Origin of the sequence: Bosea sp. 29B (assembly GCF_902506165.1) — a bacterium.
Taxonomy (GTDB): domain Bacteria; phylum Pseudomonadota; class Alphaproteobacteria; order Rhizobiales; family Beijerinckiaceae; genus Allobosea.
This window is the reverse complement of record NZ_LR733817.1, coordinates 4123075-4176359: the sequence shown is the minus strand read 5'-3', so window position 1 is coordinate 4176359 and position 53285 is coordinate 4123075. Positions and strand designations below refer to the sequence as shown.

Genomic DNA, 53285 nt, shown 5'->3' with positions numbered 1-53285 from the left:
CCTGTTGATCATCGGCTTCTTCCTGCTGCTGCTGCAGGGCATCTCGGAAGTGATCAAGCAGATCGCGATCATGCGCGGCAAGCTCGACGACGACGAGACGCTGCGCGGCCACGCCGCTGCCGCCGAGGCCGAGGCCCAACGCCTGCTTGAGCAGGCCAGGGCCGAAGGCCTCGCCCCGTGAGCCCAGACGCAGCTTTCCGGACCCGCTCCATGACCTTCGCCCGCTCCGCCGCGCTGCTGCTTGCGCTCACGCTCGCCGCCTTCCTCAGCCTGCACACCGGCGACGCCCACGCCGCCGGCATCGGCGACTTCCTGCGCGTCAACATGGCGCCGGTGATGTTCGTCGCGCTCGTGCTCTTCCTGCTGCTCGGCTATCCGGTCGCCTTCGCGCTCGCCGCCAACGGCCTGTTCTTTGCCTTGGTCGGCATCGAGCTCGGCATGTTCCAGGAGAACTTCCTGCAGGCGCTGCCGGAACGCATCTACGGCACGATGAACAACGACGTGCTGCTGGCGATCCCGTTCTTCACCTTCATGGGGCTGGTGCTGGAGCGCTCTGGCATGGCGGAGGACCTGCTCGACACGATCGGCCAGCTCTTCGGACCGATCCGCGGCGGCCTCGCCTACGCCGTCATCTTCGTCGGCGCACTGCTCGCCGCCACCACTGGCGTCGTCGCGGCGTCCGTCATCTCGATGGGCCTGATCTCGCTGCCGATCATGCTGCGCTATGGTTATGATCGGCGGCTCGCCTCGGGCGTGATCGCAGCGTCCGGCACGCTGGCGCAGATCATCCCGCCCTCGCTCGTGCTGATCGTGCTCGCCGACCAGCTCGGCCGCTCGGTCGGCGACATGTATGAGGGCGCCTTCATCCCGGGCCTCGTGCTCTCGAGCCTCTATGCCGGCTACGTCTTCCTGGTCACGATGGTATGGCCGAAACGCGCACCCGGCCTGCCGCCGGAAGCGCAGACGCTGCGCGACGCCGACGGCGTGACGCGGCGGCGCTCGCTGCTGGTGGTGACGATCCTCGCCTTCGCCGTCGCCATCGCCTACATGAAGTACTTCACCAAGGTCGGCGGCGGCGCGGATTTCGTCATCCTGACGATGTCGATCGCAGTCGCGGTCTCCTTCGTCATCGCGTTGGTCAACAAGTACCTCAAGCTCAACCTGCTCTCGCGCATGACCGAGCAGGTCGTCTTCGTGATGGTGCCACCACTGGCGCTGATCTTCCTGGTGCTCGGCACGATCTTCATCGGCGTCGCAACGCCGACCGAAGGCGGCGCCATGGGCGCGGCCGGCGCGATCCTGCTCGCCTGGAGCAAGAAGCGTATGACTTTCAACCTGCTCCGGCAGGCGACGGAGTCGACGGCGAAGCTCTCGGCCTTCGTGCTGTTCATCCTGGTCGGCGCGCGCGTGTTCTCGCTGACCTTCTACGGCGTCAACGGCCATGTCTGGGTCGAGCACCTGCTCGTCGGGCTGCCCGGCGGCGCGACGGGCTTCCTGATCGTCGTCAACGTGATGGTCTTCCTGCTCGCCTTCTTCCTCGACTTCTTCGAGCTCGCCTTCATCATCGTGCCGCTGCTCGGTCCGGCGGCGGACAAACTCGGCATCGACCTGATCTGGTTCGGCGTCATCCTTGGCGTGAATATGCAGACCTCGTTCATGCACCCGCCCTTCGGCTTCGCCCTGTTCTTCCTGCGCTCGGTCGCGCCGAAGAACCCTTATCGCGACAAGGTGACGGGCAAGATGATGGAGCCGGTGACGACCGGGCAGATCTACTGGGGGGCCGTGCCCTTCGTGGTGATCCAGTGCATCATGGTCGCACTCGTGGTGATCTTCCCGCAGATGGTGATGCACTACAAGAGCTCGGGCGTGCAGCTCGACCAGCAGCAGATCAACAAGCAGCTCGACAGCATCAGCATTCCGGGGCTCGGCGGCTCCGGCGGATTACCCGGGCTTGATCTCAACGCCCCGCCGACGCTGAACCTCAAGTAAGGCGTCAAGGCCAGAAACGACGAAGCCCCGGATCGACGATCCGGGGCTTTCATTTTTTCAGCCGTCATGCTCGGGCCGGACAGAGGTCTGATCAGCGGCTTCTCGTCTTGAGATTCTCGGGTCTGCGCTTCGCCCTGCCCGAGAATGAGCCCGGCCTCACCAGCGCTGCCAGCCGTTGTTCAGGTTGTTGTCGACCCGGCCGCGGCCGCTGATGACGGCGCGCACCTCACCGACGGAGCTCTGGCTGCGCGCCTCGCCATAGACCATCGCATCGGCACCGGAGCCGTAGCCGTAGCCGCGGCGGCCAGAGGTCTTGCCGAATTCGACACGGACCCCGCCGCCGACGCGGACGCAGGCCGAGGAGCCCTCGACGCGGACGAAGCCCGGCCCGTATTCCGGACAGGGACGCGCCGCCTGGCTCGGCGCGGGCCGTGCAGCGGCCGGCTTGGCGTTGACGGGACCGCGACCGGGAAGCGGCTCGCCGATCGACTGGGCGGCGGCGAGCGCCGGCAGACCCAGGGTCGCGAGGATGATGACGAGTGGCAGCTTCATGAGTGCCCCGATTTGCTTGGGCTGGCAGGATAGCGCTTCGAACAAAGCCGGGCTAGAGCCGGATGAGAGAGAACGCGCTCTCTAGGCCAGCTGCGCCTCAACCGACCCTGACGCTCTCCGCCAGGATCGGCGCCGTCTCGATCTCGCCGACGCCAGGCACCGCGCTCAGCCTGTCGACCAATCCCGACAAGGCCGCCGCATCGTCCGTCTCGACGATCAGCATCGCGTCGACGGGACCAGCCAGCGAATAGCAGGCGACGACCTCCGGCCAGCTCCTGAAGCGATCGAGCACGGTGGCGCAGGGACGCGTGCGGATGCGCAGCGAGAGCATTGCGCGGATGGCCGGCGCCTTCGGCCTGTTTGCGAGCCTGACGCTGTAACCGAGGATGACGCCCGCGCGCTCGAGCCTCGTCATGCGCTCCTGGATCGCAGTGCGCGAAAGTCCGGCTTCGCGCGCCAGCGCCGTGAAGGAGGCGCGCGCATCGGCCTGGAGCAGCGCCAGCAGTTTCCGGTCGATGGCGTCGAGCTCACCGTCGTTTCGCAAGCGACATCCCTCCAGAAACCGCCGATCGCAGGCGTAGCCGGCGTCTTGCCTATGGCATGGACGGCGGCGGCGGTGAAGATTCCGGGCCTCTTCCATCATCGGAGAACGCGAATGAGGACGATCAAGCCGCAGGATTTCACCGGCAGCCGCGCCTGGGAGGCGCTCGACATCGAGCGCATCGACGACGCCACCATCCGGCTGCACTGGACCGACCAGCCCTATGAATGGCACGTCAACGATGGCCCGGAGGTCTTCGTCGTCCTGGACGGCGAGGTCGACATGCACACCCGCACTGAGGGCGTCGAGAGCGTGCAGCGGCTGGTCCGTGGCGATATCTTCCACGCGCAGGACGGGGACGCCCATGTCGCCCATCCCGTCGGTCCCGCCCGCGTCCTGGTGATCGAGCGCGCCGGCAGCGTCTGAGGCAAGGCCTGACGCAATTCCGGACGCAGAACCGCTACACACTTCTGCTGGAATGGCTCTGAACGGAAAAACCCCGGCCTCGCGGCCGGGGTTGGCGTGATGCCGAGTTGGCCGGCGAACCGGCCAGCCGCCCTCTTCTCAGAGCAGGTTGCCCGCGCGGGCGCGGATCATGAAGTTGTCGTAGGTGTATTCGGCGATCTGGAACCAGAGATATTCGTCGCCGCGGAAGGCCGACATCGCGTCGTAGATCTTCTTGAAGTCCGGGTTCTTGGCGTTGGTCTCGGCATAGACCTCCTTGGACGCCTTGAGGCAGGCTTCCATGATCTCCTGCGAGAACGGCCGCAATTGCGCGCCGCCGCCGACCAGGCGCTTCAGCGCCGCCGGATTGCGGGCGTCGTATTTGGCCTGCATGTCGATATTGGCAAGGCCGGCCGCCGTCGTCAGGATCGACTTGTAGATCTTCGGCAAGCCCTCCCACTTCGCCGTGTTGATGAAGAAGTGCAGCGAAGCGCCGCCCTCCCACCAGCCGGGATAGTAGTAATAGGGCGCAACCTTGTTGAAGCCGAGCTTCTCGTCATCGGCGGGACCGACCCATTCGGCCGCGTCGATCGTGCCCTTCTCCAGCGCCGGATAGATGTCGCCGCCGCCGATCTGCTGCGGCACCACGCCGAGCTTGCTCAGCACCTGGCCGGCGAAGCCGCCGATGCGCATCTTCAGCCCCTGGAGATCGGCGACCGTCTTGATCTCCTTGCGGAACCAGCCGCCCATCTGGCAACCGGTATTGCCGCCGGGCACCGCGTAGATATTGTACTTCTTGTAGAACTCGTTGAGCAGGTCCATGCCGCCGCCATGGTAGAACCAGGCGTTCTGCTGACGAGCATTGAGACCGAAAGGCACCGCAGTACCGAAAGCGAAGGTCGGATCCTTGCCGACATAGTAATAGGAGGCGGTGTGGCACATCTCGACCGTGCCGTTGGTCACGGCGTCGGCCGCCTGCAGCGCCGGTACGATCTCGCCGGCCGCGAAGACCTGGATCTGGAACTTGCCATCGGTCGCCTCCGAGACCGCCTTCGCCAGCACTTCCGAGGCGCCGTAGATGGTGTCCAGCGATTTCGGGAACGAAGAGGTGACGCGCCATTTCACCTCCGGCATCGACTGCGCAATGGCCGGTGCGGCGATGACACTGGCGGCGCCGCCGGCACCGGCGACTTTCAGAAACTGACGACGCTTCATTCGGGGCGCTCCTCCCAGAGCTTTCTGAGGCGCGCCGGTGTTTTCCGGTTCGCGCGCAAGAGCGTCAGAAGAGGCGATCTGCGGCCCGAGCGCAAGCGCAAGACATGACCCCCATGCGATTTTCGCATAGGTATTTGGTCTAACTCATCTTGGCATCAGCGCACAGCCCACCAGCGCTGGCCGAGCAAAACAAAAGCCCGGCCTCGCGGCCGGGCTTCGTTGTCGCCAGCGTGCTGGCGGCTGTTACTTTCCGCGGTTGCGGACCTGGAAAATGTCGAAGGTCAGCTCCGCCACCTGCCACCAGAGATACTGGTCGCCACGGAAAGCAACCATGGCGTCGATCGCCTTCTTGAAGTCGGCGTTCTTGGCCGAGATCTCGGCATAGAGCTCATTGGAAGCTTTGAGCGAGGCTTCCATCACGTCCTGCGGGAACGGACGCAGTTGCGTGCCGGCGCCGACGAGGCGCTTCAGGGCAGCCGGGTTCTGCACGTCGTACTTCGCCGCCATCTGGGTGTTGGCGTAGGTGCAGGCGGCGGTCAACGCGGCCTGGTAGGCCTTGGGCAGCGCGTTCCATTTCTCGAGGTTGACGAAGGCGTGGACGCAAGGGCCGCCCTCCCAGAAGCCCGGATAGTAGTAGTAGGGCGCGACCTTCGAGAAGCCGAGCTTCTCGTCGTCATAGGGGCCGACCCACTCGGCGCCGTCGATCGTGCCCTTCTCCAGCGCCGGATAGATGTCGCCGCCGCCGATCTGCTGCGGCACGAGGCCGAGCTTCTGCAGGACCGAGCCGGCGATACCACCGATGCGCATCTTCAGGCCGTTGATGTCGGCGACGCTCTTGATCTCCTTGCGGAACCAACCGCCCATCTGGGCGCCGGTGTTGCCGCAAGGCAGGCCGTAAATGTTGAACTTCTTGTAGAACTCGTTGAACAGCTCGTTGCCGCCACCCTGGAAGAGCCAGGCGTTCTGCTGGCGGGCATTGAGGCCGAAAGGCACCGAGGCTGCAATCGCGAAGGTCGGATCCTTGCCGACATAGTAGTATGAGACGGTATGGGCCATCTCGACGGTGTTGTTGCTGACGGCGTCGGCCGCCTGGAGGGCCGGCACGATCTCACCGGCAGCGAAGACCTGGATCTGGAACTTGCCGTCGGTCAGGTCGGAAACCATCTTCGCCATGACTTCGGCGCCGCCATAGATGGTGTCGAGCGATTTCGGGAAGCTCGACGCCAGGCGCCACTTCACCTCGGGATTCGACTGCGCAACCGCCGGCATGGCGACAGCGGACACTGCCGCACCGGTACCAGCGACCTGCAGGAACTGACGACGCTTCATATGGGGCATCTCCTCGTTTCGACGTTCATCGCCGCGCCCGGGCAGCAATAGCACCAGCGCAGGCGACATTTGTAGGACGACCTTGGTGTTATGCAGCGGTGATCGGAAGCGGCGGCCCGGGTTGACCCACGGTTAATCGGCTCACCTCGAATCTATACTTGCACAAGATTTGCGCAGCACTCCCCCCAATCGTTGCAAGATCGTCAACTGTCTCAGGTCACTCGACAATTGCACGCAGAGCATGGCACGGCTGCGCAGGAAGCGCATGAAACTTTTTCCCCGCCCGGTCAACCTCTCCCGTAAAGAGGCCCGATGACCAGCATCCCCGCCCCGATCTGGCTCTATGACGGCGTCTGCGTGCTCTGCTCCGGCGGCGTGCGCTACACCCTGCGGCACGAGCGCGACCACGACATCCGCTTCGTCGCGATCCAGTCGCACGAAGGGCGCGCGCTCGCGCAGGCGCACGGCATCGACCCTGACGAGCCGGACAGCTTCCTCTTCATCGAGAACGGCCGGACGCTGGCGAAATCCGACGGCGTTCTGGCGCTCGCCCGCCATCTGAACGGGCCGGTGCGCCTGCTGCTGCTAGGCCGCGCATTGCCGAAAGCCTGGCGAGACTGGCTTTACGATCGCGTCGCGCGCAATCGCTACCGACTCTTCGGCCAGAAGACGTCGTGCGACATGCCGGATCCCGCGACGCGCCATCGCTTCACCCTGCCGGAGAGCCGATGAGGCGCGTCGTCCTGATCGGCGCCACCGGCGTCTTCGGCCGGCGGCTGGCGCGCCATCTCTCGCGCATGAACGGCCTCGATCTGATCCTGACCTCGCGCAGCGCCGGCAAGGCGCAGGCGCTGGCACAGGATCTGGCGGCCGAGGCGAGCGTGCCGGTCAGCGGTGCGGGGTTCGATCGCGACAAGGATCTGGTCGCCTCGCTCAGCGCGCTGAAGCCCTGGCTGGTGATCGACGCCTCCGGGCCGTTCCAGCACCAGGGCTACGAGGTGCCGACCGCGGCACTCCTGCTCGGCGCCCATATCGTCGACCTCGCCGATGCGCGCGGCTACCTCGCCGGATACGGGCCGCAGCTGGACGAGATCGCCAGACAGCGCGGCCTCGTCGCGCTGGCCGGCGCCAGCTCGACGCCGGCGCTCTCGGCCGCAGCGGCACGGGAACTCAGCGAAGGCTGGCAGCGGCTCGATACGCTCGACATCGCGATCACGCCGGGCGGGCGCAGCGAGGTCGGGCCGGCGGTCATCGCTGCGGTCCTGAGCTATGCCGGCAGGCCGGTGCCGGTCTGGCGCGAAGGCGAATTGCAGACGACGTCTGGCTGGGAGACCGGCGAGGTCATCGACATGCCGGGCCTCGGCCCGAGACGGGTCGCACCGGTGGAGACGGTCGATGCCGAGACGCTAGGCCCCGATTTCGCCGTACGCTCGCGCGTCAGCTTCGCGGCCGGGCTGGAAGCCGGAATCGAGCAATGGGGCCTGGCGCTGCTCGCCTGGCTTCGCCGCCATGGCTGGGTCGCCGATCTCGCACCGCTGGTGCCCTATCTCGTCAAGGCGCGCCGGATCACGCGGCTCTGGACTTCGGATCGCGGCGGCATGCGCGTCGCCATCTCCGGCATCGACAGCAAGGGCCGACCGCGGCGGGCCTATTGGTCGCTGCTGGCCGAAAACGACGATGGCCCGCAAGTGCCGACGCTGGCGGCAGCGGCGGCGGTGCGCGCCCTGCTGGCAGATGAGATCGCTCCCGGCGCACGCTCGGCCGCCGAGGCGCTCGACCTCGCCGCGATCGAGGCCGAGATGGCGCCCTATGCGATCAGCACCAGCCAGGACGAGCGCACTGTCGGCCCTGCCCTGTTCGAGACGGTGCTCGGCGCACAAGCCTTTGCGATGCTCCCGGCGACGATCCGGGCTTTCCACGCCGCCGACGCCGAACCGGTCTGGCGCGGCCGGGCCGACATCGCGCGTGGCGATGGGGCGATGATCGGCCTGCTCTGCCGGCTGTTCGGGTTGCCCACAGCCGGGACGGACCTGCCGGTCACGGTCAGCGTCGCCCGTGGCGATTCGCTCGACGAGAGCTGCGAGACCTGGACCCGCAACTTCGCCGGCCAGCGCTTCCATTCGCGCCTGAGCGTCGATCGCAATGGCGAGCTGCGCGAGGCCTTCGGCCCGTTCTCGTTCACGCTTGCCGCGCAGAGCGACCGCGAAGGCCTTGCGCTGCCGATCGCGAACTGGCGCGTCTTCGGCCTGCCCCTGCCCCGCTTTCTCATGCCATCGGCCGACGCGCGCGAGACGGTTGACGCCGATGGCCGCTTCCGTTTCGACGTGAAGCTCTCTTTGCCCTTCTTCGGCCTGCTGGCGCATTATCGCGGCTGGCTCAAACCTCGGGGACCAAGCGATGGACCAGGATAAACTTGCAAAACTCAGGGCGCGCTACGCCGGGGCGAGCGGCGCCGACATCCATGATCCGCGCTTTGCAAAGGTCGCGGCTGGGCAGTTCCAGGGCGACCGGCGCAAATGGCCGTTTTCGGACGTCGCGACCTTCATCAACGCGCCTTACCGGCCGGAGGCCCTGAGCCAGCCCGATCTCGGCGGGCTCGACGTCGCGATCATCGGCCTGCCGATGGATCTGGGCGTCACCAACCGGGCCGGCACGCGGCTCGGCCCGCGCGCGGTGCGCGCCGTCGAGCGCATGGGGCCGATGGACCATGTCAACGGCACGGCGCCGTTCAACCTGATCAAGGCGGCCGATATCGGCGACGTGCCGTTCCGCTCGCGCTATTCGCTGGAGAGCTGCCACGAGGACATCGAGGCGACCTTCAAGCAGATCGTGAAGGCCGGCGTCTCGACGCTCGGCGTCGGCGGCGACCATTCGATCACCTATCCGATCCTGAAGGCCGTCGGCGAGAAGCGCCCGGTCGGCATGGTCCATATCGACGCCCATTGCGACACGTCCGGACCCTATGAGGGCTCGAAGTTCCACCATGGCGGGCCGTTCCGGCAGGCCGTGCTCGACGGCGTGCTCGATCCCGAGCGCGTCATCCAGATCGGCATCCGCGGCGGCGCCGAATATCTCTGGGAGTTCTCCTATGAGTCCGGCATGACCGTGATCCATGCCGACGAGGTCGACCGCATGGGCCTCGACGCCGTCATCGCCAAGGCGCTCGCCATCATCGGCGACGGGCCGACCTATGTCTCCTTCGACGTCGATTCGCTCGATCCGGCCTTCGCGCCCGGCACCGGCACGCCGGAGGTCGGCGGCCTCACCCCGCGCGAGGCGCTCGCCATCTTGCGCGGGCTGAAGGGCAAGAACATCGTCGCCGCGGACGTGGTCGAGGTCGCGCCGCAATACGATGCGACCAGCAACACGGCGCAATGCGCGGCGCAGGTGCTCTTCCTCGAACTCTGCCTGATCGCCGAGGCACAGGCCGCCGGCAAGGGCAGGCCGTGAAGCGAAAGGCGCTCCAGCTCGACGCGATCGACCGCCAGATCATCGCGATCCTGCGGGCGGAGGGCCGGATCACCAATCAGGTCCTGTCGGAACGGGTCGGGCTCTCGGCCCGGCCCTGCCTGGAGCGGATGCGCAGGCTGGAGGCCTCCCGGCTGATCGTCGGCTATGGCGCAAGGCTTGCGCCCGAACTCGCCGGCCACGCCATCATCGCCTTCGCCCAGATCTCGCTGCGCGATCACTCGGTCGGCCGGCGCGAGCGGGTCGAGAAGGTGCTGCGCGCCTGTCCGGACGTGGTCGAGCTCCTGGTGATCAGCGGCGAGGCCGACTACCTCGCCCGCATCGTCGCGCCCTCGCTCGCCGCCTATGAGGAACTGACCGGCGCCTGGCTCGCCGACAACCAGCTCGGCATCGCTCGGATTGCCACCACCTTCGCTCTCAAGGCGCTGAAGGATTTCGAGGGTTATCCGCTGCTGGAGGAGTAGCGGGCGGCCCTGCCCTCAGCCTTCCCGCCCAGCGAGATGGCCCTTCAGCATGGCGCGCAATTCGGCGATGGCCGGGGCGCGTATGCTCTCATCGTCATCCGCGCGCAACAGTGCAGCGACCCGGATCAGATGCAGGGTCACGGCAGCAAGCGAGGCGACGCGCGCCTCGACAATCGGCGGTTCGACTGCCGTGAGCAACGCCGCGATGCGGCTGCGCAAGCGGGCGCGCGCCTCCTTCTTGACGGCGGGATCGAGACTGCGGCGCTCGCCAACGGCGAGGAAAGCCGGATTGTCTTCGAGATAGGCGACGAAGCGGGCAAAAAGCGCATCCACGACCGCCTCGATCGGCTGACCGCGCACCTCCCCCGCGAGCAGGTCGAGCATGCCGGCGAGCGCATCGAGATGGCGGGCATGCAGCGCCGCGGCGACATGCTCCTTGGTCGGAAAGAATTGGTAGAGCGAGCCGATCGAGGCGCCGGCGCGCGCAGCGACCTGCGTCATCGTCGCCGCCTCGTATCCGGTCTCGGCGAAGACCGCGCTGGCACCGTCGAGCAGCGCCGAGACTCGCTTCAGGCCACGGCTGCGACTCGGTTCTTTGGCGGTCTTCTCCGCCGGGGGGCTTGAATTTTGTGAGGGCATGCTCATAAATCTACGAACATGAGGATATCCTCGTATAAAGGCCACCTCGGCCGCGCTCCCTGACGGAGATACCGATGACGCTCCAGCTCGACCCTCGCAAAACCGCCCTCGTCCTCATCGACATGCAGAAGGGAACGCTCGCCTTCCCGCTCGCACCCTATGACCGGACAACCCTCATCGCCAACACGACCGCGCTCGGGCAGGCCTTCGCCAAAGCCGGCGGCCTGATCGCGACGGTCAGGGTCGCGTTCGCACCCGACCGGTCCGACCTGCCGCCGCAGGCGATCGACCAGCCGATGATGCTGCCGCCGGGCGGCTTCCCGGCCGACTGGTCCGAGCTCACCCCTGAGATCGCCGCGCTGCCGGCGGCCATCTCCGTCACCAAGCGGCACTGGAGCGCCTTCTACGGCACCGAGCTCGACCTGCAATTGCGGCGGCGGCGGATCGAGACCGTCGTGATCGGCGGCATCGCCACCAATTTCGGTGTCGAATCGACAGCGCGCGATGCCTGGCAGCACGGCTATGATGTGATCGTCGCCGAGGACGCCTCGAGCTCGGTCAGCGCGGAATTGCACGCCTTCGCTATCGCCTCGACCCTGCCGCGCGTCTCGCGGGTCCGGCGCGTCGCCGAGATCGTCAGCGCCATCACCCAGGCCGCATGAGGCCAGCGCCGGCGGCAGGACTTCCTCAGCCCGAAGCGGCAACGACCGTCAAAGCGGCAAGAGCGCATCGGGTTTCACATCGCCGATCGATGCGTAGCTGTGGGTCTCCCTGACGCCCGGGAGCGGCAGGATGACCCGCTGCAGGAACTCCTGGAACGTCGCCATGTCCGCGATCCGGGCTTTGACCAGATAGTCGAAACCGCCGATCACCATGTGGCATTCGATGATCTCGGGCGCCTTCGCGACCGCTTCGGCGAAGCGGTCGAAGACATGCGGGGCGGTGTGATCGAGCCTGACCTCGATGAAGACGAGCGTGCCGCGCCCGATCTTCGACGGCTCGAGCACCGCCCTGACGGCGCGAATGAAGCCCTCGCTGAAGAGGCGCTTGATCCGCTGCGACGCCCCGGTCGGCGAGAGCCCGACACGCTGGGCGAGATCGAGCACAGTGCGGCGGCCGTCTTCCTGCAACAGCCCGAGCAGCGTGCGGTCGATACGATCCAGATCGCTCATTTTGGTTTCACGTTTCAAAGGGCTTCATTGCGTGACAATCACGCAAATGAACCAAAATCAGCATATTTCATCACACCAGATCGCCGCAATACCGTTTGAAAGGCACTCACCGCCAGGACGACCAAAGGCGATCAGCATCATGGACGACACACGAACCTCATCGAGCAATCACGCAAAAGGCGAGATCGAACTTCTTTGGCTGAGTGAAGCGGAGGTCAGGGACTGTATCGATCTGCGCGAGCTGCTCGACGCGCTGGCGGAGGGCTTCAAGGCCCTTTCCGATGGGCGCGTCGTCATTCCAGCGCGACCACAGCTCGATATTCCCGATGCGGGCTATTCGCTGGCGATGCCGGCCTGGATGGCGGGCATGCATCTGACGGTAAAACTGGTCAACGTCTTCGAAGGCAACATCGCCCGGGGCATTCCGAGCCATCTCGCCACGATCCATCTCTTCGATCCGGAGACGGGAATGCCCGTCTGCATCATGGACGGGACCTATATCACGGCGGTCCGCACCTCCGGGTCGGCGGTGCTTTCGGTGCGGGAGCTGGCGCGACGCGATGCCAGGATCGCCACCGTCGTCGGTGCCGGCGTCCAGGCGAGCCAGCATCTCCATCTGCTGCCGCTGGTGCGCGACTTCGACGAAATCCGGGTCTTCTCCAAGACTTTCGCCGATGCGCAGGCGCTGGCGTCACGCCATCCGAGGGTGACGGCCGTCGCCGACCTCGAAGCCGCGGTGCGCTCATCCGATGTCGTCTGCCTTGCGACGCACTCCTATGTCCCCGCTATATCCGCCGACTGGGTTCAACCGGGCACGCATGTGTCCTCGGTCGGCGTCGCGCCGCCCGGCGGCGAGCTGCCGATCGACCTGATCGCTCGCGGCAGCCTCTTCGTCGAGGCGCGGGAGGCCTTCGCGCCGACTCCGGTGGGCTGCTGCGAACTCGCCGATATCGACCCCGAGTCCGGCACCGACCTTGGCGCGATGCTGCTGGGACGGCGACCGGGCCGGACGTCGGATCAGCAAATCACCATCTATAAGGCCATGGGCGTCGCCATGGAAGACATGGTGGCGGCCGACCTTGCTTTCCGTGAGGCCAAGCGCCGAGGCATCGGCCGAAACATCTCGCTATAGAACCGCGGAATCGCGCGAGAGCCATGCGCATTCCGCATGGCTCTTCTGCTCATACCGAGTCGCATCAGCAAATACTTGCGATTCATGCATGACGCGAGCATATGCTGCAGCGCAATGCGCGCATCCTCGCGCCGCGCCACAAAAAATCATTCCGGACCATCGTCATGAGCCTCTCGAGCACGGGAGACGCGTTCGCGCGCCCTGCCCGCTCCACTGCCGCGCCGCGCGTCGGCCTCGTCCTGTTTGCGCTGGCGATGGGCGGATTCGCCATCGGCACAGCCGAATTCGCGGTGATGAGCCTGCTGCCCTATTTCTCGGTGGGCTTGGGGATCGACGAGCCGACGGGCGGGCACGTGATCAGCATCTACGCCGCCGGCGTGGTGGTCGGCGCCCCGATCATCGCGGTGCTCGCGACGAAGCTGTCGCGCCGCACGCTCCTGATCGGGCTGATGGCGGCCTTCGCGCTCGGCAATGGTCTCTCCGCCCTCGCGCCAAGCTATGGCTGGATGTTGCTGTTCCGCTTCCTCAGCGGACTGCCGCACGGCGCCTATTTCGGCGTCGCGGCACTGGTCGCGGCCTCGCTGGTGCCGGCGAACCGGCGCGCGCTCGCCGTGGCGCGGGTGATGCTCGGGCTGACGATCGCGACGATCCTCGGTGTGCCCTTGGCGAACTGGCTCGGCCAGGCGCTCGGCTGGCGCTGGGGTTTTGGCGTCGTCACCGCCCTGGCGCTGACCACGGTGATCCTGATCGCGCTGTTCGCGCCGAAGGACCGGCCTCAGTCCGGCGCCAGCGCCATGCGCGAGCTCGGGGCACTGCGCCATCGCCAGGTCTGGCTGACGCTCGCCATCGGCGCCGTCGGCTTCGGCGGGCTGTTCGCGGTCTACACCTATCTCGCCTCGACGCTGGTCGAGGTGACGCAGGTCGCGCCGACGATGGTGCCGGTGGTGCTAGCGATCTTCGGCCTCGGCCTGACCTTCGGGACGCTCGCCGCCGCCTGGCTGGCGGACCGGATGCCGATGGCCTCGATCGCGATCATCCTGCTCTGGACCGCCGGCTCGCTGGCGCTCTTCCCCCTGGCCGCCGGCAATATCTGGTCGATCTCGGTCGTCGCCTTCATGATCGGCTGCGGCGGCGGGCTCGGCACGCCCCTGCAGACCCGGCTGATGGATGTCGCGCAGGATGCGCAGACGCTGGCGGCGGCGCTGAACCACAGCGCTTTCAACACCGCCAATGCGCTCGGCCCCTGGCTCGGCGGCATGGCGATCGCCGCCGGCTATGGCTGGACCTCGACCGGCTGGGTCGGCGCGGGCCTTGCGCTGGCAGGTTTCGCGATCTGGCTGGTGACGGCGTGGGACGCGAGGGGGCGCAACAGAGCGGCGGCTGCCAGCGCCTGATCTCAGCGCGGCGTCGGCGCCGCGATCAGGCGCATCGCCGCCGGGATCGAGGCCTGCCCGGCCTCGAGCTGGTCGGTCAGGACGTAGAACCAGTTGAAGCCGATATAGAGCGCGAGCCTGGCCTCGACCTCATCGGCCGGAATGTCGCCGCGCGCAGCCGCGGCGGTGAAGAGGCCGCGCACATCCTGCAGCCGCTCGGGCAGGAACTTCTCGCGCAGCGCCGCGAGTGCCTGGGGATCGCTCTGGGCCTCGGCCAGGAGTGCCCGGAAGGTGTGCCCCGAGGGCGTGCCGCACCAGAAGCCCCAAAGCGCCCGGGTATGCTCGGCGAGATCATGGGCGAGGTCGTCGCTCGGCACGGCCCGGATCATCGCTTTCTCGGCGGCATAAACCTCCATCAGCAGATCGGCGCGGTTCTTCCACCAGCGATAGATCGTCGGCTTGCCGGCCCCCGCGCGGCGCGAGACCGCATCGATCGAGAAGCCGGCATAGCCCTCCTCCGCCAGCACGGCGCGGGCAGCGGCGAGAATCGCGGCCTGCGAGGCCGGGTTGCGCCGCGCGCCGATCGAAGCGCGGCGAACCGGAGTTGCGGCTTTCACGGCCTTCATCGTCGCCCCTCTTCGCTTCGACCCTGCAGCAGCGCCTTTTGCGCCCGTCCCGGCAAGCACGCTCGCTGCAAGTACGATCTTGCATCAGACGGCTTGATATCGAAACGGACCGTATCTATCAATAATAACGAAACGGAACGTTCCGTTATGGAGATAGCCATGACCACCCTTACCCGCAACCCCATTCTCGCCCGCCTGCGCTTCCTGGGAACGCTGATGCTGGGTGCCTATCTGCTGATCAACGCGATCCTGGCCTTGCTGGCGCCGCTGACGTCCGGCTGGTCGACCTGGTCGGTGACGGCGCTCGCCGTGCCGCCGATGGTGCTCGGCATGGTCTATCTCGTCATTCCGATCGCCCGGCGCTGAGACAGCGGCTCTCACCTGTCCGAATCTGTCGCCACCGCGACAGATTCGGCTGCAACACTGGACCATAGCGACCCGCCTCGGCTGTTTGCACAGCCTTACCCTCGCGGAAACGAGGGAGAGCGCCATGAATGCGACCGTGTTCGAAAGGCAAGCCTGTGCGCCAAACGCCGCGCCGGATCGGCGGCTGAAACGCTGCGACAGCGTCCCCGCAGCAGGAGCACGCTAACCCAAGCGACAAAATCCGTGTGCAGCCGCCTCGACCGCGGCAGCGCAAATCCGTCGCTACCGCCTGTTTTCACCAATAAGAACAGCGCCTTGCCTTGCACCATCCTTGTGCAGGCACGCTCGGAAAAGCTGCAAGAGCCTACTTGCGGCCCGCCCCGATGATCGCACAAGCTGTCGCGCACAAGCCGATGCGGGAACTCGAAACGCCCGGTTGGCCAGATCCAAGGGGAGGTCCCATGAAAGGTTTCGCAAAGTTCGTCGCAGCCGCAGCGCTCACGGTCGTCGGCGCCACCGGGGCGCTCGCCCAGGCCAAGGAGTGGAAGGAAATCCGAATCGGCACGGAGGGCGCCTATCCGCCCTACAACAACCTCAACGCCAAGAAGGAGCTGGAAGGCTTCGAGATCGATTACGGTAACCTTCTCTGCGAGAAGCTGAAGGTGAAGTGCAGCTGGGTGGTGCAGGATTGGGACGGCATCATCCCGGCGCTGCAGGCCAACAAATACGACATCATCCTCGCCGGCATGAACGCCACCGAGGAGCGCAAGAAGCAGGTCGACTTCACCACGCCCTACAGCAAGACCCCGATCTGGATGATCGGCCCGAAGAGCACAGCCTCGGCCGACATCTCGCCCGCCACCCTGAAGGGCAAGTCGATCGGCGCGCAGGGCTCGACCATCCACGCCAACTATGTCGAGAAGTTCTACAAGGACTCGACCGCGCGCCTTTACCCGACCCAGGAAGAGGCCAATCTCGACCTGCTCAACGGCCGCCTCGACTACATCGTCGCCGACGCGCTCGCCCTCGCCGACTTCCTGAAGGGACAGGGCAAGGATTGCTGCAAGCGGATTGCCGAGGTGACCCGCGACGACGCGATCCATGGTGCGGGCGTCGCCGGCGCCGTGCGCAAGGCCGATACCGCGCTGAAGGACCTGGTCAACAAGGCGATCGCCGAGACCGTCGCCGACGGTTCGCTGAAGAAGCTCGAGGCCAAGTGGTTCAAGTACGAGTGAGCCAGACCCGCTGACGCCTTCCCGCCGGCCGGATAAAGGCCGGCGGGACTCATCTCCTCGCGCGCCGGCTCTCCCATGTTCGACAAATTCGCACTGCTCGGCTTCGGCCCCGGCGGCTGGGGCTGGGCCCTGCTGCAAGGCGCGGCCAACACCATCTCGGTCGCGCTCGCGACCCTGCCCTTCGGCCTGGCGCTCGGCCTGATCATCGCGCTGTGGAAGCGTTCCGACAGCATGCTGCTGCGCTCGCTGGCGACGATCTACACCACCGTCTTCCGCGGCGTGCCCGAGCTGCTGACGCTCTACATCATCTATTTCGGCATCCAGGTCCTGGTGCAGAAGGCCTGGAGCGGCTTCTCGATCCCGCCCTTCGTCGCCGGCATGGTCGCGCTCGGCATGGTGCTCGCCGCCTTCTCCAGTGAGGTCTGGGTCGGCGCGCTGAACTCGATCCAGAAGGGCCAGCGCGAGGCTGCCTCGGCGCTCGGCCTGTCGAAGGCGCAGGCTTTCCGGCTCGTCGTCTTCCCGCAACTGATCCGCGTCGCCCTGCCCGGCCTCGGCAACAACTGGATGGTGCTGCTGAAGGAGACATCGCTGATCTCGGTGATCACGCTGCAGGACATCATGTTCATCGCGACACGCGCCAACGTCGTGACCAAGGAGCCGTTCCTGTTCTTCGGTACGGCGATGCTGCTCTACTTCTTCTTCTCGCTGGTTTCCGCCTGGGGCATCGGCAAGCTCGAGCAACGCACCAATCGCGGCTTCGCCGCCTTCGGCGGAGCGACGCGATGAACTGGTGCGAATATCCCGGCTACCTGATCGGCAGCGAGGTCCTGCAGAACTACGGCTGCCGGATGGCGAACGGCCTGTGGCTCACCTTCGAGCTCGTGGTGCTCTCGGTCGCGTTCGGCTTCGTGCTCGCGATCGGTCTCGCCATCGCCAGGCTCTACGGGCCGCGCTGGGCACAGATCGCGATCAACGGCTACACCACTTTCTTCCGTGGCACGCCGCTGCTCTGCCAGCTCTTCCTTGTCTATTACGGCTTCGGCCAGTTCCGGCTGTTCTGGCAGGATATCGGCCTGTGGTGGTTCTTCCGCGAGCCGTTCTACTGTGCGCTCTTCACCTTCACCATCAACACCGCCGCCTATCAGGCCGAGATCCTGCGCGGTGCGATCCAGTCGATCCCGCGCGGCCAGTTCGAGGGGTCACTTGCGCTCGGCCTGCATCGCTGGGCGACCTTGCGCCGGGTGATCCTGCCCCAGGCGATGATCCTGGCGCTGCGCCCGCTCGGCAACGAGCTGATCGTGATGATCAAGGCAAGCGCCATCGCCTCTCTGGTGACGCTGTTCGACCTGATGGGCGCGACACGCCTCGCCTTCGCCCGCTCCTTCGACCTGTCGATCTACCTCTATGCGGCGCTGATCTATCTCACGCTGACAGAGATCATCCGCCGGGTCTGGGACCGGATCGAGCTCAGGCTGACGCGGCACATGGCGTTGCGGTGAAGATGGCGACGATCAGCGTGTCCTTGCCGGCTTCGATGAAGGAATGGGTCGAGGCCCAGACCGAGAGCGGCCGCTATGCCAGCCCGAGCGACTATGTGTGCGACCTGATCCGACGGGATCAGGCGCACACCGACAAGATCATCGCCATGCAGCGCTTTGTCGACGAGGGCCTGAACAGAGGCATCGGTTCGCGTTCGAGCGAGGAGCTCTTCGCTGCAGCTCTCGCGCGATAGCTCCGCTCAGCCCGGCAAGGTCAGGACCAGCGGGCCGTTGGCGGTCGCGACCACGGTGTGCTCGTACTGAACCGTCGGTGCACGCGGCTCGGAATAGAGGGTCCAGTTGTCGCCCTCGGCATGCTCCGCCCAATCGGCGCCCAGCGACAGGAACGGCTCGACGGTGAAGACCAACCCCTTCTGCATGACGCGGCGCTCGGAGCGCTCGGGCCAGGTGGCGATCTCCTTCGGCTCCTCGTGCAGCGAACGGCCGATGCCGTGGCTGGCTAGGTTTCGTACCAGCGTATAGCCGTTCTTCTGGGCGAAACGACCGACAGCCTCGCCGATTCCGGCGACCGGCTTGCCGGCACCGACCTGGCCGAGCCCGGCCCAGAGCGCGCGCTTGCCGTCGCGGCACAGCTTCTCGATGCGGCGATCGACCGGCGGCACCGTGAAGGACGCGCCCGTATCGGAGAAATAGCCGGCCTTCTCGGCGGAGACGTCGATGTTCACAAGATCGCCCACCATGATCCGGCGCTCGCCGGGAATGCCGTGGGCGACCTCCTCGTTGATGCTGATGCAGGTGGCGCCCGGGAAGCCATAGACGGTCTCGGGGGCGGAACGCGCGCCGTGCTTTTCGAGCATTTCGCGGCCGATCGCGTCGAGTTCGGCCGTGGTGATGCCCGGTTCGAGCGCCTTGCCCATCGCGCCCAGCGTATCGGCGACGATACGGCCGATCTCGCGCAAGGCCTGCAGCTCTTCGTCATTGGTGATGGTCATGGCGGGTTCCTGACCGATTTCAGCGAGGCCGGCAAGGCAGGGCGTGGCAGACTGCCCATGCGCGATCTCTGCGGAATCGCGATCGCTGCTATCGCGCCTGCATCGCTTCCCTCGCCTTCCCCGGCGCGCTAAAGCCGCAATGACCTTTCAGACGATTGCAGCGGAGCACCTCATGGCCAAAGTCGCTTTCCTCGGTCTCGGCGTGATGGGCTATCCCATGGCCGGCCATCTCAAGGCCAAGGGCCACGACGTCACCGTCTACAACCGCTCGCCGGAGAAGGCGCAGAAATGGGTGGCGCAGCATGGCGGCGTCCATGCTCCGACGCCGGCCCAGGCCGCGGAAGGCCAGGAGATCGTGTTCTGCTGCGTCGGCAATGACGACGATCTGCGCTCGGTGACGACGGCTGAGAACGGCGCCTTCGCCGCGATGGGCAAGGGCACGGTCTTCGTCGACCACACCACCGCTTCCGCCAATGTCGCGCGCGAACTCGATGCGGCGGCAACCGTGGCCGGCTTGGGCTTCGTCGACGCGCCGGTTTCGGGTGGCCAGGCCGGCGCCGAGAACGGCGTGCTGACCGTGATGTGCGGCGGCGACCAGGCGACCTATGCCCGGGTCGAGCCGGTGATCGCCAGCTTCGCCCGGATGTGCCGGCTGATGGGCCCCGCGGGCTCCGGCCAGCTCACCAAGATGGTCAACCAGATCTGCATTGCCGGACTGGTCCAGGGCCTGTCCGAGGGTGTCCACTTCGCCAAGCGCGCCGGCCTCGATGTCGAGGCGATGCTGGAGGTGATCTCGAAGGGCGCCGCCGGCTCCTGGCAGATGGAGAACCGTGGCAAGACGATGAATGCCGACAAGTTCGATTTCGGCTTCGCCGTCGACTGGATGCGCAAGGATCTCGGCATCGTGCTCGACGAAGCCCGCCGCAACCATGCCCGGCTGCCCGTCACCGCGCTGGTCGACCAGTTCTATGCCGACGTGCAGAAGCTCGGCGGGGGCCGCTGGGATACGTCGAGCCTGTTGAAGCGGCTGGAGCCGTAGGGCTCAACCGACCAGCCGCGCCACCTCCGCCCGCAACACCGGCACCAGCTCCGCCTCGAACCAGGGGTTCTTCCGGAGCCAGCCATTGTTGCGCCAGGAGGGGTGCGGCAACGGCAGGATGCGCGGCCGGCGATCCCCGGCGAAGATATTGCGCCAGTCGGCGACGGTCGCCGTCAGGTCGGCCGCCGCCTTCGGACCGAGATGCCAGGCCTGGGCATAGCGGCCGATCACCAGGATGAGCTCGATCTCCGGCAGGCCAGCGAGCACGCGGCTTCGCCAGGCCGGCGCGCATTCGCGGCGTGGCGGCAGGTCGCCGCCCTTTCCGTCAAGCCCGGGGAAGCAATGGCCCATCGGCACGATCGCGACGCGCGAAGCGTCGTAGAAGCGAGCATGGTCGAGGCCGAGCCAATCGCGCAGCCGGTCGCCGGAGCGGTCGGTGAAAGGCCTGCCGCTGGCATGGACGCGTGTGCCCGGCGCCTGGCTCGCGATCAAGAGGCGCGCGCTCGCCTCGGCCTGGATGACGGGACGCGGCTCGTGCGGCAGGCGCGGCAGATAGACCGGCTCGTCCCGGCAAATGCGGCAGGCGCGCAATTCGACGAGGACATCGCCGAGCGCTTCCGGCGCATCGTCCCCCTGCCCGCTCATCGCCCGGCCAGCCGCCCCCGGCCCTTTCGCTGCGAGATCAACCCATCGCAATACCAGGCCGGCACCTTGTCGGCGTGCTTCTCGGGATCGCCGGGCTGGATGGCGAAGGCGCCGATGATGCTGCCACTGGCGACGCTGCGCGGAACATAGAGCGTGCCGCTGCGTTCGACGGTGAAGCAATAGGTCTGCCGGGTCTCGATCGGGCCGTAATAATAGCAGATCGCATCTTCAGTCGTGGTCCAGCAGGCATCGCGGTTCGGCATTGCACGATCGCGGTTGTAGCCGCTCACCCGCCCGTCGGCGTGATGGAACTCGCTGAAGGTCTCGCCGCTGCTGTAGCGCCCGGTCGCGGTATTGCCCTCGACGAGCTGGCGCATCTGCTCACCGGTCAGCCGCTCGACGGCGAATGCCTCGCTCCCCGCGACCGAGAGCCCGAGCAGCAGCAGCGCCGCAAACCTCATTGCGAGGCGAGCCGCGACGAGATCGACGGCGGCAGGCCCTGCGAGATCAAGCCGTCGCAATGCCAGGGCGGCGCCTTATCGGCATGTTTCTCGGGATCGCCCGGCTGGATCGTGGCGATAGCGTTGATGCGGCCAGTCCGATGGGTCTGCAGCACATAGAGCGAACCGCTGCGCTCGACGGTGAAGCAATAGGTCCGGCGGGTCGCGAACGGGCCGTAATAGTAGCAGACGGCCTCGTCGGTCGTGGTCCAGCAGGCATCCGTGTTCTGCACATGCCGGTTATGCCCGGTCGCGCGGCCGTCCTGGTGATGATACTCGCTGAACGGCAAGCCGTTATTGTAGCGGCCGGCGACCGTATTGCCCTCGAAGAGCTTGCGGATCTCCTGGCCGGTCAGACGCTCGACCGCGAACGTGCTCGTCGCCGAAACGCAGAGCGCCAGCAGCGCCGCGACCCTGCCGGACCGCTTCACCAGGCCGCCACGCGTCGCGACATCAGCGGCCCCTGCGGGCCGCGCGAGATCAGCCCGTCGCAATACCAGGGCTTGCCGCCGTCGGTGTGGTTGCGCGGATTGGCGAGCTCGATGGTCGCCACCGCATTGATCCGGCCATTGTCGAGATTGCGCAGGATATAGAGCCTATCGGTCAGCTCGACGGTGAAGCAATGCGTCGTCCGCTCCCCCGGCGGGCCGTAATAATAGCAGACGGAATCACCCTTGGTGATCCAGCAGGCGTCGCGATTCTCCTGCCAGCCATTGTTGCCGAGCGCCCGCCCATCAGGGTCGTGGAACTCGGTGAAGAAGCCGCCGCCGGTGTAGCGGCCACTGACCGTGTTGCCGGTGAAGGCGCGGTTGATCTGCTCGCCGGTCAGCTTCTCCATCGCCGTCGCGGCGAGCGGGACCATCAGAGCAAGCAGGATCAGCGGCAGGCGCATGATCAGACTTTCCAGCTCGGCCTGGCCGAGAGCTCGCCATGCCAGCGCCGGATGTTCGTGAAATCCTCCGGAAGCGGGATGCGCGAAGGCTTCATGAAGTCGATGGCGATGCCGGCGGTGATGTCGGCGACCGTCAGCTCGTCGCCGCAGAGGAAGCGATTGGCGCCGAGCTGCAGGTCGAGCAGCACGAGATGATCGTCGATCTGCTCGCGGCTGGCCTCGGCCCATTCCGGCACCTGGTCCTCGAGCTCGGCCATCGCGGGATGGCCGTGGCGGAACACGGCCGAAACCGCCGAGAACAGGCCGAGCTCGATGCGGCGATTCCACATCTCGATCAGGGCCGCCTCCTTGGGGGCGGAGCCGAACAGCGGCGGCGTCGGATGCAGGCTCTCGATGTAGCGGCAGATCGCGATGGTCTCCGCCAGCGCCGTGCCGTCCTCCAGCAGCAGCACCGGCAGGCGCTGCGACGGGTTGATCCGGGTGAACTCCGGCGTCCGGTGCTCCTTCCTTGCGATGTCGACCGGGATGAGTTCGGGCAAGGGCACGCCCTTCTCGGCGAAGAAGATGCGGACCCGCCGCGGATTGGGCGCGCGCCCGCCATCATAGAGCTTCATGCCCCTAGCCTTTCGCCGTCTCGGACATCGCGGTTTCACGGTGCCCACGCCGCCCTGTCAAGAGTTCAGCCTGCAAAGACGGCGGCAAGACGACAGCACGGCCGAGGCCGGGAACAAAGCCACGTTGCAGCGATTGATCAGCCGCAAGGAGGGAGGCAATGCCGCAAGACTGGAGCTTCGTCGTCTGGATCGTCGTCCTCGCCATTCCGGTGGGGCTGATGCTCGCAACCTTCTGGTCGCGCGCTCGTCAGCCGGGTACCGCGCGGCTGGATGGAGCGAGCAGGGACGATCCGCGCGAGCCCATGTGACCACTCTCCCGAGCGGTCACCCCGGCGCAAGCAGGATCAGCGCGAGCGGCACCGCAACCGCCGCCACCACCGTCTGCAGCGCGCAGATGCCGGCCATCAGCGGCGCATCGCCGCCGAGCTGGCGCGCCATTACATAAGATGACGAGGCGGTCGGCAGCGCCTGGAACAGGATGGCGAGCGTCGCCGCCGGGCCGCCAAGGCCGAAGCCCTTCAGCGCCGCATAGGTCGCGAGCGGCATCAGCACGAACTTGACGACGGAGGCGACCAGCGCCGGCTTCAGACCACGGCCGAGCGCACCCCAGTCGAGCGCCGCGCCGACGCAGAGCAGACCGATCGGCAGCGAGGCCTGGCCGAGCGCCTTGAGGCAGCCCTCGACGCCGGGCGGCAGGCCGAGGCCGCTGAGCTGGATGGCGATGCCGAGCACGCAAGACATCAGCAGCGGGTTGAGGGCAAGACCCCGCAGGATGCCGCGCAGGGTCGGCTGGGCCGAGCCCCAGCGGGCGAAGACGAGGACGCAGAGCACGTTGACGGTCGGCACGATCGCAGCGTTGGCCACGGCCGCCAGCGGCAGTGCGGATGCGCCCAGCATGCTGCCGGCCGCACTCAGGCCGACATAGTTGTTGAAGCGGATGCCACCCTGGAAGACCGAGGTGAAGGCGGCATCGCTGTAACCGAGCCAGGGTTTCGCCAGGACAAGCACGGCCGCGACGGTGATGATCGCCGCGATCAGCGTCAAAGCCAGCTCGGCGACGGGCAGCCCCCTGAGATCCGCCATCGCCAAGGCGTGCGTGAAGAGGGCCGGCAGCAGCACGTAGTAGCTCAGCCGCTCCGCCTGCGGCCAGAACGCATCGGGCAGGAAGCGCAGGCGCCGCATGGCGTGGCCGAGCGCGATCAGCAGGGCGATCGGCGCCAGCGCGAGCAGGATCGCGCCGATCATGCCGGGAACTCACAGGCGGGTGGCCAAGCGGGCAGCAATGTCATGCGGCAACGAATCCGGCAGGGGAGCGTGAAGACGATCCTTCTTTAGGTCGCCCGTGCCGGAGAGGAAAATACCTGGGCCGCCAGCAGGATTGAGGAATTCGCATGGCTCTGCCCGGGTTCAGCGCGGATGGCTGCGGCGCCAGTCCTGCGGCCGTTCGAAGCTCGTCGCCCAGATGCCGCGGCCGGCCGCCTTCGCCTCGGCCTCCTCGGCCTGGTAGGCGCCATAGGAGACCGCGTGGCCCTGGCGCACCAGAGCCGCGTTGATCTCGGCGTCGCCCTGCCGGCAGCGCGCCAGTCCGCGGCCATAGCGATCGGCCCGGGAGATCGTGCAGTTGACGTTGCCGAGCGCCAGCATCGCGGCCAGGGCACGCCTGGCCTGCCGGCCGCAGGCGATCTCGCCACCGGTACGATCGCGGCAGGTCTGCCGGTATTCCGGCGCGTCGATGCCCTCCAGGCGCAACTCTTCGCCAAGGAGCCTGATCGAATCGCCATCGATCGCCTCGGCCGCTCCGGCGAGATCGCGCCCTGAGCCGAGACGGTACTGCAGGACTGCTCCCGCGATCGCCAAAAGCAGAAGGAATCCAAGGGCTACGACGAAGTCGACGGATCGGCCGACCCGCCGCCAGCCGAACGGTCCGTAGCTGCCTGTCGTGAATCTGAAGCGCGCCATCAGGATAAGCTTAACGATTTCTCGCCAATCATGGCGAGCCGGGGTGCGACGGTTGTGCCGCCGGTCGGGAACCTTTGCCTTCGAGCCATGCCGGAACTGACAGCCGAACAGGTGCAGCGCGGTCGCGGACCCGATCCGACCGTGCTGGCGCGCCGCAAGCTGATCAACCGCGAGGTGCGGTCGGCACGCGAGAAGCTGACTTCGTCGACCGGGCTGCAGCGCGCCTTCGACTACGAACTGATCCGCGTCTTCGCGCAGTATCGGCTGAACGGCTCGGCCGGCACGCTGCTGCTTGCCTTGCTGGTCGCGGCGGCCGCCTGCGTCTGGGTGCCGTTCTATGCGGTCTCGGGCTGGCTCTGCCTGGTGGTGCTGACCACAGCCTTCGCCGCCGTGTTGTGCCGGCGCTTCCTGGCCGAGCCTTCCGCAGCCGCCCGCGTCAGCTTCTGGCGCAAGCTCCTGCCCACGGCCGAACTGCTGCACGGCCTGTCCTGGGCCCTGCTGGCTGGCCTTTTCGTCGGCATCGAGGCACCCGGCGCCCGCTTCTTCCTGATGACGGCGCTGCTGATCGTCAGCGCGCTCACGGTCACGCTCGCCGCGACGATCCCGATCGCGGTCTATTTCGGCCTCGCGCCGATCGTCGGCGCGATCATCCTGTCCTTCAGCGGCCGCACCGACATCGACAGCGTCACCATGCTGCTGATGGCGGTCTGCGCACAGCTCTTCTTCATCTTCCTGACCAACCGGCTCTATTCGACCTCGGTCGAGACCATCGAGTTCCGGGCCGAGAAGGATGCGCTGATCGCTGAGCTCGAAACCGCCAAGGCCAATTCCGACGAGGCCAGGCGCAAGGCGGAGGAGGCCAACCTCGCCAAGTCGCGCTTCCTGGCGACGATGAGCCACGAACTGCGCACCCCGCTCAACGCCATCCTCGGCTTCTCCGAGGTGATGAAGAACGAGGTGTTCGGCCCGCACACCAATGCCTCCTACAAGGAGTATTCCGGCGACATCCATTCCTCGGGCCAGCACCTGCTGACGCTGATCAACGAGATCCTCGACCTCTCGCGCATCGAAGCCGGCAAGTATGAGCTCAGCGAGGAGGCGATCAGCCTCGCCGCCATCGCGGACGATGCTGCGCACATGCTCAACCTGCGCGCCAAGGCCAAGAGCCAGACGATTCGCCAGGCGACAGAGCCCGATCTGCCGCGGATCTGGGCCGATGAGCGCGCGATCCGCCAGGCCGTGCTCAACATCATCGCGAATGCGATCAAGTTCACCCCGCAGGGCGGCGAGATCTCGATCAAGGTCGGCTGGACCGCGACCGGCGGGCAATATGTCAGCATCACCGATACCGGGCCGGGCATTCCCGAGGACGAGATCCCGGTGGTCATGCAGACCTTCGGGCGTGGCTCCCTTGCGATCAAGACCGCCGAGCAGGGCTCGGGCCTGGGGTTGCCGATCGTCAAGGGGCTGGTCGACCTGCATGGCGGCGGCTTCCGCATCAAGTCGAGCCCGCGCGCCGGCACGGAAGTCACGATCACCCTGCCGGCCGAGCGCGTGATGGACACGCTGCCGGCCCTGCCGGAGCCGAACGAGCGCTCGGCGGCGTAACGCCTATGATCGCAATGTGAGATCGAGGATGCAGAGCGGCTTCGCCCGCTCCTCGTCGAGATCGAGCCCCAGCCCGGCTCCAGCCGGCAGATCCGAAGCTCCGCCGGAAAAACCCGGCAGGCGCGGCTGCACAAGGTCGAAGAACAGCGGCGTCTCGTCGAACTGGACCTCGAGCATGCTGAACCCCGGCAGCGCCGCACTGAGATGCAGGCTTGCGGCATGGCAGACGGGACCGGTCGGATTATGTGGTGAGACCGCGACGCCGCGCTCGGCGAGCGCCTGGCCGGTGCGCAGCATCTCGCCGACGCCGCCGACATATTTCATGTCCGGCATCATCACGTCATAGACGTCGGCGAAGGCGAGGAAGGCGGGCGCACCGGAGAACTCCTCCAGCCCGGCCAGCAGCGTGCCGGAGGCGTTGAGCTTGCGCCGCACCTGCCCGAGCAAGGCCAGGTTGGCCGGCGTCTCGGCGACAGGGCATTCGAGCCAGTGGAGATCGTGCTCGCGCACCGCTTCGACAAGCCGCTGGGCCAGGTCTGGCGCGAAGCGCCAATGGCAATCGACCAGCAGGCGGCGCTCACTCCCCAAGACCGCACGGACCGCACCGATCCGGTCAAGCCCTCGCTGCAGCGCGGCCCGCCCTTCGACATCGTCGGACAGAGCGGGCGTGACGTCATCGAAGGGAGCGATCTTCACTGCCGAAAATCCGGCAGCGAATGCGTCGTTGGCGCTGGCAGCATGGCCTGAGGGCGTTCGATCGCGCGTGCGCCGGTTGATGTTCGCGTAGAGTGGGATGCGGGCCTGGGCCGGCGCCCCGAGCGCAGCCGCCAGCGGCTTGCCCTCGCGACGGGCCCCGGCATCGCGGCGGGCGACGTCGAAGGCGGTCGCGACCGCCGCGAGCGGCAACGGCACCGGGCGGTCGAAGTCCGGCAAGAGCCCGCCGGCGAGCCAAGCCGGCAGGTGCTCCAGCGCCATGTCGACGAGCAGCCGCTCGCGTCCGTTCAGGCTGGCCTCGCCGAGTCCCCTCACGCCGGAGGCGAAGGCGAGCTCGAGGAAGACCCAGCGCGTCTTGTCGGTGATGCGCAGGACCCGCAGCCGCGCGCACTCGATGCGATCGACTACCGTCACCGCACCCTCCCCTGGTGACCTTCGAGCTGCGCCAGCATGTCTTGGCGCGTCTTGGTGACATGGGCCGCAGTCATCACGCCGCAGGCGTCAGCATCACGCTCGGCCAACGCTCGCTGGATGTGATCGTGATCGCTGGCGACGCCGCCGAGCCGTTCCGGCCGATAGCCATAGCGCGACCAGATCGCCGCCAGCAGCAGCCAGTGCCGGTCGAGCAGGACGAGCCCCTCGGCATTGCCGGCAGCCTCATAGATCCGGCGGTGGAAGCGTTGATTGATGGCAACTCCACCGGCGAAATCGCCACCCGCGACCGCTGCAAGCCGTTCCTGCTCCAGCGCCGCGACCTCGGCCAGCCCGGCCCGGTCGATCGCCAAAGCGGCCTGCCGCGCCAGCGCGACCTCGACGGCGATGCGGATGGTGAAGAGATGACGGATATGTTCGGCATCGACCGTGACGACGCGGGCGCCCTTGTTGGCGACTGCTGCGACCAGCCCCTCCCCGACCAGACTGCGCAACGCCTCGCGCACGGGCATATGGCTCGCACCATAGCGCGTCGCCAGCTCGTCGATGCGCAGGCGCGCGCCGAAATCGAGCCTGCCTGCCAGGATATCGGCACGGATCAGGTCCTTGACGGAGTCGGAGAGTGACGGAGTTGCATCCATTGATTTGATCAAAAATGCCGTATATCGCTCTATGTCAAGGCGCGACCACGCTAATTTTGATCAGATAATCTGGGAGGCAGGTATGCGGAAGTTCGTTGCGTCGTTCGCGGGCGCCTTGCTCGGTTTCGGCCTGCTTGCGGCGCAGGCCGGCCCCTGGCCGGAGCGGCAGGTGACGCTGATCGTGCCGAGCGCGCCCGGCGACGGCTCCGACATCGCCGCCCGGCTGATCGGCGAGAAGCTGCAGGCGGCGCTCGGGCAGCCCGTCGTCGTCGAGAACCGGATGGGCGCCGGCGGCGTGGTCGGCTCGGCGGCGGCGGCCAAGGCGGCACCCGACGGCTACACGCTGATCATGGGCAATGCCGGCTCGCACGGCATCATCCCGGCGACCTACAAGGACGTGCCCTACGACGCCATGCGCGACTTCGCGCCCGTCTCGCTGGTCTACCGCGCGCCGAACATCTTCCTCGCCAGCAAGAAGCTGCCGGTGAAGTCGCTGGCCGAGCTCGTCGCCTATGCCAAGGCCAACCCGGGCAAGCTCAGCTTCGCCTCGGGCGGCAACGGCTCCTCGGCGCATATGAACTCGGAATATCTCAAGGTGCTGACCGGCATCGAGGCGACGCATGTGCCCTATCGCGGCTCGGGCCCGGCGCTGAACGACCTCGTCTCCGGCCAGATCGAGTTCATGGCGGTCAACCTGCCGCCAGCGATCGGGCTGGCGCAGGCCGGACAGGTCACACCGCTCGCCGTGACCACGCGCAAGCGCGCCGCCGCGCTGCCGGAGGTGCCGACCGTCGAAGAAAGCGGCTTTCCCGGCTATGAGACGGTGGCCTGGTTCGGCTTGCTGGTGCCGGCCGGTGTGCCCGCCGAGATCGTGACCAGACTGCACGCCGAAGTGGTCAAGGCCTGCGCCGACCAGGAGATCCAGAAGAAGCTCGCCGTGCTGGGCGGCGACGTCGTCTGCAACACGCCGGCCGAGTTCCGGACCTTTCTCGCCGCCGACATCGCGCGCTGGAAAGAGGTCGCGACGGCGGCCAAGATCTCGCTCGACCCGAAGTGAGCGGGCGCCCGGCGCTCCTCCGGAGGGCCGTGTAGCGACCTAAGCGACCTGCAGCAGCGCCTCGCCCCGCTCAGCCTCTTCCCACCAATCGCCGAGTGCATCGATCAGCGGCACGAGGCGCAGGCCCGCGGCGGTCAGTTCGTAATCGACCCGGCGCGGATAGCCGTCATGGTCGATGCGCCGGACGATGCCGGCTGCCTCCAGCTTGCGCAGTTCAAGCGCGAGCATGCGGTGCGAGACCGTTGGATTGTCGCGCTTGAGCTCGCTGAAGCGCTTGCTTCCGTCTTTCAGATAATAGAGCAGCAAGGTCGGCCAGCGGCCACTCAGCACCCGCATGACGCTCTCGATCGAACAGTCGGACACGACGTCCTTCATGATCCGTTCCGCGCCTGGTTACAGAAAAGTGCGTAATTTACATGGGGCGGCGAGTAACTAGGTTCCACCCCGCTGCGCAGCGTTTCCCCACCCAGATGGAAAACGCAAGATGGAACCGATCCTCGTTTATGGCTACCCGTCCGGCACCTCGATGGGCCTGGTCGCGGCTCTGGAATGGCTTGGCCAGCCCTATAAGCTCAGCCGTGTCGACATGCTCGGCGAGATGCGCGATCCGCCCTACAAGCGGCTCAACCAGCGCGTCGAAACGCCCGTTCTGATCACCGATCAGGGCCACCTACTCACCGAGACCATGGCGATCGCCGCCTATCTCGAAGCGCGCGACGAGGAGCGGCGGATCAGCTTCGATCCGCTCTCGCCGCAAGCCGAGCGGATGCACCAGCTGATGGGCTTCCTCAACACCGGCTTCACCGGGGCATTCAGCCCTCTCTGGGCCGCGCTGGAACTGCCCGAGCCCGATCCCGATTTCGAGGCGGCGCTGCGCCGCTTCGGCCGCGAGCGAGTGATCGAGCGCCACGACAGGCTGGAAGAGATGCTCGACGGCAGCCGCTGGCTGGCCGGCGACAAGCACAGTCTCGCCGACGGCCTGCTCGCCGGCGTGGCGCGCTGGCTCGAATACCATGAGATCGCCGACATCTCGCGCTGGCCGAAGCTGCAGGCCCTGCGCCGGCGGGTCGAGAGCGATCCGGCGGTGATGTTCGCGACCGCACTGGAAAACGGCGAGACGCCGGCCGGCAAGGGCGCCTTCAAGGGCCATGTGCCGCTGGCCGAGGTGATCGAGCGCTACGGCGCCTGACGAACGAAGGACGCGCCGGGCGAATGTCCGGCGCGTCTTTTTTGGACTACTCGCCCTTCTGCGAGACCTGTGCCTGCGCGAAGGTCGCCATGCCGGAATGGACGCCGGCCGCGGCCTTGACGAGGCCGGCGGCGAGTGCGGCGCCCGTCCCCTCGCCCAGGCGCATGTCGAGCGCGAGCAGCGGCTGCTTGCCGAGCTTGACCAGCGCCTGCGCATGGGCGCCCTCCGCCGAGAGATGGCCGGCGATGCAGTGGTCGAGCGCCGAGGAATCGAGCGCGTGCAGGATCGCGGCGGCGGCGGTCACGACATAGCCGTCGAGGATCACCGGGATGCGCTGCAGACGGGCAGCGAGGATCGCGCCGCAGATCGCCGCCATCTCGCGGCCACCGAAGCGGCGCAGCACTTCGAGCGGATCGTTCAAATGGCTGGCGTGGCGCTTCAGCCCGGCCTCGACTGCGGCGATCTTGCGCTTCAGCCCGTCCTCGTCGACGCCGGTGCCGCGGCCGCACCATTGGGCCGCACCACCGCCATAGAGCGCGGCGAAGATCGCGGCGGCCGAGGTGGTGTTGCCGATGCCCATCTCGCCGAGCGCGAGGAGATCGGCGCCGCCGGCGAGCGCCTCCATGCCGAAAGCCATGGTGGCGACGCAGGCGCGCTCATCGAGCGCGTCCTCCTGCGTGAAATCCCCGGTCGGCAGGTCGAGCGCGAGGTCGAAGACCTTGAAGCCGAGGTCATAGGCGGCACAGATCTGGTTGATCGCGGCGCCGCCGGCGGCGAAGTTCTCCAGCATCTGCCGCGTCACGCTCTGGGGAAACGCCGAGACGCCCTGGGCGACAACGCCGTGATTGCCGGCGAAGACACAGACCAGTGGCCGGTCGACCCGCGGCGGCGCCTTGCCCTGCCAGGCGGCGAGCCATTCAGCGATCTCCTCCAGCCGCCCGAGGCTGCCGGCCGGCTTGGTCAGTTCCTTGTCGCGGGCGCGGACGATGTTGGCCGCCGCCATGTCGGGGCCGGGCATGTTGGCGATGAGGTTGCGGATATCGTCGAAAGGCAGGCCGGAGGCGGGCATCGCAGACATCTGAGGAAGCCGATCTTGAAAACCTGAGGAATCGGGCAGCGCGAGATCGCCGCCGCGCAGCCGCTGCTGCTATAGGCTGGAGCGGACGAAGACAATCCGAGGACAGCGTGGCGCAAACCGACGGCGATGATGCGACGCAGGCACCGACGCCCGCCTGGCCGGGCTGGCTGATCGCGACCGCGACCTGCATCCGCTTCTATTCGCGCCTGCCTGTACCGGCGCTCCCGGGTGAGACCGCACATGCGCTGCCGGATTTCCGGCTGGTGCCGCGAGCCCTGCCCTTCGCGGCACTGGCGATCGCAGCTCCGGCGACATTGATCGCGCTGCTCGCTGGGCTTGCCGGCGTGAACGCGCTGCTGACGGCGGCCCTCGCTGTGACCGCCCTCGTCGTGACCACCGGCGCCTTCCACGAGGACGGGCTCGCCGACTCGGCCGACGGGCTGTTCGGCGGACATACGCCGGAGCGGCGGCTGGAGATCATGAAGGACAGCCGCGTCGGCACCTTCGGGGCGCTGGCGCTCGGCCTGTCGCTGCTGCTGCGGGTGAGCGCACTCGCGGCGATCCTGCAAGGCGCCGGGGCATGGGCGGTTTCGGCGGCCGTGCTCGTCGCTGCGCCCTGGTCGCGCGTCGAAGGCATCCGCATCCTCGCTACCGTCGAACCAACCCGGCGCGATGGCGCTTCCGCCTCTGTCGGACAGCCCGAACGGTCGGTGCTGCCGATCGCCTACGGGCTGTCGGGCATCTTCGCCCTGCTCTTCATTGTCGCGGGCGCCCTCCCCCTCGCCGGCATCGTGCTCGGACTGGCGCTGTCGGCGCTGGCGGCCTTCTGGCTATCGCGCACCGCGATCCGCCTGATCGGCGGGCAGACCGGCGACATCCTCGGCGCGGCCCAGCAGCTCGGCGAGATCGCGATCTATCTCGGCCTCGCCATCGTCATCGGCTGGGGCGGGCGATGAGCACGATCTCGAGCCCCTGCATCAAGATCTGCGTGATCGATCCGGCGAGCAAGCTCTGCCAGGGCTGCGGCCGGACCCTGCAGGAGATCGCGCAATGGTCGCGGTTCAGCGAGGCCGAGCGGCTCGCCATCATGGCGACGCTGGAGGAGCGGCTCAGCGCTCAGCAAGACGGGCAAGCCCCTCGCCGGTCAGCCTGAAGAAGACCTTTTCCGGGTGCTGCTTCGCGCCGAGGCTCTCATAGAAGCGCAGCAGACGCTCATCGTCGCGTGCCGCCGTCCAGTCGATGCGGCCAAGGCCGCGTTCGAGCGCAAGCCGCGCCAGTTCGGCGAGCAGCGCCTTGCCGGCACCGAGACCGCGCGCGGCTTCGGCGACATAGATTTCCTTGAGAAAGCAGCCGGGCCTTAGGCCGGGGCCCGGATAAATCGCCGAGAAGGCGGCGAAGCCGACGATTGCGCCGTCATGCTCGCTAACGAGCAATTCGGTGCCCGCCGGTCGGTTCGCCAGCCCGGCGCGGATCTCGGCATCGGGCGGACAGAGCACGTGGTAATGCGCTTGCATCTCAGCCATTACGCCGGCGAGCGCGGGATGGTCGGCCTCCTCGCAGGGGCGTACGCGAAGCATGGCGTACGCCTCAGGCGATCAGCGACCAGAAGAAGCGGGCGCAGACCACCAGCAGGAAGATGCCGAAGGCGACCTCCAGCCGGCGCTTCGACAGCCGGTGCGCCAGCCGCGCGCCGATCGGCGCCGTCCAGATCGATGTCGGGATGAACAGCAGGAAGCCGATGAAGGAGACATAGCCGAGCGAGAGCGGCGGCAGGATGTCCATCTTCGGCCAGCCGGCATAGATGTAGCCGAGCGCGCCGGGGATCGAGATCAGCACGCCCAGGCCCGAGGAAGTCGCGACCGCCTGGTGGATCGGCCGGCCGTAGAAGGTCATGAACAGGCTGGAGAGCTGGCCGCCGCCAATGCCCATCAGCGCCGACAGGATGCCGATGATGACGCCGTAGATCCGCATCAGGAACGGCCCGGGCATGTCGTCGCCGAGCTTCCAGCGGTCCGAAGCGAAGAGCAGGCGCATGGCGCTGGCGAAGGCGACCGCGACGAAGACCGCCTTGAACACGTCCGGCGGGGCATAGCGCGCGATGAAGCTGCCGCCGAGCACGCCGAGCACGACCGGCACCGCCCAGATCTTGATGATCGAGGTGTCAACCAGTCCCTTGGCAAGATGTGCGCGGTAGGAGCGGATCGAGGTCGGGATGATCACGGCGAGCGAGGTGCCGACGACGAGCGGCATGCGGACTTCCTCGGGCACGCCGATCACCCGGAAGACCTCGTAGAGCACCGGCACGATGACGGCGCCGCCGCCGACACCGAACAGGCCGGCGAGCAGGCCGGTGACGGCGCCCGCCGCGATCAGCGAAACCGCGAGGAAGATCAGGTCGTTCAGAGGAATGCCGGCGATCATCATGCACCCGAGCCAGGACAGGTCGGGCTGCTCTTAGGCTTTTGGCCGGAAAGGGCAAGGTTCAGGCGGCAAGGCAGGCATGCGCCGAGGCGACTGCACTATTGGTGCAGCGTCGCGGCAGAGCGATCGCGATGCGGCCTGAAACAACGGCCGATCACGGCTTGACGTAGGTCCAGCCCTTCTCCTGCAGCTCCATGACCCGGACGACGCCGGACTTCACCACTGTCGCCTCGGGGATCAGAGCGATCTGCTTGTTCTCGGCCTTGCTCATATTGCCCTGGGTGTTGCCGCAGGCCTTGAAGGAGATGGCCGGCGTGCTCAGAGCGATCGTTGAGATCCGCGCCTTCACCGGCGAGGTATCGTCGCGCAGCATGTGCAGGCCGGGGCCGAAGGTGACGACCTCGATTTCCACCTTCTCGCCGAGCTCCTGATAGTACTGCGCCACATTGGTCGCGTTGTTGAGCGCGAGATTCATCATCGCAGGGTCGTTGGTGTTCACCTGCAGGATGAGCCGGTGCGGCTTCCTGTCGGGCACGGGCGGCTTCGGAGCCTGTACGGCGCTCTGTTTCGTGGCCTGCGCTGTCGCAGGCGGGGCGGAGACGGCGAGAGCCAGGCCGGCCAGCAAGGCCATGCCGAGAGCATCTTTGAACCTGATCATCATCGCATCCACCCATGGTTCGAGGACTATTTGCTACGTGGTCTGGCAAGGGTGCGCGGCCATTTGCAGGCTGCGGCGACCCTGTCCCGCGCGGCTTTCAGGCCGACGAGGTTGAAATGCGCGTCATAGACAGCGCCCGCGCGCGTGCCGAGGCGGATCGCGATGCCGCCCTGATTGGGGAGCGACAGCAGCAGGCCGACGACATCGCCCCTGAAGGCGACGCCGGTCCCATAGGTCGGCCGCCCCGCCGCGACCTGCACAGGCTGGCTGTCATCGACGCGATAGGACAGAACGGAGTCGGCGCCGCTCTCGGACGTAGCCGGCCCACCAAGGACCAATTCGGTCCGGCCACCGCGGCAATGAATGGAAAGCTGCTTCAGTGCGCCGTTGGCATCGCCTTCAGCGAAGGTGGTGGCGGTGACGATCGGCGTGTAGTCGACCGGAGACGTGGTCTCGCTGACGATCCAGCCATCGGCATCGCCAGGCGGGCGGCGGGGCACTGTCACGGGCTGCGGCAGCTTGTTCAGGCAGGCAGGCCGCTCCGCCGGATCCAGCAGCGAGCAGGCGCGAAGCTGCGCCATCGGATCGGGCACGCCCTGCGCGAAGGCGATCCGGCTCGCGATCTCGAAGACGACGGAGAGCATGATCAGCTTCATTGGCTCGCACGTTGCGTCTGCGCCTTGCGATCCAGCCAGTCCTGCGCTGCCGGGAAGCGGTCGAGGCCGGGAACGGTCGCGGCGAGATTGATCGACTTCCATTTCGGGTCGAAGCCTGGCGCCTGCAGCTTCTCGACACGGCTGAACAGGGTGTCGACGAAGCGTGCGACGCGCTCGTAGCGGTTGGTCTGGGGCGCCCAGTTGAACGCGACCAGCGCAGTCGGCACCGCGATCGTCGAGACCCGCTCGCCCGCCTTGATCAGCCCGGGATATTCGCCGGCCTCCAGCACCGCCGGCAGGTAATAGTCCTCGAACTTGCTGTCATAGGCCACCGGAAGGAACTTGAAGCCGGGTTCGAAGCGTCCGCGGACGAAGGCATCGACCGGCTTCGAGGTGATGAAGACCACGCCCGCCATCTCGCCCTTGCGCATCTGTTCGAGCGCGACCTGATGCGGGATGAAGGTGTTCTCGGCATTGATGCCGAGACGGCTGAAGATCAGCGGCCCCGAATAGGCAGCGGCGGTGCCGAGCGTGTTGAAGTTCACCTTCTTGCCGGCGAGATCCTGCAGGCTCTGGATCTCGGGCCGCACGAAGACATGCAGCTCCGAGGGGAAGAGATTGAGCACATAGGTGATCTTGCGGCGGATCTGCGGGAGCTGGGCCTTGTACTCCTCCAGCGCATCGGAGTTGATGATCGCCGTGTCGATGCCGCGCAGATAGAGCAGCGAGTTCAGGTTCTCGGTGGCGCCACGGGTGACGATCGGCAGCACGTGCAGGTTCTGCCCGTCGTCGACGACGCGGGCCATCTCGGCGCCCAGGCGAAGGGGCGCGCCCTCCAGCAGTCCCGCTGCGAGACCGACCGTCCAGGCATTGGCCTTGTCCTGCTCCGTCGCGGCCGGCCGGACCATGCGTCGCGGCGGGGCGGTGCTCGCCTGCGGCGTCTGAGCCTCCAGGCCGGGCGATGCAAGCATCGGAATAAGCGCCGCGAGCCCAGCCAACAGGAGCAAGCACCGTCCTGAAAGCATCTTCATCCCGCACTCTCCTCTGAAACGCACCCGTAATCCGGCGGCCGACGTCGAGCGCTAGCGCGGCAACGCGTCGACACGATCCTTGGCCTCCTGAATGCCCCCGACCTGCGCCCGCACATAAAGCTCGCGCGCCCTGGCGATCTCGCCGCGCGTGCCATAGGTGCCCCAGGCGGACAGGATGCGGGGATCGTAGGTCTCCGCGAGCATGAAGCTCGCCCGGGCGCTGCCCATGTCGGCTGCGCGTTCGAGCACGGCCCGGGCGGAGCCGATGTCACCTTGAGCGAGCAGCGCGCTTGCCCTGACGATCAGCCGCATCGCCTCGGGGCTGTTTCGAGCTTCCGCGGCCATTTGCGGCAGCGGCGCGCCGACAGGGACCGCTTGCGCAGGCTTGGGAGTTTCCCTGGATGCGGACGCGGACTGCGCAGCCGCAGCGCGCAGTGACGCCAGTTCCTCCGTAGCGGTCGCGGCCCGGTCCCGTTCCTGCTGGAGGGCCTGACGCAGCTCCGCGATCGTGCCCTCGCTCGCTTGCCTGAGCTTTTCCGATTCCCCGCGTGCGCTTTGCAGCTGCGCCAGCTGGGTTTCGACCTCGCGCTGCGCGGCGGACAACTCACCGGCCAGTGCCGCCCGTTGTGCGCGCTCCTGCTCGATGGTCTGGCGATATTGCGCGGTCGCGGCAGCCTGCTCCTGTCGCAGCGCCGTGACTTGCGCCATGGCGGCCACCTTCTGCCGCTCGAGTTCGAGCCCTTGCGCAGCCCTCGCTGCCTCCGCCTGCCGGAACTGGCCGGCTTCCTCGCCAGACTTGCGCAATTGCGCCGCCTGCACCTCGTTCTCACGCCGCACTGCCGCCAGTTCAGCCGCCAATGCGGCACGCTGCCCACGTTCGTCGTCGAGGGCTTGGCGATGTTGCGCCGCAGCCGTGGTCAACGCCTGCCGTGCGGCTGCAGCCTGGGCGATGGCAGCTGCCTTCTGCCGCTCCTGCTCCAGCGATTGCGCGCCCCTTGCGGTGTCAGCCTGCCTGAGCTGCCCGGCTTCCTCGCCTGCCTTGCGCAATTGCGCCGCCTGCGTCGCCGCCTCGCGCTGCGCGGCCGACAGCTCCTGCGCGAGGGCGGCGGCCTTCTGCCGCTCCTGCTCAAGCGCCTGCGCCGCTTTCGCCGCCTCCGCCTGCCTGAGCTGGGCCGACTCCTCGCCGACCTTGCGCAGCTGCGCTGCCTGCGTGGCGCTGTCGCGCTGCGCAGCTGACAGTTCCTGCGCCAGAGCGGCCGCCTTCTGCCGCTCCTGCTCCAGCGACTGGGAACTCGTTGCTGTCGCGAGTTGCTTGAGCTGTTCAATGTCGTCGCTTGCGCTGCGCAGCTGTGCCGTCTGCGCCTGCAATTCGCGCTGCGAGGCCGACAGCTGATCGGCCAATACGGCACGCTGCGCACGCTCGCCATCGAGCGCCTGGCGATGCTGAGCCGCCGCTGCCACCAATTCCTGCCGCGCAGCCGTGGCTTCCTGCGCCTGGGCCGCCGCCTTGTCCTGCTCCTGCCGCAAGGACTGTTCGTTCCTGCTGGCGTCGCCCTGCAACTGCGCTTTCAGGGCAGCGATGGCGCCTCGGGCCTCGGCGAGCTCCCGCGACATGGCGGCGATGTTCGCGGCCTCGCCGGACGGCAGGGCGACTGGCATGCGCTCCCGCAGCTGACCGGACTCCGGTCGATCCGCGTTGCGCGGGACAAGGAGAAGCAGGACCGCGGCCGCGACCCCGCATGCCAAGGGGATGAACCGGCGCCGCAGCGGCGCTTGGCCGGACGGACCGGGTTTCGCCGGCATGCCCTGCCGGATATCGGGGGTCTTGCTACGGTCCTGCCCAGCGGGCGGCGCACCCGTCAGCGTCCAGTGAGCGGTATCGATTGTCAGGCCCGCGTCGTCCCTGGCGACGACGGCCTTCCCATTTCCCGATGCGCTTTCGATCGCGTCGCGCATGTGGCTGACGCCTCTTGGTCGGCGCATGGCCCTGGCGTACCGGGCACGAGCAACTTCGTTCCGGCCGATGCGAATCCCGGCGTCTATGCGAAGACGCCTGCGAGAGTGTCGACCACACCCTCGCCGCGATCGAACTGACCTCAGATCAGACAGGTCCAGAAGACGGGCAAAGGGGCAGGAGATTGCCCGGACGGAGTACTCTGCCGAGAACGGCCAGGTCGCTAGTCGCTCACGCCCTCGCGCGCCACGATCGCCATCAGTGTCGCCGTCAGCATGGCACAGAGCTTGGGCTTGCCGTCCGTCACCGCGAAAACCTCGGCCATGGCGAGCGTCAAGGTGCGGCCGGCCTTGATCACCCTGCCCTTCGCGATGAGCTCGTCGCCTGTCGCGGGCGCCAGCAGATTGATCTTGAACTCGGCGGTGAGGATGCCGTTCCCGGCCGGCATGGTGGTGAGGCCGGCATAGCCGGCGGCGCTGTCGGCGATGGTCGCGACCGCGCCGGCATGGACGAAGCCGTGCTGCTGGGAGAGATGCGGCGACGCCGGCATGGCGATCTCGACCTCGCCGGGCGCGACGCGCGCGAGCCGGGCACCGAGCGTCGTCATCATCGCCTGCTTGGCGAAGCTCGTCTCGATGCGGGCGACGAGGGCGGGATCGATCGTCTGGTCAGCCATCGAGGTCACTCTGCGGCGATCGCCAGCGGGACTTCCCGCTCGGCATGAGCGATCGCAGCGCGCAATTCGGCGAGACCCGCCCCCGCGGCGACGCAATGCTCGGAGAGGTGGCGGCGGAACAGGCGCGAGCCGCGCCGGCCGGGGAACAGCCCGACGAGATGGCGGGTGAAAGCGTGCAGGCGCCCGCCCCGTTCGAGATGAGCAGCGATATGGGGCTCGAGCGCTTCCAGCATCGCGAAGGCGTCCGGGACCGGGGCATCCTCGCCGAAGAGCAGCGGATCGACCGCGAGCAACACCTCGGGGTTCTGGTAGGCCTCGCGGCCGAGCATCACGCCATCGAGATGGGCGAGATGCGGCAGCCATTCCTCGGGGTGCCTGATGCCGCCATTGAGCGAGACGATCAGATCGGGATTGGCCGCTTTGAGCCGGTAGGCGCGCTCATAATCGAGCGGCGGGATCTCGCGGTTCTCCTTGGGCGAAAGCCCCTGCAGCCAGGCCTTGCGGGCATGGACCACGAGCGCATCGACACCCGCCGCGCGTACGGAAGCGGTCAGCGCATCGAGCGCGGCTTCCGGATCCTGGTCATCGACGCCGATGCGGCATTTCACAGTGACCGGAATGGAGACGGCTGCCTTCATCGCCGCGACGCAATCGCCGACCAGCGCCGGCTCGCGCATCAGGCAGGCACCGAAAGCCCCGCCCTGGACACGGTCGGAGGGGCAGCCGCAGTTGAGGTTGATCTCGTCATAGCCGAAATCGGCGCCGATCTTCGCCGCCTCGGCGAGCAGCGCCGGATCATTGCCGCCGAGCTGGAGTGCGACCGGGTGCTCGACGTCGTCGAAGCCGATCAGCCGCTGCCGGTCGCCGCGCACCACCGCCTGCGCCGTCACCATCTCGGTATAGAGCCGGGCGCGGCGCGACATCAGGCGATGGACGATCCGGCAATGCCGATCTGTCCAGTCCATCATAGGTGCGACGGAGAAACGATGGTCTGCTGCGGTCATCATCTATGGTCTGGCGTTGCCGGAAACCTGCCGGCGAGCGCAGCGCCCTAGCAGATTTCCTGCCCTCCATATAGTGCGCCGGCGCTTTACTGGAATGTGAGGTTCGCCTTCGCGACGATCTCGGCATAGACGGCCCGGTCGGCGGCGATGCGCGCGGCGAACTCGGCCGGCCCGGAGAAATTCGGCAGGACGCCGAGCGTCTTGAGCTGCTCCTGCGCCTTCGGATCGGCCAGCGCCTTGCCCGCGGCGGCGTTGAGCCTGGCGACGATCTCGGGGTTCATGCCGGCGGGCCCTGCGAGCCCGATCCAGGAATGCGCGGTGAATTGCGGGAAGCCGCTCTCCTTCATCGTCGGGACATCAGGCAGTTCGAACCAGCGCCGCTCATTGGTCGTCGCGATGATGCGGACCTTGCCGGCCTTGGCGAGCTCGACCAGCTCGCCCGCCATCATCAGCGGGACATGGCCGGCGGCGATGTCGTTCAGCGCGGGGCCGCTGCCGCGATAGGGCACATGCATCAGGTCGGCGCCGGAAGAGATCTTGAGCAGCTCGCCGGCGAAATGGCCGTAGGTGCCGATGCCGGAGCTGGCGAAACCGATCGTGCCGGGCTTGGCCTTGGCCAGGGCGACAAGCTCGGCAACCGTCTTGGCCTCGACGGAGGGATGCGCGCCGAGGAAGGTGAAGCCTTCGACGAGATTGGCGATCGCCGTGAAATCCTTCACCGAGTCATAGGGCAGCTTCTTGTCGACATTGGGCAGGATGGCGTGGGTACCGGCCGAGACGAGCAGCAGCGTGTATCCGTCAGGCGCCGCCTTGGCGACGAAATCGGAGCCGATCGCACCGCCGGCGCCAGCGCGGCTCTCGACGACGAAAGGCTGACCGAGATCGATGCTCATGCTGTTGGCGAGCAGGCGGGCGATGCCCTCGACGCGCCCGCCCGGTGCGAACGGCACGATGATCTTCACCGGCTTGGCCGGATAGGCCTGTGCCGCTGCCTCGATCGCGCCCGCTCCGAGCACTCCCGCAGCAGCGAGCAGCAGCGCCATGCGGCGCGTGAGTTTTCCCTTGAGCATCGCTTCCTCCCTTGCCGTGCCGAGTTGCCGGATCGTCCGCCCGGTCATTCCTCGAACTTCATGTTGGTCTGCCGGGCGACGTCGCCAAAAGCCTTCTGCTCGGCCTTGATCAGGCTGCCGAAGGCATCTGCGCTCTCGGTGCGCACGATGCTCGCCGCCCCCTTGACGCGCTCGACGGTCCTGGGCTCGCTCATCGCCTTGTTGGCGGCCTGGTTGAGCTTCTCGACGAGCTCGCGCGGCATGCCGCCCGGCCCAAGCAGGCCGAACCAGAGCGGCGGCGCCGAAAATTCGGCAAGGCCCGCTTCCTTCATGGTCGGGATATCGGGCAGGCCGGGCCAGCGCTGCGGATTGGTCGTCGCGAGGATGCGGACCTTGCCGGCCTGCGCGACCTCGACGAACTCGCCGCCGATCATCATCTGGACATGGCCGGCGACGAGATCGTTCACCGAGGGGCCGCTGCCGCGATAGGCGATATGGGTGATCTTCGAGCCGGCGGCGATGTTGAAGAACTCGCCGGCGAAGTGGTTGTAGGTGCCGACCCCGGAGCTGGCATAGTTGAACTCGCCCGGCCTGGCGCGGGCGAGGTCGACGAATTCCTTCAGATTGTTCGCCTTCACGCCGGGGTGCACGCCGATGAAGCTGAAGCTCTCGACCATCAGCGCGATCGGCGTGAAGTCGCGATCGGCATCATACGGCAGCTTGGCGCTGATCTTCGGCAGGATCGCTTGCGTGCCGGTCGAGGCGAGCAGCAGGGTGTAGCCGTCGGGCGCCGCCTTCGCGACGAGGTCGGAGCCGAGGCTGCCGCTGGCGCCGCCACGGTTCTCGACCACGAAGGGCTGGCCCATCTGCTCCTGCAGGCCCTGCGCCAGCATGCGCGCCAACGCATCGGCCCGCCCGCCGGCAGCGAAGGGCACGATGATCTTCACCGGCTTGGTCGGGTAGGCCTGAGCCATCGCGACCTGCGGCAGGGCCATGAGGGAGGCGGCGGCGATGAGGCCGAGCGCGCTGCGCCTGCTGGGTGTCATCATCGTCGTCCTCCCCTTCTTAAGCAAAAACTCAGGCTTCCGTCGCCGCCTCGCGGGCCCGGCGGAAATTCGGCATCAGCAGCAAGGCGACCACCAGCGCGCAGGCGATCAGCAATCCCAGGCTGATCGGCCGCGACAGAAAGATCGCCGGATCGCCGCGCGAGAGCAGCATGGCGCGGCGCAGGTTCTCCTCCATCATCGGCCCGAGGATGAAGGCGAGCACGAGGGGCGCCAGCGGGCATTCGAGCTTGGCCAGCACCACGCCGAGCAGGCCGAACAAAGCGACGAGACCGACCTCGAAGGCGCTGTTGTTCACCGTGTAGATGCCGATGCAGCAGAACAGCAGGATCGCCGGGAACAGCATGCGATAGGGCGCGGCGAGCAGCTTCACCCACAGCCCGATCAGCGGCAGGTTGATGACGAGCAGCATCAGGTTGCCGAACCACATGCTGGCGATCAGCCCCCAGAACAGCTGGGGCTGCGTCGAAGCGAGATTGGGGCTCGGCGCGATGCCGTGGATCAGCATGGCGCCGGCCATCATCGCCATCACCGAATTGCCGGGGATGCCGAGCGCCAGCATCGGGATGAAGGAGGATTGCGCACCGGCATTATTGGCCGCTTCCGGCCCGGCCACGCCCTCGATCGCGCCCTCGCCGAAGCGCTCCGGCGTGTTCGAGATCCGCTTCTCGACCGCATAGGAGGCGAAGGAGCCGAGCATGGCGCCGCCGCCGGGCAGGATGCCGAGCAGCGCGCCAATCCCGGTGCCGCGCAGGGTCGCCGGCCAGGCCGCGCGGAAGTCCTCCTTCGTCAGCCAGAGCCGCGACAGTTTGGTGCGCTCGCCCTGGTCTTCCGGCCCGCCGGAGAGGTTGAGCATGATCTCGGCGATGCCGAAGAGGCCCATCGAGACGACGACGACGCCAATGCCGTCGCGCAATTCCGGCCGGTCGAAGGTGAAGCGGTCGAAGCCAGTATTGACGTCGGCGCCGATCAGGCCGAGCAGCAGGCCGAGGAGGATCGCGCCGACCGCGCGCAGCGGCGAGCCCTGCGCGAAGACGACGGCGGCGACGAGGCCGAGCGCCATCAGCGAGAAATACTCGGCCGGACCGAATTTCTGCGCGAGCTCGGTCAAGGCAGGGCTGGCGACCGCGATCAGCAGCGTGACGACGGTACCGGCGAAGAACGAGGCGAGCGCCGCCGTCGCGAGCGCAGTGCCGGCGCGGCCCTTGCGCGCCATGGCATAGCCGTCGAGGCAGGTGACGACGGAGGAGGATTCGCCCGGCAGGCGCATCAGCACCGCCGTGGTCGAACCGCCATATTGCGCGCCGTAATAGATGCCGGCGAGCATGATCAATGCTTCCGTCGGCTGCAGGTAATAGGTCAGCGGCAGCAGCATCGCCATGGTCGCGATCGGGCCGATGCCGGGCAGGACGCCGATCAGCGTGCCGATCAGCGCGCCGAGGAAGCAGTACCAGAGATTGCTCAGGGAAGCCGCGACGCTGAAACCCAGCGCCAGCGATTGGAAGATCTCGCTCATTGCGGCCACACCGGCATCGAGATCTTCAGGAGATAGCCGAACAGGATGGTGCAGAAAGTGGCGAGCCCGAGCGCCACAAAGGGCAGTTCCTTCCAGCGGATCTCCTGTGCCGCGCCGGCGCCGATCGCCACGCTCAAAAGGCTCGCGACGAAGAGGCCGAGCCGGTCGATCGTCGCGGCGAAGACGATCACGGCGAGCGAGATCAGGACGATCGGCCGCCAGCCGATCACGGGCAGCGTCCAGCCGCCTGCGAGGATGCCGCGGAGGACGAGCGCGAGCCCGAGCAGGACGAGGCCGCCGGCGACGATCCGCGGCAGGAAGCCCGGCCCCATGCGCAGGCTCGTGCCGAAGACATAGTCGCGGCCGATATAGAGGGCGGCCGCGCCGATCGCGGCAAAGAGCAGGCCGAGGAGCACGTCGCTCGCGCCCGATGCCGGAGCCGGCTCGGGCGAGGTTGCAACGGCCCTGCCCTGGCTGTCGTTCAGCGGGTCCATCGCCCCTCCCCGGTGCGACAGGCGCCTCCGGATCAGAGCCGGGCGCCGCGTTTTTCATTTGTATATGAATTTCTGTCTTATATGCAAAACATTGTCAATCTACTCACCTTCTCGCACCGACGTTTGGGAAGCTGGTGGACTCAGCCCAGATTCAGGCCGCAAGCGGCGGCGAAAGCCGCCAATGCAGCCACGCTGGTTAGGAGCGCCAGCGGAAACCGCATCAGGCTTCGCTTCGTCCAGTCGCGGGCGGCAGCCTCGTCGACCGTCTCCGCCTTCTCGAAGGCAATCGCCTTCGGGATCATGTCGAAAGCCGACCAGAGCCGCAGCGCCAGATGCGCGGCGAGCGCCAAGAGCAGCGCCTTGCGGACGCCGTCATGGCCCCAGCCGAGATAGAGTGTGACGAGCAGGACGAGTTCGAAGGTGGAATGAGCGGGAATCCAGAACCGGACGCGGCTGATCCCACCCTTCCGGGGTTGGACAATCTCCGGCTTGCGGGGCCAGGCACGGTCGATCACGCTATGCTCGAAGATTCCGCCGCCCAGCCCGATATTGGCCAGAAGCGCCGTCAACGCCGTGGACAGGACGATCGCATCCATGATCTTATCTCGCTTACTAATTATCTTAGTAACTAAGATATGAGACGAATGGCACCTTCAAGTCAAGACCAAGCGATCGCACGCCTGACGACGATCCTGCGCCGCATGGGCGCCGCCAGCGCCTTGCACAGCCAGGCGGTCGCCAAGCGGGCCGGCCTCGCCTCCGTCGATCTCGAATGTCTCGACATGATCTTGCTGGCCGGTCCCGTGACCGCCGGGCAGATCATGGAGCATACGAAGCTGACCAGCGGCGCCGTGACCGGCCTGATCGATCGCCTCGCAAGGAAGGGCTATGTCGAGCGGGCCGCCGAGCCGCAGGATCGCCGCAAGGTCCTCGTCCGGATCGTGCCGGAGGCGATCAAGCCGCTGCTCGATCTGTTCGCGCCGATCGCCGAGCGCTCGGCCGCACTGATGCGGCAATACAGTGCCGAGGAGCTCGAGCTGATTGCGCGCTTCGTCGAGCAAGGCACCGCGATCGCGCTGGAGCGCGCGGGCGAGCTGGAGGGCAATTGAGCGCCGATCGCCCCTCAGGCAGCGTGGCGCGCAGGGTTCGCCGAGGTCTGATTGCGTGATGGTTCGGGAGCCTCAAGGCTGAAATAGGAAACCAGCGCGGCGAGCCTGTCGGCTTCCTGGGCCAGGGCCTGCGAGGCGGCGGTCGACTGCTCGGCCATGGCGGCGTTCTGCTGCGTCGCCTGGTCCATCTCGTTGACGGCGGTATTGACCTCCTGCAAGCCGGTCGCCTGCTCCTGGGCAGCCGAGGCGATCTCGGCGACCAGCGAGGTGGCGCGGGTGATCTCGCCGGACATCCGCTCCAGCGCCGTTCCGGTCTGGCCGACCAGCGCCACGCCCTTCTCGACCTCGACGGACGAGGCGGTGATCAGCCCCTTGATCTCCTTGGCCGCGTCCGCCGAGCGCTGGGCCAGCGCCCGCACCTCGGAGGCGACCACCGCGAAGCCCTTGCCGGCATCGCCGGCGCGCGCCGCCTCGACCGAAGCGTTGAGCGCGAGCAGATTGGTCTGGAAGGCGATCTCGTCGATGACGCCGACGATCTGCGAGATCTCGTCAGAGGATTTCTCGATGCCGCTCATGGCGGCGACAGCCTCGCGCACGATCTGGCCCGACTGCTCGGCCTCGCCCTTGACCTGGGTGGTGGCCAGGCTCGCCTGGCGCGCGCCTTCGGCGGTCTGGCGCACGGTTGCGGTCAGCTGGTCGAGCGCCGTCGCGGTCTCCTCGACCGAGGAGGCTTGCTGCTCGGTGCGGCTGGCAAGATCGTCGGCCGCCTGGCTGATCTCGCCGGCGCCCGCCTTCATGCTCTCGGTGTTGGTCGCGATCTGCCGCATCGTATCGCGCAGCTTCGTGATCGAGGCGTTGAAATCGTCCTTCAGTTTGGCATAGCTGGCCGCGACCGGCTGATCGATGCGGTAGCCGAGATTGCCGTTGGCCAGATGTTCAAGGCCGGCGCCGAGCGCCGAAACCACGACAGCCAGTTGCTGCGTGGCTTCCTGGCGTTCGGCCTCGTTTCGCGACCTCTCGGCGTCGGTCGCATGGCGCTGGGCCTCGACCTCCTGCTCGGCCTGGTGCTTTTCGACGGCGATGGCCTCCTTTTCGACCGCAGCACGCTTGAAGACATCGACCGCCTGGGCCATTTCGCCGATTTCGTCACGACGCGACAGGGACGGAACGAGCACGTCGCGATCGCCCTGTGCCAGCGCGGTCATCGTGCGCGTCATGCCGCGGACCGGGGCGGCGATCCAGCGGTTCAGCATCCAGGCGCAGGCGATCGCCGAGATCAGGCTGACGAGCGCGACCAGGGCGGAAGCCGACATGGCGGCGCCCATGATCGAGCTGAGAGCGGAGATGTCGGAAACGAGCGCATAGGCGCCGATCACATCGCCGCGGTAATCCTTGACCGGCGCGTAGACGATGGCGCTGGCGCGCCCGGCAATGGCGAGACGCTGGATTTCCGTCGTTCCACCCAGCCCTAACCGCAACGTCTCCTGCGAGAGCAGCCCATCATCGGGAAGCGTCGAGGCGAAACGCTTGAGCTCGCCATTGGCGAGGACGAAGAAGGCGATGTCGTTTCCGGACATTTTCTTGAACGCGTCGAAGAACGCCTGGCCGAAATTGAGGCCGACCTCGACGGTTCCGACGGCCTTCCCCTCGAAGCGAACCGGCATCACGCCGCGCACGCCGAGGCCCTCGACGCCGTTCTCGAGGCCGAAGACCGGCTTGCCCGCCTTGTTGGCTTCGACGACCGTGAACCGGAAGGAGGAGAGATCGTCGCCGAACTTCTCCGGGCGATGCGCACGCAGGAACGAGGTCGCCGGCGCGACGTGGAACTGGAGCTGGACAACGCCCTCACTCGCCTTCAGCGCGGCGAAGCCGGGGATAATCGCCGCGGCCAGAGCCTCCCGGTCACCGGCGGCGAAGCGCGCCTGGATCTGGGCATTGCTCGCGATGACATGCGCCATTGAGACGGCGCGCTTAACCTCGCTGTCCAGGCTGGTGCGCAAGGTTTCCTGGGCGCTCGTCATTTCGCGGGCGACGGTCTCGGTCAGGATCCGATTGCCGAGCTGTTGCGTCGAGAAGGCGCCGGCAGCCGCGACGAGTGCGACAGCTGCTGTCAGGACCATGCCGATGACCGCCCCGACACCTGTCAGGCGAAAGCGCTGCCGCGGCGATTGCGGATGGCCCATGCTCAGTTTCTCCCCGTCTTCGCACCTCTTTCCATCAATATATTCGGATATCTGATAATGATCGTTTAATATTAACCATGGCGCCTTGCCGAGCCGCCAAGGCAGCTCGGCGCGTTTGCGCTGGGAGACAGTTTTGACGGAGTTGCGGCCTTCAGGCCGCTTCGCGGATGAAGCGGCTGAGGAACAACCTCGTACGCGGATGGCTCGGATTGGCGAGCACCTCCTCCGGCCTCCCCTGCTCGACGACGAGGCCGCCATCCATGAAGACGACGCGGTCGGCCGCCTCGCGGGCAAAGCCGATCTCATGGGTGACGACGATCATGGTCAGGCCTTGGCCGGCGAGATCGCGCATTGTCGAAAGCACCTCGCCGACGAGCTCAGGATCGAGCGCCGAGGTCGGCTCGTCGAACAGCATCAGCTTCGGCCGGATCGCCAGCGCCCGGGCGATGGCCACGCGCTGCTGCTGGCCGCCGGAGAGCTGGCGCGGATAGGCGTTCGCCTTCTCGGTCAGCCCGATGCGGGCGAGCAGCTCCATGGCATAGTCGGTCGCCTCCTTGCGGGAGTGACCATGGACGCCGACCGGCGCCTCGATGATGTTCTCCAGCGCCGTCATGTGCGGGTAGAGATTGAACTGCTGGAAGACCATGCCGATCTGGCGGCGCTGCGCCGCGATCGCCCGAGGCGACAGTCTGACCAGCCGCTCGCCATTGAGGCGGTACCCGATCTGCTCGCCGGCGACCATGATCGAGCCGCGATCGATCGCTTCGAGATGGTTGATGCAGCGCAGGAAAGTCGACTTGCCCGAGCCCGACGGGCCGAGCACCACGACGACCTCGCCCGGCATGACGTCGAGGTCGATACCCTTCAGCACCTCGTTGTGGCCGAAGGATTTGTGGACGTTGCGGGCGCTGACCAGCGGCGCGGCGTCGGTCGCAATCCGGCTCATGGCGTCGCCTCCGCGATGACGGGCATGCGCTCCACTGCGCCGCGCTCGCCGCGGGCGTAGTAGCGCTCGATGAAGCCCTGGCCGATGTTCAGGACGGTGGTGATGACGAGATACCAGATCACCGCGACCATCAGCATCGGGACGACCTCGAAGGTGCGGTTGTAGACCGCCTGCACCGAATAGAGCAGATCGGCCATGGCGATGACGCTGACCAGCGAAGTCGCCTTGATCATGCTGATCAGCTGGTTGCCGGTCGGCGGCACGATCGAACGCATCGCCTGGGGGATGATGACCCGGCGCAGCGCCCGCGCCCGCGTCATGCCGAAGGCGTCGCTCGCCTCGGTCTGGCCCTTGTCGACCGAGAGCAGGCCGCCGCGGATGATCTCGGCCATATAGGCGGCTTCGTTCAGCGAAAGACCGGCGATTGCCGCCGTCATCGGCGTGATCAGGTCGTTGGTGTGCCAGCTGATCAGCGTCGGCCCGAACGGGATCGCAATCGAGATCTCGGGGAAGAGCGTCGAGAGATTGTACCAGAAGATCAGCTGGACCAGCAGCGGCGTGCCGCGGAAGAACCAGATGAAGAGCCCGGCGAAGCCGCTGAACAGCCGATCGTCGGAGAGCCGGGCGATCGCCAGCAGGAGGCCGATGATGACACCGATCACCATCGCCACCACGGTGAGCCCGAGCGTGACGTAAAGGCCGCGCAGGATCGACTCCGCCGTGAACCATTGCGCCACGACAGGCCAGCCGAAATTCGGGTTCCAGGCGACGATCCAGGCGAAATTGGCGCAGACTGCGAGCACGAAGGCCCAGAGCAGCCAGCGCCCCCATTCGACCGGGCGGTGGGCGTTGGCGACGTCGCGCAGCGCCGCCTGCCGGTCATTCATCGGCTCAACCGCGCTGCTCATGGCCCGCTCGCTCAGTTCTTCGAGAGGTTGATGCCGGGCTCGCCGATCATGTTGTTCTCGATGCCCCATTTCTTGAAGATCGCCTCATAGGTGCCGTTCGCCTTGAGCACCTTGATGGCCGAGACCAGCACGTCGCCCAGGGCTGAGCCCTTCGGCACCACCGCGCCCTGGAACAGGTCCTGGAAGCCGTTGGGCTTGCCGACCGCGGCGAGTTCGAGATCGCCCTTGGCCTGCTGGACGAAATAGGTCAGCGGCGCCTGCGAGGAGAAGAAGCCGTCCGAGCGCCTGGAGCGGACAGAGAGGATCGAGGTCGGCTGGTCGGTGAAGGACATTACCTCCAGCGTCGGCTTGCCCTCGGCCGCGCATTTCTCGGCCTGCGCCTTGATCACCTTCTCGGCCGAACCGGCCGACATCACCGCAATCTTCTTGCCGCAGGTGTCGTCCAGGCTGCCGATCGCCTTCGGATTGCCCTTCTGCACGGCGAAGATCACGTATTCGCGGACATAGTCGACGAAGTCGTTGGCTTCCTGGCGTGTCTTGAAGTCACCGATCGGGCCCATGGCGAACTGGAAGCGGCCGGCGGCGATGCCGCTCAGCGCCGCGGCGAGCCCGCTCACCGTCGCATGCTCGATCTTGACGCCGAGCAGCTGGCCGATGGCGTCGGAGAGCTCTGCGCTGGCGCCGGTCATGGTCTTGGCGTCGGTGACGATCTCGTAGGGCGGGAAGGAGCCGTTGTTGACCGAGATCATCTTGCCGGCCGTGCGGATCGCCTCCGGCAATTTGGCGCGCAGGGTCTCGTCGACCTTCTGCTCGGGGATCTTGATGCTGGCGTCCTGGGCGAAGGCCGGGCTTTGCAGGAGTACCGCAGCCAGCGCAGCGGCTCCGGCGAATTTCACGATCATGGTCATGGCGACGTCCCCTTTTATCGTTGTCGGTGGATTGGCGGCCCGCTCCTAGGCGGCGAGCTCCGGGCCGGCGAAGCGGCGGTTGACCAGGACCGGCAATGCTGCGCGTGCCGCGGCGATGCGGGCCGGATCGATATCGGCATAGATCAGCGTTGGAGCCTCGCCGGCGCGGGCGACGGCGACGCCGAGCGGGTCGACGACCATGCTGGCGCCGATATTGCGCGGGCCGCACTCGCCGGTGGCGACGACATAGCAGGTGTTTTCCAGCGCGCGGGCGGTGACCAGCACATCCCAATGCGCCTCCTTGCCGAGGCCGCGGACCCAGGCGGCCGGCAGCAGCAGGACATCGGCGCCGTCAAGCGCGAGGCGACGGGCAAGCTCGGGGAAGCGCACGTCATAGCAGGTCATCAGCCCGCATTTCAGGCCGGCGATCTCGAGTAGCGGCGGCACCTCGGTGCCGGGTTCGACATTGGTCGATTCCAGCGCCGAGAAGGCGTCGTAGAGATGGAGTTTGCGATAGGCGGCGACGATGGCGCCGTCGCGGACCGCGACATGGACGTTGAAGACGCGGCCCTTGCCGTTCGGCACATGGATGCAGAACAGAGTGGTCAGCGCCGAGCCCTTGCTCGCCTCCAGCACGCCCTGCATGAACGGGCCGTCGAGCGGCTGCGCCGTCTTCAGCACGATGTCGGGATCGGTGATGTCGCGGGCCAGGATGCCCTCCGGCAGCAACAGCAGATCGGCGCCGGCGGCCTTGGCCTCGCCCATCAGGCGGACGGAAGTGGCAAGATTTTCCTGCCATTCGCGGCTGACGGCGAATTGTCCGAGCGCGGCTTTCATCATTGGGCTCCTTCCAGCGCAGATGCGGCCGGGAACAGGGTCTCCGGCGTCAGGTCGGTCTCGGCGAGGTTCTGGATGCGCAGCTGCTCGATGAACGCTGTGATCATCGTCCGGTTCGCGGCCAGCCCGCTCTCGTTCCAGCTCTCCGGCAGATCATGCCCGCTGCGCACCAGCTCGTCGATCAGCCAGGGCGTGGTGTCGGCATAGCGGCGGCGCTTCTCCAGCCAGACGCGCTGGCTCTCGTCGAGCAGATCGCTCAGCGCCTGCGCCAGCCAGGGCTCGCGGGCGGCGAGCTCGGGCTTGAGGCCGATGATGTGCATGCCGGGCACGTAGCCGACCTTGCCGAAGTAATCGCGCTCGGCCGCGCGGACATCCGGCAGCAGCGCCCGGAAGCGCGAGCCCTTGGAGAAAAAGCCCTGCGGCATGAACGGCATCAGCACCGCCGCGATCTCGCCAGCGGCGAGCAGGTCGAGCAAGGGTGGCTGGCCGGGCAGCGCCTCGATCCGGCCGGGACGGGCATAGCGCCCGACGCGATCGGTGATCGGGTGGTCGGCGGCGAGACGGCTGACCGCCCAGAAGGCATCGTCGATGCCAAGGCCGCCCTCGGCCATGGCAGCGCGCGTCCAGGTGTTGCCGGAATCCTGCCAGCCGGCGATGCCGATGCGCTTGCCGCGCAATTCGTCAAAGCGGGTCAGCTTGCTGTCGGCCGCGGTGACGACGCAGCGATGGCGGAAGCCGCGCATGATGAAGTTCGGGATGCCGACGACGCCGGCCTCACCGCGGGCGCGGCCGGTGGTGTAGCGGCTGAACGAAATCTCGCTGGCGTCGAAGCGCGGATCGCTGGCGAAGTCATCGGGAAGCGCAGCAAGGCGCTCGATCTTCAGCTCGAAGCGGTCGGAAACGAGGTCGCCGAGCAAGAGCGGCGTGATGAAGTCCCAGTCGCGCAGGGCCAGCCGGATCACAGGTTTCAAACGACAGCCTCGCTATGCGGAAAACCGTGGACAGCGGCGAGATTAAATGTTCATTTATTCTGATCAATCGCTATTACGTTCCTGAACATTCATTTTTGAGTCGATGAGCGACGAACCCGACGCCTCCTGGCTGGCTGGCCGCCTGACGCAGCGCACCGCGCGCGGCCTCGCGCTCGATCTGAGCCAGATGATCCGCTCCGGCCTGCTGCCAGTCGGCACGAAGCTGCCGACGGTGCGCGAGCTCGCTTTCCGGCTCGGTGTCAGTCCCGGCACGGTCTCGGAGGCCTGGAGCGAACTGAAGCGGCAGAAGATCGTTTCGGGGCGCGGACGCGGCGGTGCCTGGGTCAGCGGCGACAATGCGACGCCGCGGCCGACGCGGATGGCGAGCGTCGCCGATTTCGGGCCTGATGCGCTCGACCTCTCGCTGGCAGTACCGGACGCCGCGCTGATGCCACCCCTGGCCGAGGCCTTGGCGCAGGCGGCAACGGCGGAAAACCTCAACAGCTATGAGCGCACGCCGATCCTGCCGGCGCTGCGCGATGCGGTGGCGCCGCATTGGCCCTACCGACCGGACGCCTTCCTCGCCACCAATGGCGGCTACAACGCGGTCTATTCGGTGCTGCACGCGACGGTGCTACCCGGCTCCTGCGTCGCGATCGAGGATCCGACGGCGATGCGGTTGCTCGACATCATCGAGGATCTCGGCGCCGAGATCCTGCCCGTCGCCCGCGATGCGCAAGGCCCCGTGCCCGCCGAGCTCGCGGCCGCGCTGGAACGGCGGCCATCGGCCTTCATCTTCCAGCCGCGTACCCATTCGGTCACCGGCCAGCATGTCAGCCCGGCGCGGCTTGCCGAACTCGGCCGGGTGCTCGCCGGCAGCGATACGCTGGTGATCGAGGATGATGGCCTCGGCGACGTCTCGATCCACCCGCCGATCAGCCTGGGCGCGACGATGCCAGAGCGGGTCGTGCATATCCGCTCCTTCTCGAAATCGCTCGGCCCGGACCTTCGGATCGCCGTGCTGTCGGCGCCGGCCATGGTGATCCGGCAGATCCAGTCCTATCGCAGCTTCTCCTCGGGCTGGACCAGCCGGCTGCTGCAGGCAGCGACTGCCTGGCTGCTGACCGATACCGAAACCGGCCAGAGGGTGGCTGAGGCGCGCGCTGTTTATGCCGAGCGCCGGCAGGAGCTGGTCGCCTGCCTCGCCGAGCGGGGACTCGCCATGCCGGAGAGCGACGGGTTGTGCATCTGGGTGCCGGTGGAGAACGAGCAGTTCGCGCTGGTGACGCTGGCGGCGCATGGCATCGCGGTGCTGCCCGGAAGCAAATGCGCGGCGAGGCCGACCGAGCATGTCCGGGTCGCGACTGCGATCCTGGCGGAAGGTTATGAGCGTGTCGCCGAGGCGCTGATCAAGGCGGCGCAACGCGCCATCTAAGGCTGGTGCATGCTCGTCGTATGCGCCGGCAGCTCCTCGTCCTCGAACAGATCCGGGTGTT

The 53285-nt window shown here is 67.1% G+C and carries 63 protein-coding genes (2 of these 63 only partly in view); 24 read left to right on the top strand and 39 right to left on the bottom strand.

Going from position 1 to position 53285, the window contains the following annotated elements:
- A protein-coding gene (locus tag GV161_RS20300; protein WP_193219606.1) for a TRAP transporter small permease subunit crosses the window boundary here: on the top strand, window positions 1-181 show its final stretch. The gene continues 419 nt to the left of window position 1, outside the view; the window shows 181 of its 600 coding nt (coding positions 420-600); its start codon lies off the left edge, out of view; it ends in the stop codon at window positions 179-181.
- Between the two features lie 119 nt (window positions 182-300).
- Window positions 301-1989 carry a TRAP transporter large permease subunit gene (locus tag GV161_RS20295; protein ID WP_152017554.1) on the top strand — a complete coding sequence of 563 codons (1689 nt, stop codon included), beginning with the start codon at window positions 301-303 and terminating at the stop codon, window positions 1987-1989.
- Between the two features lie 156 nt (window positions 1990-2145).
- Here the strand turns inward: GV161_RS20295 and GV161_RS30955 are convergent, their stop codons facing one another.
- The gene (locus GV161_RS30955) at window positions 2146-2541 is read right to left on the bottom strand and encodes a porin (protein ID WP_193219605.1); all 396 of its coding nucleotides are present in this window, start codon (window positions 2539-2541) and stop codon (window positions 2146-2148) included.
- Window positions 2542-2638: 97 nt separating this feature from the next.
- Window positions 2639-3085, bottom strand: a complete 447-nt coding sequence (locus GV161_RS20285) for an Lrp/AsnC family transcriptional regulator (RefSeq protein ID WP_159650308.1) — start codon at window positions 3083-3085, stop codon at window positions 2639-2641.
- Window positions 3086-3196: 111 nt separating this feature from the next.
- On the opposite strand from GV161_RS20285, the gene GV161_RS20280 reads away from it, so the two are divergent.
- The gene (locus GV161_RS20280) at window positions 3197-3508 is read left to right on the top strand and encodes a cupin (RefSeq protein ID WP_152017385.1); all 312 of its coding nucleotides are present in this window, start codon (window positions 3197-3199) and stop codon (window positions 3506-3508) included.
- Between the two features lie 138 nt (window positions 3509-3646).
- On the opposite strand, the gene GV161_RS20275 is transcribed toward GV161_RS20280, so the two are convergent.
- Both GV161_RS20275 and GV161_RS20270 read right to left on the bottom strand, forming a co-directional pair.
- A complete protein-coding gene (locus GV161_RS20275; protein ID WP_152017384.1) occupies window positions 3647-4741 on the bottom strand; it encodes a TRAP transporter substrate-binding protein in 1095 nt (364 codons plus the stop codon).
- 243 nt (window positions 4742-4984) lie between these two features.
- A complete protein-coding gene (locus GV161_RS20270) occupies window positions 4985-6070 on the bottom strand; it encodes a TRAP transporter substrate-binding protein (protein ID WP_152017383.1) in 1086 nt (361 codons plus the stop codon).
- Window positions 6071-6382: 312 nt separating this feature from the next.
- Between GV161_RS20270 and GV161_RS20265 the strand changes: the two genes are divergently transcribed.
- The 4 genes from GV161_RS20265 to GV161_RS20250 are packed head-to-tail and all read left to right on the top strand — an operon-like array spanning window position 6383 to window position 10002.
- Window positions 6383-6802: a thiol-disulfide oxidoreductase DCC family protein gene (locus tag GV161_RS20265; protein WP_152017382.1), complete on the top strand. Its 420-nt coding sequence runs from the start codon at window positions 6383-6385 to the stop codon at window positions 6800-6802.
- Window positions 6799-8481: an SDR family oxidoreductase gene (locus tag GV161_RS20260; protein ID WP_152017381.1), complete on the top strand. Its 1683-nt coding sequence runs from the start codon at window positions 6799-6801 to the stop codon at window positions 8479-8481. Before GV161_RS20265 ends, GV161_RS20260 begins: the two co-directional genes overlap by 4 nt.
- Window positions 8468-9520 carry an agmatinase gene (gene speB, locus GV161_RS20255; RefSeq protein ID WP_152017380.1) on the top strand — a complete coding sequence of 351 codons (1053 nt, stop codon included), beginning with the start codon at window positions 8468-8470 and terminating at the stop codon, window positions 9518-9520. Before GV161_RS20260 ends, speB begins: the two co-directional genes overlap by 14 nt.
- Window positions 9517-10002, top strand: coding sequence for an Lrp/AsnC family transcriptional regulator (locus tag GV161_RS20250; RefSeq protein ID WP_159650307.1), 486 nt, complete (start codon window positions 9517-9519; stop codon window positions 10000-10002). Before speB ends, GV161_RS20250 begins: the two co-directional genes overlap by 4 nt.
- 15 nt (window positions 10003-10017) lie before the next feature.
- Here GV161_RS20250 and GV161_RS20245 read toward each other — a convergent pair whose 3' ends face one another.
- The gene (locus GV161_RS20245) at window positions 10018-10641 is read right to left on the bottom strand and encodes a TetR/AcrR family transcriptional regulator (RefSeq protein ID WP_159650306.1); all 624 of its coding nucleotides are present in this window, start codon (window positions 10639-10641) and stop codon (window positions 10018-10020) included.
- 74 nt (window positions 10642-10715) lie between these two features.
- On the opposite strand from GV161_RS20245, the gene GV161_RS20240 reads away from it, so the two are divergent.
- Window positions 10716-11303, top strand: a complete 588-nt coding sequence (locus GV161_RS20240) for an isochorismatase family protein (protein WP_152017377.1) — start codon at window positions 10716-10718, stop codon at window positions 11301-11303.
- Between the two features lie 48 nt (window positions 11304-11351).
- On the opposite strand, the gene GV161_RS20235 is transcribed toward GV161_RS20240, so the two are convergent.
- Window positions 11352-11813, bottom strand: a complete 462-nt coding sequence (locus tag GV161_RS20235; RefSeq protein WP_110490538.1) for an Lrp/AsnC ligand binding domain-containing protein — start codon at window positions 11811-11813, stop codon at window positions 11352-11354.
- A gap of 31 nt (window positions 11814-11844) precedes the next feature.
- Between GV161_RS20235 and GV161_RS20230 the strand changes: the two genes are divergently transcribed.
- A complete protein-coding gene (locus GV161_RS20230) occupies window positions 11845-12945 on the top strand; it encodes an ornithine cyclodeaminase family protein (protein ID WP_244624283.1) in 1101 nt (366 codons plus the stop codon).
- Window positions 12946-13109: 164 nt separating this feature from the next.
- Entirely contained in the window at window positions 13110-14339 is a 1230-nt protein-coding gene (locus GV161_RS20225) for an MFS transporter (protein WP_152017376.1), read from the top strand.
- A gap of 2 nt (window positions 14340-14341) precedes the next feature.
- On the opposite strand, the gene GV161_RS20220 is transcribed toward GV161_RS20225, so the two are convergent.
- Window positions 14342-14944 carry a TetR/AcrR family transcriptional regulator gene (locus GV161_RS20220; protein WP_152017375.1) on the bottom strand — a complete coding sequence of 201 codons (603 nt, stop codon included), beginning with the start codon at window positions 14942-14944 and terminating at the stop codon, window positions 14342-14344.
- A 159-nt stretch (window positions 14945-15103) separates the two neighbouring features.
- On the opposite strand from GV161_RS20220, the gene GV161_RS20215 reads away from it, so the two are divergent.
- The 5 genes from GV161_RS20215 to GV161_RS20195 all read left to right on the top strand — a co-directional run bounded on the left by GV161_RS20215 (window position 15104) and on the right by GV161_RS20195 (window position 18277).
- Window positions 15104-15310: a hypothetical protein gene (locus tag GV161_RS20215; RefSeq protein WP_152017374.1), complete on the top strand. Its 207-nt coding sequence runs from the start codon at window positions 15104-15106 to the stop codon at window positions 15308-15310.
- Window positions 15311-15771: 461 nt separating this feature from the next.
- Window positions 15772-16545, top strand: coding sequence for a transporter substrate-binding domain-containing protein (locus tag GV161_RS20210; protein WP_152017373.1), 774 nt, complete (start codon window positions 15772-15774; stop codon window positions 16543-16545).
- 75 nt (window positions 16546-16620) lie between these two features.
- Window positions 16621-17331: an ABC transporter permease subunit gene (locus GV161_RS20205; protein ID WP_152017372.1), complete on the top strand. Its 711-nt coding sequence runs from the start codon at window positions 16621-16623 to the stop codon at window positions 17329-17331.
- Window positions 17328-18044 carry an ABC transporter permease gene (locus tag GV161_RS20200; RefSeq protein ID WP_152017371.1) on the top strand — a complete coding sequence of 239 codons (717 nt, stop codon included), beginning with the start codon at window positions 17328-17330 and terminating at the stop codon, window positions 18042-18044. Before GV161_RS20205 ends, GV161_RS20200 begins: the two co-directional genes overlap by 4 nt.
- A gap of 2 nt (window positions 18045-18046) precedes the next feature.
- Window positions 18047-18277: a type II toxin-antitoxin system ParD family antitoxin gene (locus GV161_RS20195; RefSeq protein WP_152017370.1), complete on the top strand. Its 231-nt coding sequence runs from the start codon at window positions 18047-18049 to the stop codon at window positions 18275-18277.
- A 6-nt stretch (window positions 18278-18283) separates the two neighbouring features.
- Here GV161_RS20195 and map read toward each other — a convergent pair whose 3' ends face one another.
- Window positions 18284-19036 (bottom strand): type I methionyl aminopeptidase, encoded by a 753-nt coding sequence (gene map, locus GV161_RS20190; RefSeq protein WP_152017369.1) that lies wholly within the window; start codon window positions 19034-19036, stop codon window positions 18284-18286.
- A 172-nt stretch (window positions 19037-19208) separates the two neighbouring features.
- Between map and GV161_RS20185 the strand changes: the two genes are divergently transcribed.
- Window positions 19209-20075, top strand: a complete 867-nt coding sequence (locus GV161_RS20185; RefSeq protein ID WP_152017368.1) for an NAD(P)-dependent oxidoreductase — start codon at window positions 19209-19211, stop codon at window positions 20073-20075.
- Window positions 20076-20078: 3 nt separating this feature from the next.
- On the opposite strand, the gene GV161_RS20180 is transcribed toward GV161_RS20185, so the two are convergent.
- Genes GV161_RS20180 through GV161_RS20160 form a run of 5 tightly spaced genes read right to left on the bottom strand, consistent with a single transcriptional unit; the run spans window position 20079 to window position 22726 of the window.
- Complete coding sequence (locus GV161_RS20180; RefSeq protein WP_152017367.1) at window positions 20079-20720, bottom strand: uracil-DNA glycosylase family protein; 642 nt, start codon at window positions 20718-20720, stop codon at window positions 20079-20081.
- Window positions 20717-21181 (bottom strand): hypothetical protein, encoded by a 465-nt coding sequence (locus tag GV161_RS20175; RefSeq protein ID WP_152017366.1) that lies wholly within the window; start codon window positions 21179-21181, stop codon window positions 20717-20719. Before GV161_RS20175 ends, GV161_RS20180 begins: the two co-directional genes overlap by 4 nt.
- Window positions 21178-21651, bottom strand: a complete 474-nt coding sequence (locus tag GV161_RS20170) for a hypothetical protein (RefSeq protein WP_152017365.1) — start codon at window positions 21649-21651, stop codon at window positions 21178-21180. Before GV161_RS20170 ends, GV161_RS20175 begins: the two co-directional genes overlap by 4 nt.
- Complete coding sequence (locus GV161_RS20165) at window positions 21648-22112, bottom strand: hypothetical protein (RefSeq protein WP_152017364.1); 465 nt, start codon at window positions 22110-22112, stop codon at window positions 21648-21650. The genes GV161_RS20170 and GV161_RS20165 overlap by 4 nt, the downstream gene beginning before the upstream one ends.
- Before the next feature lie 2 nt (window positions 22113-22114).
- The gene (locus GV161_RS20160) at window positions 22115-22726 is read right to left on the bottom strand and encodes a glutathione S-transferase (RefSeq protein WP_152017363.1); all 612 of its coding nucleotides are present in this window, start codon (window positions 22724-22726) and stop codon (window positions 22115-22117) included.
- A 158-nt stretch (window positions 22727-22884) separates the two neighbouring features.
- Here GV161_RS20160 and GV161_RS20155 point away from each other — a divergent pair, with 158 nt between their 5' ends.
- Window positions 22885-23034 (top strand): hypothetical protein, encoded by a 150-nt coding sequence (locus tag GV161_RS20155; RefSeq protein ID WP_159650305.1) that lies wholly within the window; start codon window positions 22885-22887, stop codon window positions 23032-23034.
- A 16-nt stretch (window positions 23035-23050) separates the two neighbouring features.
- Here the strand turns inward: GV161_RS20155 and GV161_RS20150 are convergent, their stop codons facing one another.
- A complete protein-coding gene (locus tag GV161_RS20150; RefSeq protein ID WP_152017362.1) occupies window positions 23051-23971 on the bottom strand; it encodes an AEC family transporter in 921 nt (306 codons plus the stop codon).
- Between the two features lie 162 nt (window positions 23972-24133).
- Window positions 24134-24685, bottom strand: a complete 552-nt coding sequence (locus tag GV161_RS20145; RefSeq protein WP_152017361.1) for a thermonuclease family protein — start codon at window positions 24683-24685, stop codon at window positions 24134-24136.
- 87 nt (window positions 24686-24772) lie between these two features.
- Between GV161_RS20145 and GV161_RS20140 the strand changes: the two genes are divergently transcribed.
- Window positions 24773-26293, top strand: a complete 1521-nt coding sequence (locus GV161_RS20140; RefSeq protein WP_152017360.1) for a HAMP domain-containing sensor histidine kinase — start codon at window positions 24773-24775, stop codon at window positions 26291-26293.
- Between the two features lie 3 nt (window positions 26294-26296).
- Here the strand turns inward: GV161_RS20140 and GV161_RS20135 are convergent, their stop codons facing one another.
- Window positions 26297-27421 (bottom strand): enolase C-terminal domain-like protein, encoded by a 1125-nt coding sequence (locus GV161_RS20135; protein WP_152017359.1) that lies wholly within the window; start codon window positions 27419-27421, stop codon window positions 26297-26299.
- Entirely contained in the window at window positions 27418-28080 is a 663-nt protein-coding gene (locus GV161_RS20130; RefSeq protein ID WP_152017358.1) for a GntR family transcriptional regulator, read from the bottom strand. Before GV161_RS20130 ends, GV161_RS20135 begins: the two co-directional genes overlap by 4 nt.
- 82 nt (window positions 28081-28162) lie before the next feature.
- On the opposite strand from GV161_RS20130, the gene GV161_RS20125 reads away from it, so the two are divergent.
- Window positions 28163-29137, top strand: a complete 975-nt coding sequence (locus GV161_RS20125; RefSeq protein ID WP_152017357.1) for a tripartite tricarboxylate transporter substrate binding protein — start codon at window positions 28163-28165, stop codon at window positions 29135-29137.
- 39 nt (window positions 29138-29176) lie between these two features.
- Here the strand turns inward: GV161_RS20125 and GV161_RS20120 are convergent, their stop codons facing one another.
- A complete protein-coding gene (locus GV161_RS20120) occupies window positions 29177-29512 on the bottom strand; it encodes a helix-turn-helix domain-containing protein (protein ID WP_152017356.1) in 336 nt (111 codons plus the stop codon).
- A gap of 109 nt (window positions 29513-29621) precedes the next feature.
- Here GV161_RS20120 and GV161_RS20115 point away from each other — a divergent pair, with 109 nt between their 5' ends.
- Complete coding sequence (locus GV161_RS20115; RefSeq protein ID WP_152017355.1) at window positions 29622-30326, top strand: glutathione S-transferase family protein; 705 nt, start codon at window positions 29622-29624, stop codon at window positions 30324-30326.
- Window positions 30327-30372: 46 nt separating this feature from the next.
- Here GV161_RS20115 and cobT read toward each other — a convergent pair whose 3' ends face one another.
- Window positions 30373-31404, bottom strand: a complete 1032-nt coding sequence (cobT, locus tag GV161_RS20110; protein ID WP_152017354.1) for a nicotinate-nucleotide--dimethylbenzimidazole phosphoribosyltransferase — start codon at window positions 31402-31404, stop codon at window positions 30373-30375.
- A 107-nt stretch (window positions 31405-31511) separates the two neighbouring features.
- On the opposite strand from cobT, the gene GV161_RS20105 reads away from it, so the two are divergent.
- Both GV161_RS20105 and GV161_RS20100 read left to right on the top strand, forming a co-directional pair.
- On the top strand, window positions 31512-32360 hold the full coding sequence (locus GV161_RS20105) for an adenosylcobinamide-GDP ribazoletransferase (protein WP_152017353.1): 849 nt from the start codon (window positions 31512-31514) through the stop codon (window positions 32358-32360).
- The gene (locus GV161_RS20100) at window positions 32357-32557 is read left to right on the top strand and encodes a DUF1289 domain-containing protein (protein ID WP_152017352.1); all 201 of its coding nucleotides are present in this window, start codon (window positions 32357-32359) and stop codon (window positions 32555-32557) included. Before GV161_RS20105 ends, GV161_RS20100 begins: the two co-directional genes overlap by 4 nt.
- Here GV161_RS20100 and GV161_RS20095 read toward each other — a convergent pair.
- The 13 genes from GV161_RS20095 to GV161_RS20035 form a co-directional block, all read right to left on the bottom strand.
- Window positions 32514-32981 (bottom strand): GNAT family N-acetyltransferase, encoded by a 468-nt coding sequence (locus GV161_RS20095; protein ID WP_152017351.1) that lies wholly within the window; start codon window positions 32979-32981, stop codon window positions 32514-32516. The two genes, GV161_RS20100 and GV161_RS20095, sit on opposite strands and share 44 nt — an antisense overlap.
- Before the next feature lie 10 nt (window positions 32982-32991).
- Window positions 32992-33825: a sulfite exporter TauE/SafE family protein gene (locus tag GV161_RS20090; protein ID WP_152017552.1), complete on the bottom strand. Its 834-nt coding sequence runs from the start codon at window positions 33823-33825 to the stop codon at window positions 32992-32994.
- A 154-nt stretch (window positions 33826-33979) separates the two neighbouring features.
- Window positions 33980-34483, bottom strand: a complete 504-nt coding sequence (locus GV161_RS20085) for a hypothetical protein (protein WP_152017350.1) — start codon at window positions 34481-34483, stop codon at window positions 33980-33982.
- Between the two features lie 26 nt (window positions 34484-34509).
- A complete protein-coding gene (locus GV161_RS20080; protein WP_152017349.1) occupies window positions 34510-35139 on the bottom strand; it encodes a hypothetical protein in 630 nt (209 codons plus the stop codon).
- Entirely contained in the window at window positions 35136-36110 is a 975-nt protein-coding gene (locus GV161_RS20075) for a TAXI family TRAP transporter solute-binding subunit (RefSeq protein ID WP_244624282.1), read from the bottom strand. The genes GV161_RS20080 and GV161_RS20075 overlap by 4 nt, the downstream gene beginning before the upstream one ends.
- A 111-nt stretch (window positions 36111-36221) precedes the next feature.
- The gene (locus GV161_RS20070; RefSeq protein WP_152017347.1) at window positions 36222-38126 is read right to left on the bottom strand and encodes a hypothetical protein; all 1905 of its coding nucleotides are present in this window, start codon (window positions 38124-38126) and stop codon (window positions 36222-36224) included.
- 221 nt (window positions 38127-38347) lie between these two features.
- Window positions 38348-38800, bottom strand: a complete 453-nt coding sequence (locus GV161_RS20065) for a PaaI family thioesterase (RefSeq protein ID WP_152017346.1) — start codon at window positions 38798-38800, stop codon at window positions 38348-38350.
- Window positions 38801-38805: 5 nt separating this feature from the next.
- Complete coding sequence (gene dusA, locus GV161_RS20060; RefSeq protein WP_152017345.1) at window positions 38806-39804, bottom strand: tRNA dihydrouridine(20/20a) synthase DusA; 999 nt, start codon at window positions 39802-39804, stop codon at window positions 38806-38808.
- A gap of 86 nt (window positions 39805-39890) precedes the next feature.
- Entirely contained in the window at window positions 39891-40874 is a 984-nt protein-coding gene (locus tag GV161_RS20055) for a tripartite tricarboxylate transporter substrate binding protein (protein ID WP_159650304.1), read from the bottom strand.
- 44 nt (window positions 40875-40918) lie between these two features.
- Window positions 40919-41902, bottom strand: a complete 984-nt coding sequence (locus tag GV161_RS20050) for a tripartite tricarboxylate transporter substrate binding protein (protein WP_152017343.1) — start codon at window positions 41900-41902, stop codon at window positions 40919-40921.
- A 28-nt stretch (window positions 41903-41930) separates the two neighbouring features.
- Complete coding sequence (locus GV161_RS20045; protein ID WP_152017342.1) at window positions 41931-43433, bottom strand: tripartite tricarboxylate transporter permease; 1503 nt, start codon at window positions 43431-43433, stop codon at window positions 41931-41933.
- Complete coding sequence (locus GV161_RS20040) at window positions 43430-43927, bottom strand: tripartite tricarboxylate transporter TctB family protein (protein WP_152017341.1); 498 nt, start codon at window positions 43925-43927, stop codon at window positions 43430-43432. Before GV161_RS20040 ends, GV161_RS20045 begins: the two co-directional genes overlap by 4 nt.
- Before the next feature lie 140 nt (window positions 43928-44067).
- Entirely contained in the window at window positions 44068-44523 is a 456-nt protein-coding gene (locus GV161_RS20035) for a hypothetical protein (protein ID WP_152017340.1), read from the bottom strand.
- Window positions 44524-44571: 48 nt separating this feature from the next.
- Here GV161_RS20035 and GV161_RS20030 point away from each other — a divergent pair, with 48 nt between their 5' ends.
- On the top strand, window positions 44572-45036 hold the full coding sequence (locus tag GV161_RS20030; protein WP_201303029.1) for a MarR family transcriptional regulator: 465 nt from the start codon (window positions 44572-44574) through the stop codon (window positions 45034-45036).
- Between the two features lie 14 nt (window positions 45037-45050).
- Here GV161_RS20030 and GV161_RS20025 read toward each other — a convergent pair whose 3' ends face one another.
- The 6 genes from GV161_RS20025 to GV161_RS20000 all read right to left on the bottom strand — a co-directional run bounded on the left by GV161_RS20025 (window position 45051) and on the right by GV161_RS20000 (window position 51780).
- A complete protein-coding gene (locus GV161_RS20025) occupies window positions 45051-47219 on the bottom strand; it encodes a methyl-accepting chemotaxis protein (protein ID WP_159650303.1) in 2169 nt (722 codons plus the stop codon).
- Between the two features lie 151 nt (window positions 47220-47370).
- Window positions 47371-48165, bottom strand: a complete 795-nt coding sequence (locus tag GV161_RS20020; protein ID WP_152017337.1) for an amino acid ABC transporter ATP-binding protein — start codon at window positions 48163-48165, stop codon at window positions 47371-47373.
- The gene (locus GV161_RS20015; protein ID WP_152017336.1) at window positions 48162-49073 is read right to left on the bottom strand and encodes an amino acid ABC transporter permease; all 912 of its coding nucleotides are present in this window, start codon (window positions 49071-49073) and stop codon (window positions 48162-48164) included. The genes GV161_RS20020 and GV161_RS20015 overlap by 4 nt, the downstream gene beginning before the upstream one ends.
- A gap of 11 nt (window positions 49074-49084) precedes the next feature.
- On the bottom strand, window positions 49085-49975 hold the full coding sequence (locus GV161_RS20010) for an ABC transporter substrate-binding protein (RefSeq protein ID WP_152017551.1): 891 nt from the start codon (window positions 49973-49975) through the stop codon (window positions 49085-49087).
- A gap of 51 nt (window positions 49976-50026) precedes the next feature.
- Window positions 50027-50818: a deaminated glutathione amidase gene (locus GV161_RS20005; RefSeq protein ID WP_201303028.1), complete on the bottom strand. Its 792-nt coding sequence runs from the start codon at window positions 50816-50818 to the stop codon at window positions 50027-50029.
- Window positions 50818-51780, bottom strand: a complete 963-nt coding sequence (locus GV161_RS20000; RefSeq protein WP_348521256.1) for a nitrate ABC transporter substrate-binding protein — start codon at window positions 51778-51780, stop codon at window positions 50818-50820. The genes GV161_RS20005 and GV161_RS20000 overlap by 1 nt, the downstream gene beginning before the upstream one ends.
- Window positions 51781-51892: 112 nt before the next feature.
- Between GV161_RS20000 and GV161_RS19995 the strand changes: the two genes are divergently transcribed.
- The gene (locus GV161_RS19995; protein WP_152017333.1) at window positions 51893-53224 is read left to right on the top strand and encodes a PLP-dependent aminotransferase family protein; all 1332 of its coding nucleotides are present in this window, start codon (window positions 51893-51895) and stop codon (window positions 53222-53224) included.
- On the opposite strand, the gene GV161_RS19990 is transcribed toward GV161_RS19995, so the two are convergent.
- On the bottom strand, window positions 53221-53285 hold the final stretch of the coding sequence (locus GV161_RS19990; RefSeq protein ID WP_152017332.1) for a GntR family transcriptional regulator. The gene runs 652 nt beyond the window's last position; the window shows 65 of its 717 coding nt (coding positions 653-717); its start codon lies beyond the right edge, outside the window; the stop codon is at window positions 53221-53223. The genes GV161_RS19995 and GV161_RS19990 overlap by 4 nt on opposite strands.

Coding starts and splice junctions, on each gene's coding strand:
- GV161_RS30955 (WP_193219605.1), bottom strand. CDS start 2,541: ATGAAGCTGCCACTCGTCATCATCCTCGCGACCCTGGGTCTGCCGGCG.
- GV161_RS20280 (WP_152017385.1), top strand. CDS start 3,197: ATGAGGACGATCAAGCCGCAGGATTTCACCGGCAGCCGCGCCTGGGAG.
- GV161_RS20275 (WP_152017384.1), bottom strand. CDS start 4,741: ATGAAGCGTCGTCAGTTTCTGAAAGTCGCCGGTGCCGGCGGCGCCGCC.
- GV161_RS20270 (WP_152017383.1), bottom strand. CDS start 6,070: ATGAAGCGTCGTCAGTTCCTGCAGGTCGCTGGTACCGGTGCGGCAGTG.
- GV161_RS20265 (WP_152017382.1), top strand. CDS start 6,383: ATGACCAGCATCCCCGCCCCGATCTGGCTCTATGACGGCGTCTGCGTG.
- GV161_RS20260 (WP_152017381.1), top strand. CDS start 6,799: ATGAGGCGCGTCGTCCTGATCGGCGCCACCGGCGTCTTCGGCCGGCGG.
- speB (WP_152017380.1), top strand. CDS start 8,468: ATGGACCAGGATAAACTTGCAAAACTCAGGGCGCGCTACGCCGGGGCG.
- GV161_RS20245 (WP_159650306.1), bottom strand. CDS start 10,641: ATGCCCTCACAAAATTCAAGCCCCCCGGCGGAGAAGACCGCCAAAGAA.
- GV161_RS20240 (WP_152017377.1), top strand. CDS start 10,716: ATGACGCTCCAGCTCGACCCTCGCAAAACCGCCCTCGTCCTCATCGAC.
- GV161_RS20235 (WP_110490538.1), bottom strand. CDS start 11,813: ATGAGCGATCTGGATCGTATCGACCGCACGCTGCTCGGGCTGTTGCAG.
- GV161_RS20225 (WP_152017376.1), top strand. CDS start 13,110: ATGAGCCTCTCGAGCACGGGAGACGCGTTCGCGCGCCCTGCCCGCTCC.
- GV161_RS20220 (WP_152017375.1), bottom strand. CDS start 14,944: ATGAAGGCCGTGAAAGCCGCAACTCCGGTTCGCCGCGCTTCGATCGGC.
- GV161_RS20215 (WP_152017374.1), top strand. CDS start 15,104: ATGACCACCCTTACCCGCAACCCCATTCTCGCCCGCCTGCGCTTCCTG.
- GV161_RS20210 (WP_152017373.1), top strand. CDS start 15,772: ATGAAAGGTTTCGCAAAGTTCGTCGCAGCCGCAGCGCTCACGGTCGTC.
- GV161_RS20205 (WP_152017372.1), top strand. CDS start 16,621: ATGTTCGACAAATTCGCACTGCTCGGCTTCGGCCCCGGCGGCTGGGGC.
- GV161_RS20200 (WP_152017371.1), top strand. CDS start 17,328: ATGAACTGGTGCGAATATCCCGGCTACCTGATCGGCAGCGAGGTCCTG.
- GV161_RS20195 (WP_152017370.1), top strand. CDS start 18,047: ATGGCGACGATCAGCGTGTCCTTGCCGGCTTCGATGAAGGAATGGGTC.
- map (WP_152017369.1), bottom strand. CDS start 19,036: ATGACCATCACCAATGACGAAGAGCTGCAGGCCTTGCGCGAGATCGGC.
- GV161_RS20185 (WP_152017368.1), top strand. CDS start 19,209: ATGGCCAAAGTCGCTTTCCTCGGTCTCGGCGTGATGGGCTATCCCATG.
- GV161_RS20180 (WP_152017367.1), bottom strand. CDS start 20,720: ATGAGCGGGCAGGGGGACGATGCGCCGGAAGCGCTCGGCGATGTCCTC.
- GV161_RS20175 (WP_152017366.1), bottom strand. CDS start 21,181: ATGAGGTTTGCGGCGCTGCTGCTGCTCGGGCTCTCGGTCGCGGGGAGC.
- GV161_RS20165 (WP_152017364.1), bottom strand. CDS start 22,112: ATGCGCCTGCCGCTGATCCTGCTTGCTCTGATGGTCCCGCTCGCCGCG.
- GV161_RS20160 (WP_152017363.1), bottom strand. CDS start 22,726: ATGAAGCTCTATGATGGCGGGCGCGCGCCCAATCCGCGGCGGGTCCGC.
- GV161_RS20155 (WP_159650305.1), top strand. CDS start 22,885: ATGCCGCAAGACTGGAGCTTCGTCGTCTGGATCGTCGTCCTCGCCATT.
- GV161_RS20150 (WP_152017362.1), bottom strand. CDS start 23,971: ATGATCGGCGCGATCCTGCTCGCGCTGGCGCCGATCGCCCTGCTGATC.
- GV161_RS20145 (WP_152017361.1), bottom strand. CDS start 24,685: ATGGCGCGCTTCAGATTCACGACAGGCAGCTACGGACCGTTCGGCTGG.
- GV161_RS20140 (WP_152017360.1), top strand. CDS start 24,773: ATGCCGGAACTGACAGCCGAACAGGTGCAGCGCGGTCGCGGACCCGAT.
- GV161_RS20130 (WP_152017358.1), bottom strand. CDS start 28,080: ATGGATGCAACTCCGTCACTCTCCGACTCCGTCAAGGACCTGATCCGT.
- GV161_RS20125 (WP_152017357.1), top strand. CDS start 28,163: ATGCGGAAGTTCGTTGCGTCGTTCGCGGGCGCCTTGCTCGGTTTCGGC.
- GV161_RS20120 (WP_152017356.1), bottom strand. CDS start 29,512: ATGAAGGACGTCGTGTCCGACTGTTCGATCGAGAGCGTCATGCGGGTG.
- GV161_RS20115 (WP_152017355.1), top strand. CDS start 29,622: ATGGAACCGATCCTCGTTTATGGCTACCCGTCCGGCACCTCGATGGGC.
- cobT (WP_152017354.1), bottom strand. CDS start 31,404: ATGTCTGCGATGCCCGCCTCCGGCCTGCCTTTCGACGATATCCGCAAC.
- GV161_RS20100 (WP_152017352.1), top strand. CDS start 32,357: ATGAGCACGATCTCGAGCCCCTGCATCAAGATCTGCGTGATCGATCCG.
- GV161_RS20095 (WP_152017351.1), bottom strand. CDS start 32,981: ATGCTTCGCGTACGCCCCTGCGAGGAGGCCGACCATCCCGCGCTCGCC.
- GV161_RS20090 (WP_152017552.1), bottom strand. CDS start 33,825: ATGATCGCCGGCATTCCTCTGAACGACCTGATCTTCCTCGCGGTTTCG.
- GV161_RS20085 (WP_152017350.1), bottom strand. CDS start 34,483: ATGATCAGGTTCAAAGATGCTCTCGGCATGGCCTTGCTGGCCGGCCTG.
- GV161_RS20080 (WP_152017349.1), bottom strand. CDS start 35,139: ATGAAGCTGATCATGCTCTCCGTCGTCTTCGAGATCGCGAGCCGGATC.
- GV161_RS20075 (WP_244624282.1), bottom strand. CDS start 36,110: ATGCTTGCATCGCCCGGCCTGGAGGCTCAGACGCCGCAGGCGAGCACC.
- GV161_RS20070 (WP_152017347.1), bottom strand. CDS start 38,126: ATGCGCGACGCGATCGAAAGCGCATCGGGAAATGGGAAGGCCGTCGTC.
- GV161_RS20065 (WP_152017346.1), bottom strand. CDS start 38,800: ATGGCTGACCAGACGATCGATCCCGCCCTCGTCGCCCGCATCGAGACG.
- dusA (WP_152017345.1), bottom strand. CDS start 39,804: ATGACCGCAGCAGACCATCGTTTCTCCGTCGCACCTATGATGGACTGG.
- GV161_RS20055 (WP_159650304.1), bottom strand. CDS start 40,874: ATGCTCAAGGGAAAACTCACGCGCCGCATGGCGCTGCTGCTCGCTGCT.
- GV161_RS20050 (WP_152017343.1), bottom strand. CDS start 41,902: ATGATGACACCCAGCAGGCGCAGCGCGCTCGGCCTCATCGCCGCCGCC.
- GV161_RS20045 (WP_152017342.1), bottom strand. CDS start 43,433: ATGAGCGAGATCTTCCAATCGCTGGCGCTGGGTTTCAGCGTCGCGGCT.
- GV161_RS20040 (WP_152017341.1), bottom strand. CDS start 43,927: ATGGACCCGCTGAACGACAGCCAGGGCAGGGCCGTTGCAACCTCGCCC.
- GV161_RS20035 (WP_152017340.1), bottom strand. CDS start 44,523: ATGGATGCGATCGTCCTGTCCACGGCGTTGACGGCGCTTCTGGCCAAT.
- GV161_RS20030 (WP_201303029.1), top strand. CDS start 44,572: ATGGCACCTTCAAGTCAAGACCAAGCGATCGCACGCCTGACGACGATC.
- GV161_RS20025 (WP_159650303.1), bottom strand. CDS start 47,219: ATGGGCCATCCGCAATCGCCGCGGCAGCGCTTTCGCCTGACAGGTGTC.
- GV161_RS20020 (WP_152017337.1), bottom strand. CDS start 48,165: ATGAGCCGGATTGCGACCGACGCCGCGCCGCTGGTCAGCGCCCGCAAC.
- GV161_RS20015 (WP_152017336.1), bottom strand. CDS start 49,073: ATGAGCAGCGCGGTTGAGCCGATGAATGACCGGCAGGCGGCGCTGCGC.
- GV161_RS20010 (WP_152017551.1), bottom strand. CDS start 49,975: ATGATCGTGAAATTCGCCGGAGCCGCTGCGCTGGCTGCGGTACTCCTG.
- GV161_RS20005 (WP_201303028.1), bottom strand. CDS start 50,818: ATGAAAGCCGCGCTCGGACAATTCGCCGTCAGCCGCGAATGGCAGGAA.
- GV161_RS19995 (WP_152017333.1), top strand. CDS start 51,893: ATGAGCGACGAACCCGACGCCTCCTGGCTGGCTGGCCGCCTGACGCAG.